Genomic DNA, 55,547 nt, shown 5'->3' on the forward strand with positions numbered 1-55,547 from the left:
CGGATGCCCTCGACCAGGGCGTTCTTGTCGATCCCCTCGATCGGCGTCTCGCCCGCCGCATAGACGTCGGCCACGAACACCGCATCGGCGTCCGAGAAACAGGTCGAGAACTCCTCCATCAGGGATTCAAGACGGGTGAAGCGGTGCGGCTGGACCACAGCGATGACCCGCCCCTCCGCCACCTGACGCGCGGCCTTCAGCACAGCGGCGATCTCGACCGGGTGGTGGCCGTAGTCGTCGACGATCCGCACCCCGCCGACGATGCCGGTGGTCGTAAAGCGCCGCCGCACCCCGCCGAATCCGGCCAGTCCCGCGCGGATCGCCTCGTCCGACACATCCAGCTCGCGCGCCACGGCGATGGCCGCCAGGGCATTGGCGACATTGTGCCAGCCGGCCATGGGCAGATGCAGGCCGGTGATCCGGATCGGCTCGTCCAGCGCCGCCAGCCCCTGACCCTGCACCACCACGTCGAAGCGGCAGCCGTCCGGCTTCATCTCGACATTGTCGGCCCGGACCATGGCCTGCGGATTGACGCCATAGGTCACCAGCCGCCGGTTATCGATCGCCGCCACCAGCCGCTGCACCTCGGGATGATCGAGGCAGACGGCGGCGAAGCCGTAGAAGGGGATGTTCTCGACGAAGTCCACGAACGCCTTCCGCACCCCGTCGAAGTCGCCGTAGTGGTCCAGGTGTTCGGGGTCGATATTGGTGACGATGGCCACCGTCGACTTGAGGCGCAGAAAGCTGCCGTCGCTCTCGTCGGCCTCGACCACGATCCAGTCGCCGTCGCCGACCTTGGCGTTGGTGCCATAGGCATTGATGATGCCGCCGTTGACCACCGTCGGGTCCAGCCCGCCGGCGTCCAGAATGGCCGCGACCATCGAGGTCGTCGTCGTCTTGCCGTGTGTGCCCCCGACCGCGATCGAGAACTGCAGCCGCATCAGCTCGGCCAGCATCTCTGCCCGACGGACCAGCGGAATGCGCCGCTCGCGGGCGACCACCATCTCCGGATTGGTCGTCTTGACCGCCGTCGAATAGACCACCGCCGAGACACCGTCGCCGATATGGGCCGCGTCATGGCCGATGAAGACCCGCGCGCCCAGCTTCTCCAGCCGCTCGGTATTGGCTGACGCCTTCGCGTCCGAACCCTGCACCGAATAGCCGATCTTGAGCATGATCTCGGCGATACCGCTCATGCCGATGCCGCCTATGCCGACGAAATGTACAGGACCGAGGTCGAACGGAACGGGGCGAAGGCGAGCGATCATCGAAGCGGACTAGCAGGGGTTTTGGCGGAATGCATCACCTTCGGCGGCGAAGCGGGAGGTGATTAGTGGTTAGTGTTTAGTGGTTGCGACTTCTCTGGCCGGGGGTAGGTGGGCACCGGCGGCAACGGCATCAGCCACCAATCACTAACCACTAACCACCTGGCCACACTGAGCGTTGGGACCCACCTCCCCTCGCGGGCCAACCCTCAGTCCTCCGCCACGAAATCCTGTGCGAACTCAGGGGCGTCCTCTTCACCCGGCAGCAGGGGCTCGTCGTCGCCGTCCGAGGCGCGCGACGGATCCGGCAGCTCGAAGCCCACAGGGATGGACAGGTCCAGCAGGCCCGCCGCCTTCATCTCCTGCACGCCGGGCAGGTCGTAGAGATTGGACAGGCCGAAATGCTCGAGGAATTTGTCCGCCGTGCCATAGGTCACCGGCCGCCCCGGCGACCGACGCCGCCCACGCAGCCGTACGAACCCCATCTCCAGCAGCAGGTCCAGCGTGCCGCGCGACAGCGACACCCCGCGCACACTCTCTACCTCGGCCCGGGTGCAGGGCTGGTGATAGGCGATGATGGCCAGGGTCTCGAGCGCGGCCTTGGACAGCCGGCGCGGCTCCTCGCGCTCCTCGGTCATCAGGAAGGACAGGTCGGGCGCGGTGCGGAACTGCCAACGGTCGGCGACACATGCCAGCTCGACGCCCCGCCCCTGATAGCGTTCGCGCAGGGCCGAAACGGCCCCGCCGACATCGGCCCCTTCCGGCAGCCGCCGCGCGATCTCGGCCGCCGACAGCGGCCCGGCCGCCGCGAACAGCAGCGCCTCGACGCGGCGCTCGATCTCTCCGTGGTCCGGTGCGAACTGGATCATCCGGCGACCACCACCCTCTCAACCGTCATCCTCGGGCTTGACCCGAGGATCAGACCATCCGGTGCGCAGTGCCAGGGGGAACGGCCAGATTCCGGGGCCGCCTCGAACGCGCAGTCCGCGGCGAACTCTGATCCTCGGGTCAAGCCCGAGGATGACGATGAGGAAAGTGCAGCAAACTGGATCACGGCACCAGCTCCAGCACCTGACCCCGCCCCCGCCGCTTCAGATACAGATCGGCGAAGGCCTCGGCCTGTTTCACGTCCATCGCCCCCTCCTTCACCAGCTCCAGACTGGCCGACAGGGTCGAGGCGGTAAAGCTGGCCTGGGTCGGGCCGTCCTCGCCGCGCCGCGCCGGGGCCACCTGCTCCAGCGGCGTCCACTGCTCCAGCCGGGGCAGCACATCACGCAGCCAGTCGCGCGCCGCCTCCAGCCCGAAAGCCTCGACCCGCTGGCCGGGATTGTAGTGCCGCTGCTCCTCGCGCCGCCGCTGGGTCACATAGGCGGCCATCAACTCATACAGGCTGGCGTCGATGCGGTCGGACGGGATGATCACCGTCGCCTGCGGATCACCGCGGGCGAAGACGTCGCGCTTCAGCTGCGGCCGGGCCGTGATCGCCTCCACCGCCTTGCGCATCGCCTCCAGCTTCTGCAGCCGGAAGGCCAGGGCCGCGGCCATCTCCTCGGCGGGCATCTCGCCGCCCTTGCCCTTCTCGGTGCGCGGCAGCAGCAGGCGCGACTTCAGATAGGCCAGCCAGGACGCCATCACGAGATAGTCCGCCGCCAGCGCGAAATTCCGCCGCCGCGCCTCATGCACAAAGGCCAGATACTGTTCCGCCAGCCGGGTGATCGACAGTTTCAGCAGATCGACCTTCTGCGTCCGCGCCAGCGCCAGCAGCACATGCAGCGGCCCTTCATAGCCGTCCAGATCGACCACGAACGCCTCGCGCGCGTCGACCTGTTCGGCGGCGGTGAAGTCGAGATTGGGCTGAAAGGCTTCGGTCATCTCAGGTCGGCCTGACGCGCTCTGCGCTACTTGAGGCCGAAGCCTGCGCCTCCCCGACATCGGGACCACGCGCCGCATCGAGCTTTCCGGCCATCATCGCATCGAACCGCAGACGGGCCACACCTTCGTCCAGTGGCTCCGGCGTATGGACGATCCGCGCCATGGCCGCCGCCGCGCGTTTCGCCGCCATTCCCTTCAGCTTGCCGACGCCCTCGGCCACCTGACGCATCTCGTCGAGGTCGCCGTTGCAGTGCAGAACCACATCGCAGCCCGCCTTCAGCGAGGCCTCGGCCCGATCGCGCAGTGAACCCGACAGGGCCTTCATCGACAGGTCGTCGGTCATGATCAGGCCGCCGAAACCCAGATGCGCCCGCATCAGCCTGACGGCCTTCCTCGAGGTCGTCGCCGGCCGTTTCGGATCAATGGCGTCGAACACCACATGGGCCGTCATGGCCAGCGGCATGTCGGACAGGGCCTTGAACGGGGCGAAATCCCAGTCGTCCAGTGCCGCGAAATCCGCATGCACCACCGGCAGGTCATGGTGGCTGTCGGCAAAGGCCCGGCCGTGGCCCGGCATGTGTTTGATCACCGGCAGGACGCCCCCGGCCAGCATCCCCTCCGCCGCCGCCCGGCCCAGCTGTGCCACCGTCGCCGGATCGTGCGCATAGGCCCGGTCGCCGATGATGTCGTGGGCACCCGGCACCGGCACGTCCAGCACCGGCAGGCAGTCAACATTGATCCCCACCGCCTTCAGGTCATGAGCCATCAGCCGCGCGCCCAGCCGGACCAGTTCGCGCGCCGCCAGCGGATCAGGGGTCGCCTTCAGATAGGCCTCGCCCGGCGGATATTTCGGCCAGTGCGGCGGTCCCATCCGCTGTACCCGTCCACCCTCCTGATCGATCAGGATCGGCGCATGTTCGTCGCCGATGCTGTCGCGCAGTTCGGCGGTCAGGGCGCGCACCTGATCCGGGCTGTCGATATTGCGGCGGAACAGGATGAAGCCCCACGGTCGCGCCCCGGCGAAGAAGGCGCGTTCCGCCTCCGTCAGCCGGTGGCCGCTACAGCCGTAGATCGCCGCCGTGGTCACGGATTCGTCAGCGTACGAAACAGTCGCCGCCGGCGGCCTTGATGGCGTTGCACAGACCCGTCGCCTGATCGCGGCTCAGGCCGGTGACGGTGGTGCGATAGACGGTCGACCCATTGGAGGCCGTGACCTCCTGCACGCGCTTGTCTGCGCCGGCGGTGAACTGCGGATAGCGGCCGACGACGGCCGCGTACTCACTGTCGGCCAGTCCGGGGGTCGAGAAGGCGCCGATCTGGACCCCGGAGGTCCCGCCGACGGTGGCCGGGGGCCGCGGCTCGGTCCTGGCCGGTGGCGGGGTCACGGGCGCCGGGCGCGGGGCCGCAGGCGTCGTAGCCGGTGCTGCGGGGCGGGGCTGGACGGTTTCCGGCGGCGGCGCGAAGGTCGGGGCGGCGGTCGGGGCCTCGGCGGCGTCATAGACGTCGATGCCGGCTTCCGGATCGACCGGCTGGGCCTCGAGCGGCGCGTCCGACTTCATGACGACAACCGGCGTGCCCACGGCCGGCGGCGCATCGTTCGAGGAACGCGGCCCTGCGCGATAATAGACCACGACGGCGATGATCAGCAGCAGCAGCACTGCGCCCGAGATGATCAGGGTCATCGGCGGGGCCTTGGCACCGCCGCCGCCACCGCCCGCCCTGCGCGCGTCATAGCTGCCGCGGTTGAACGGCAGGTCGTCATCGGTCGGCGGCGTATAGGCGCCCCGGTCGCGGCCCTGGTTCGGACGATAGGGATCTTCGTTGGACATGACCGTGCCTCATGGTCCGGGCGAATCGGCGCGCGGAACGCTCACTCTAGCCCGGTCCGAGTCCTTTTTCAGGCCGTCTCCACCATCCTTCCACCGTCATCCTCGGGCTTGACCCGAGGACCGGAGGCAAAGCCGGGCTGTGCGGCGGGGAGGGCCAAGGGCTTGACCGCGTCACTCACCACCGCGCACCGGACGGTCTGATCCTCGGGGCAAGCCCGAGGATGACGGCCGGGGGGTCGCTACAAATCCAGCGCCAGATCCAGGCTGAACAGCTTCCGGTGCTCCTCGATCGCATACCGGTCGGTCATGCCGGCGATATAGTCGCACACCGCCCGCGCCCGCTTCGCCTCGTCCGCCACATCGGCCCGGACCGACCATTCGGGCGGCAGGGTCGACGGCTCGGCCATGAACAGCTGGAACATCTCGGCCAGCAACCGTCGCGCCTGGCTGCGGGTGCGGTTGACGCGATAGTGGCGGTACATCCGCTCGAACAGGAATTTCCGCAGCACACCCAGATCGGCCAGCATCGCCGGAGAAAAGGCCACCAGCATCCGGTCGGCGGTACGCACCGCCTCGGTCGAGCGGATATCGGCGGCCGCGATCCGGGCCTCGGTCTCGGCCAGCACATCCTCGACCATGGCCCCGATCATGCGCCGCACCGCCTCGATGCGGATCATTCGATCGTCGATATCCGGCCAGTCCCTGCGCACTCCGTGCAGCACCGGTCCGATCAGGGGCACATCGGCCAGGTCGTCCAGCGTGAACAGCCCCGCCTGCACCCCGTCATCGACGTCGTGATTGTTGTAGGCGATGTCGTCGGCGATCGCTGCCGCCTGGGCTTCCAGCGAGGCGAAGGTGCCCAGCCGCAGGTCCCAGCCGGGCGCATAGTCGGCGATCGCCTTCCAGGCCGGCTCATGCAGGCGGTGCGACACCGGGCCGTTGTGCTTGACCACCCCCTCGACGGTCTCCCAGCTCAGGTTCAGCCCCTCGAACTGTGGATAGCGATGCTCCAGCCGGGTCACGACGCGGAAGGTCTGGACGTTGTGGTCAAACCCGCCCCAGGGGGCCATCTGGGCCTGCAGCTCGTCCTCGCCCGCATGGCCGAACGGCGGATGGCCGAGGTCATGGGCCAGCGCCACCGTCTCGGCCAGGTCCGTGTCCAGCCGCAGGGCATGGGCCAGCGACCGCGCAATCTGCGCCACCTCCAGCGAATGGGTCAGGCGGGTGCGATAATGGTCGCCCTCATGCGCCACGAAGACCTGGGTCTTCTCCTTGAGGCGACGGAAGGCGGTGGCGTGGATGATCCGGTCGCGGTCACGGGCATAGGCATTGCGCGTCCGGCTGATCGGCTCGGGCGTCAGCCGGCCGCGGCTGTGCTCCGGATATTCGGCCCAGGGTGCGCGTTCGGGGATCAAGATCAGCCGCTCTTTCAGAATCCGGCCCTTTGCGATCGGCCCGTCACGCCTCATATACCCCCTGTGAGCACCGTCCAGTCTGCATCCCTGTTCCAGATATCGCCCTCGTCCGGCGGCCACGGCCTGTCGCTTTCCGAAAGTGCCGCCAGACGTCTGGCAGAGCTGGGCGCGGTCGAAGGCCACCCGGTCCTGCTCCGCGTCGCCGTCGACGGCGGCGGCTGCTCCGGCTTCCAGTACCGGTTCGAACTGGTCGAGGCCGCCGACCCCGACGACATCCGCATTTCAGCCGACGGTCAGGCGGCTCTCGTGGACCCGGTCTCCCTGCCCTTCCTCAAGGGCTCCGAGATCGCCTTTGTCGATGATCTGGCCGGTGCCCAGTTCGTGGTGCGCAATCCGAACGCGGCTTCCAGCTGCGGCTGCGGGGTCAGTTTCTCGATCTGACCGCCGGTCCGTCCAACCCCATCCGGGAGACCTGCCATGCTCAGCCTCATCCTTGCCGCCAGCCTGCTGACCGATCCCGTCGCCACGCCCGTTACCCTGCCGTCCCAGCCCGCGCCCCTGCACGGTACCCTGCTGACGTCGGGAGGGCGGACCCGGGCCGCGGCCCTGATCATCGCCGGTTCCGGCCCCACCGACCGGGACGGCAACAACCCGCTCGGCGTCTCCGCTTCCAGCTATCGCCTGCTCGCTGAAGGTCTGGCCGAACAGGGAATCGCCACCGTGCGGACCGACAAACGCGGCGTCGCCGAAAGCACCGGTGCCGGACTGGTCGAGGCCGACCTGCGTTTCACCGACTACGCGAACGACGCCCGCGCCTGGGCCGCCGAGACCGCCCGGCTGACCGGCCAGCCTTGTGCCTGGCTGATCGGACATAGTGAGGGGGCGCTGGTCGCCCTGGTCGCCGCGGCCGGCGGGGACGAGGCCGTCTGCGGCCTGGTGCTCCTGGCCGGTGCCGGCCGGCCGGTTGGGGCCGTGCTGCGCGAGCAGCTGGCCAACGTCCCAGAACCCCTGCGGGGTCAGGCGGTAGCCATCCTCGCCGAGCTCGAGGCCGGACGTCCGGTCACCGACGTCCCGCCGCAACTGGCCGCCTTGTTCCGACCCTCGGTCCAGCCCTACATGATGTCCTGGCTGCCGCTGGATCCCGCAGCGATGGTCGCGGCCTATCCGGGGCCGGTGATGATCGGCCAGGGCACGACGGACATCCAGGTCGGGCTGACCGACGCCAACGCCCTCGCCGCCGCCCGTCCCGACGCCCGCCTGACGATCTGGCAGGGCGTCAACCACCTGCTGAAGCTCGCCCCCGCTGACCGCGCGGCCAACATCGCCACCTACAGCGACCCGACCCTGCCCCTGGCACCCGGCGTGGTCGATGACGTGGCCGGGTTCATCCTGCAGCCGCGATAGGCTGTCAGTTCGGTTCAGTCAGGGTGAGGCCAGGGCCGCATTTCGTCCCGGATACCCGTCACTGACCCCAGAACGCTCGCCAAAAATCCTGACGGTGCCAACGTCGGGCCATGACCTCCCTCTTCGACCCGGCACTGATCCTGCACATCACCTGCGGCCTGGCCGCCTGTGTCGTCGGCCTGGCGCCGATCTTTACCCGCAAGGGCTCGCGCTTGCACCGGCTTTGGGGAAAGCTGTTCGTCGGCCTGATGGCGGTGCTCCTCGCGTGCGCCTGGCTGATGACCGTCCTGCAATTCAGCCCCTATTTTCTTGCCTTGTCGGCCACCGCGACCATGACCCTGTTCTCGGGCGTCCGGGTGCTGGGCCGGAAGCGGCCGGACCTGCGACGCGCGGACCGGGCGAAGGCGCTCGACTGGATCGTCACCCTCGGCGTCGTCGGCGTGGGTGCCTGGGTTCTGGTCCTCGTGGTCACCGGCCAGACCGGCGATCTGGCGGCCGTGTCCTCTGCGCTCGCCTATGGCGCGCTGGTCTATGGCGTTTGGGACCTATGGCGCTTCGCCCGGCCTACGGACTGGCCCTTCTCGCCCAACCTGTGGAACTATGAGCATCTGACCAAGATGCTGGGGGCCTACGGCGCGGTGCTCTCGGCTTTCTCCGGCAATTTCCTGACCTTCCTGCCTGCTCCATGGAGCCAGCTCTGGCCGACCTTTCTATTCCAGACCGTGACCCTGATCTGGATCGCCGTGCTGATCGTGCGTCGGCGCCGTTCGCCGGCGTTCGGCTGAGCCGGATCACCACAGCCGAATGGGTCGGGGTCCTGACGGCCTACAGCTATCTGATGACCAGCACCTCCGCGGCCTGGTTCCTGCGCCGCGAGGTCGAGGCCAGGGGTGGGCAGCTCGGCGTCGCCGAGTCCCTGCTCTGGCAAGGCGCAGTTTACGGCCTGTGGCTGCCGGTCTGCTTGCTGGTCTGGCAGATGCTCAATCGTTTCGGCGCTGGAGCCCGGACCATGTCGGTCATGACCCTGGCCGGGCTGGTCATCGTGCCCCTGCAGGCGCTGGCGGCGACGGGACTCGATACGGCCTTCGGAGCCGGGACATCGTCAGAGATATTCGAGCGAACGATCGGCCGGGCACCCGTGGCGATCCTGCTCTACACCGCCATCTGCGCGGTCGGCATGGCGGCGGCCCATCGCAGCCGGGCCGTGGCGGCGAGGACCTACGCCAAAGCACTGGAGGGGGCGCTGGCGCTTGCGCGACAGGCCGCTACCGAAGCGGACGCTCCGGCTGAACGACTGATGGTCATGATCGGCAACCGGCGCGCACCCGTGCTGCTGGAAGACGTCGAATGGTTCGCCGCGGCGGGCAACTATGTCGTCGTTCATTGGGCGGATCGAGAAGGTCTGATCCGCGAACCCTTGAAATCGCTGGAGGCGCGACTGGATGAGCGCGTCTTTGCCCGCAGCCACCGCTCGACCGTCGTCAACCTGGCGCGTGTGAGAGACACCCAGTCCTTGTCGGACGGCTCATGGAGACTGACCATGACCAGCGGCGCGGAACTGATCGCCAGCCGAACCTATCGCGACGCCGTGATGGCGCGCCTCGGCCGGCAGGGTGCCGGCGATTCCTGAAAGCGCCCGGGTTGACCGTGATCGCGCATATCGGTCCTGCGCTGACGATCAGCAATCAGGCGCGCTCGGCCAGCAGCTTGATCGCGGCCTTCAGCACCCGATCTGCGGGCAGGTCATGCATGTGCAGGATCGCCTGGTTCAGGTTCGGATCGATCTTGCGGAACTCATCGACCGAGCGCGGCCCGCGCACGGCGATCCCGCCCCACGGCCCATGCTCGGCCTCATCGGACGGCCCGAAGGCCGCCACGACCGGGGTGCCCGAGGCGACCGCCAGATCGGTCCAGATCGTGTCAGCCCCGACATAGAGCGCCGCCCGGCCCACGGCGGCGACCGTCTCCAGCGGACTCAACCGTCCCTGCAACTCGGTCACGCGATTGCGCGGCAGCGACAGCCGGATGGTGTGCGCCGTATCGCGCGCATGCTCGTCACCCACGACGATCACCCGTCCGCCTTCCAGCGGCCCGCCGTCACCGACCAGGGCGACCGCCACCTTGGCATAGCGTTCGGACGGCCAGACCTTGCCCATCCAGTCCGCGCCCGGACCCATGGCCAGCAAGGGCACATCCTCCGCCGGGATCAGGGCGTCCGCAGCCGCCCGGGTCGTCTCGGACAGGAACAGTTTCGGAGCCGGCACCTGCTCCAGCTGCAGCACCCGCGCCGCCTGCTCGACCGCATGGACTCCGGCCTCCCAGGCCCCGCGCACGGCGCGCTTCTGACGCTTCAGCTTGCTGGAAAGGGTGGTGCCGCGCATGTCGACCACCAGACCCCAGCGCGTCTCCCGCACCTTGTTCCACAGGCCCAGCCAGTCCAGCCGGCTGTCGCGCTCCAGCACGATCAACCGGTCAAGACGCGGCGTATCGGCAAACAGGGGCGCACTCTTCGGCGAACCCACGATGGTGAAACTGGCCTGGGGCATGGCCTCGACCAGACAGGCGAGCACCCCCGACGAAAGGATCGCGTCGCTCGCATCCGCCTCGGCGACATAGAGGATCGGGAACCGTCCACGCATGTTTGCACCGTATACGGATTCTCTGGCTGCAACGCAGGGAATGCTGACATGGCCCACAGCCGCGCCATACCCTATCTAGAGACCATGACTGCCCGCATCGCCCGCCTCGACGACCGCGCCCTGATCCGGGTCTCGGGTCCCGACGCCCGCCCCTTCCTGCAGGGTCTGCTGACCCAGGATGTCGAGACCCTTGCACCCGGCGAGCTCCGCTTCGGTGCCCTGCTGTCACCGCCCGGGCGGCTCCTGTTCGATCTCTTCCTTTGGGGCGAGGCCGATGACGTCGTGCTGGACGTCGCCGCCGACCGTCGGGACGCGCTTTTGCAGCGACTGGCCATGTACCGGCTGAGGGCCCAGGTCACGATCGAACCGGATGATCGTCCGGTCCTGGTGACCTGGGGTGGCGCGCTGCCGGACGGCTTTGTCATCGACCCGCGCCTGCCCGGGCTGGGAGGCCGGGCCTTCGGCGCGGACCTCACCCCCGACGCAACCGGGGACGACTGGCAGGCCCATCGCCTCGCCCTCGGAATCCCCGACCCGCACGGCGACGCCCCTTCCGACAAAACCTATCCGATCGAGGCTAATTTCGACCTGCTCAACGGCATAGACTTCCGCAAGGGCTGTTTCGTCGGCCAGGAGACCACCTCCCGCATGAAGCGCCGCGGCAGTATCCGCACGCGCATGCTGCCGATCCGCTTCGACGGCCCGCCCCCGCCCTTCGGTGCCGAGGTGCTGAACGGCGACCTCCGGGCCGGCGAAGTGCTGACCGGGCAGGACGGGGGCGCCATGGCCTTGCTCAGGCTGGATCGGCTGGACGGCGATCTGACCGTTGACGATCGCGCGATCCGGTTGCTCTGGCCGGCCTGGATGGAACGCCCGGCCTGATCCGGCGGCCGGCCGGCACGATCACGCCGCAACAGCCTCTGATACAGGGCGTGCCATCAGGCAACAGGTCAGGATGATCCCGGCAAATCGTTGCGACATCTTCTCGACAGAAGTCAAACATCGGCGTTAGGTAGAAGCTGCGCAGGGGGCGCATCCCGCTCAAGGATCCGTGACATGTTCAAGTCTATCGCACGCCGTGCCGTACTGGCGGCCGCCATTTCCGCCGTCGCCTTCGGGACGATGGGTTTCCAGTCCAATGACGGCCAGGACCGCCGCGTCCGCATCATCAACGCCACCGGCGTTACCATGACCCATTTCTACGCCTCCAACTCGGGACGGAACGACTGGGAAGAAGACATTCTCGGCGAGGACGTCCTGCCCTCCGGCGCGTCGGTCCGGATCAACATCGATGACGGTTCGGGCGCCTGCATCTATGACTTCAAGGCCCGCTTCGCCGACGGTGACGAGCTGATCCGCTACCGGATCAATGTCTGCGAGATCACAGAATACCGCTACACCGCCGGCTGATCGCCCGGGCGGGTTGAAAATCAGGGCCGTGCCCGTCCGGGCGCGGCCCTTTTTTGCGCCTGATCCTCTAGACTGCCGCCATGGCCGACTCACTTCACCGCTGCGCCTGGTGCGGAACCGATCCCCTCTATGTCGCCTATCACGACGAGGAATGGGGGGTGCCCGAATATGACGCCCGCGCCCTGTGGGAGAAGCTGGTGCTGGACGGCTTCCAGGCCGGCCTGGCCTGGATCACCATCCTGAGAAAACGCGAAGGGATGCGTGACGCCTTCGACGGCTTCGACCCGGAGATCATCGCCCGCTATGGCGAGGCCGATATCCAAAGGCTGCTGGGCGACGCCCGGATCATCCGCTCGCGGGCCAAGATCAAGAGCGCCATCAAGGGCGCGCAGATCTGGCTGGAGATGCGCGACAGCGGCGAGGATTTCTCCGCCTGGCTCTGGTCCTTCGTCGGCGGTGCCCCGATCCAGAACCAGCTGATGGCGGGCGAGCCCTGGCCCACCCAGTCGCCGGACTCCGTAGCCCTGGCCAAGGCGCTGAAGAAGCGGGGCTTCACCTTCTGCGGGCCGGTGATCGTCTACGCCTTCATGCAGGCCGTCGGCATGGTCAACGACCACGTTAGCGATTGCTTCCGTCACGGGCCGGTTCGCGCGATGGGCGGCAGGTGACCACCCCGCCGAACATCCCGGCAAAGGCAAGGCTTTCCCGGAGTTTCCCGACGCTGGCGCTGGAATTTCAGCTGATCGAATCCAGCGGCGGCCCCGTTTGCGGTGTGGACGAGGCGGGTCGAGGGCCGTGGGCCGGGCCGGTGTCGGCGGGCGCGGTGATCCTCAATCCCGACGACCTGCCCGCCGGCATCGACGACTCCAAGGCCCTGACCCACGCCCGACGCGAGGCGCTGGAGATCGAGATCAAGGCCCGTGCCCTCGCCTGGGGCGTCGGCTTCGCCTCGGTGGAGGAAATCGATCAGCTGAACATCCTGCACGCGACCGGACGGGCCATGCGCCGGGCGGTCGAGGCACTGGCCATCCCGCCGGCCGCGGCCCTGGTCGATGGAAACTACCGGTTCGACCTGCCGTGCCCGATCCAGACGGTGGTCAAGGGCGACAGCCTGTCCCTGTCGATCGCCGCCGCCTCCATCCTCGCCAAGACGGCGCGGGACCGGCTGATGGTCGAACTGGACGAGACCTATCCCGGCTACGGCTTCGCGGGCCACAAGGGCTACAACGCCCCGATCCACGCCGCCGCCCTGAAGGCCCTCGGCCCCTGCCCGGCGCATCGGCGCAGCTGGGCCCCGATCCGGGCGCTGCTGGAACCCGTCCGTGGCTAGGCCGCGTCTGCCAGACGGACCGGCCGCTGGCTGACCACGAACAGATATTCCACGTTCCGCAACCGCCCCACCGCCCCGACCTTCTCGCCCTTGAGATTGTGGATGCCGATGCGGGCCCCGACGTAGCGCGGGCGGGCGATCTCGATCACCTGCACCTCGCCCCGGCCGGACAGCATGGCCACCAGCTGATCCCGGCCCAGATAGCCCTCGTCATTGAACGAGACGATCAGGTTCGGGGCCTTCAGGCCCTCGATCACGGCCTGCAGGGCCGGGGCGATGCCGGGCTTGCTGTTGAAGGCGCTCTTTCGCGTCCGGACGTCGATCCGCTTGTTGGCGATGCCATAGGTCTCGGGCTGGTCCCACAGCACCAGACTCTCCCAGCAGTGGTAGTTGCCGAGGTAGGAGTGCTGGTTGTACGGCGGGTCCAGATAGACCAGATCGGCCTCGACCTGCGGCGCCAGTTCGACCGCATCGGCCCGGGTGGCCTTGCACGGCCCGTCCGCCACGCCCGGCAGGATGTCGGGCATCCGCAGTTCGAGGGGTTTGAGCGCCCGCGCCGCCCATGACTTCATATAGGCCATCTGCAGCCCGGCCGTGGAATCCACCCGGTCCGCCGCCTCCATCAGGCTGACCAGGGCGACCGCCTCCAGCTCGGGCTCCAGCGCCATGGCCGCAATCCGGTCGCGCATCGCGTCGATGACCGCGCCGTTCTCCGGCGTGAAATAGCGCGCGTCCTCGCAAAAAGTCTTCGTGAACCAGCCGGCCCGGGGCGTCACGGTCCGCAGTTCGGCCAGCACGGCCTCCGCCCTCTCCAGCCAGCGCTCGCGGTCCGCCTGCACATAGGCGGTGGCCAGGACATGGGCATAGGCATTGTGGTCATTCGACCAGACGCGGAAGCCGGCGCCCTTCAGGGCATGGCCGACCCGGGCGGAGCCGGAGAACAGGTCACAGACCGTCCCGCCGTCCGGCAGCTGTTCGCGGATCGCCGTCGCGATCCGGGTCAGCAGCGCGCGTTTCGATCCGATGTATTTGATCATCCACCCAGTCCCTTCGCCCTCCCGGGGAGGAGCGGCGGAGATGCCGCGCCCGAACGCGCTTCGGCGCAAGGGTCATCCATCCATAAAGAGCGAGTCAATCGGCGAAACGCGCTAGCGTCAGCGAAAGGGTGCGGTTCGGTTCCGGTCAGGGCATGGTCGGACCGGGGCTTCACCCCGACAAGGGCAGGCCAACGGTCATGATCATCCGTTCAGCACGTCCGCAGGAGAGGGGCGGCCATGTCCACAGAACCGTCTGACCCCAAACGCAAGCCCTTGCTCACCCGGCTGGGTCCGGGCCTGATCACCGGGGCGGCGGACGACGATCCCGGCGGCATCGCTACCCACTCCCAGGTCGGGGCCCAGTTCGGCCTCGGCCTGATCTGGATGCCGGTCCTGGCCTATCCCCTGATGACGGCGATCCAGGCGATCTGCGCCCGGATCGGCCGGGTCACGGGCGAGGGATTGGCCGCCAATATGGCGCACGTGCTGCCGCGATGGCTGGTGCATGTCATCGTCGGCCTGCTGCTGGTGGCCAATACGGTCAACATCGGCGCCAATCTGGCCGCCATGGGTGCGGCGGCGAAGCTGCTCCTCGGTTGGGGCGAGATCGGCTTCGCCATCGCCTTCGCGGCGGCTTCGCTGCTGCTGCAGGTCTTCCTGCCCTATCACCGCTATGTGCATGTGCTGAAATGGCTGACGATGAGCCTGTTCGCCTATGTCGCGGTGGTCTTCACCGTGGCCATCGACTGGGCGGAGGTCGCGCGGGCGGTGTTCCTGCCGCAGCTCACCCTGAGCCGCGAGACCCTGATCGCCATCGTCGCCGTCTTCGGCACCACGATCAGCCCCTATATGTTCTTCTGGCAGAGCGCCGAGGAGGTCGAGGACGAAAAACTGTCCGATGACGGCTCCCTGCTCGACCACCCGGACAAGGCCCCTGTGGAGCTCAACCGGATCACCTGGGACACCCTGCTGGGCATGGGCTTCTCCACCCTGATTTCCTTCTTCATCGTCCTGACCACCGCTGTCACGCTCAACGCCCAGGGCATCACCGATATCGCCAGTTCAGCCGATGCCGCCCGGGCCCTTCGTCCGATCGCGGGCGAGTTCGCCTTCCTGCTGTTCAGTCTGGGGATCATCGGCACCGGCCTGCTGGCCCTGCCGGTGCTCGCCGGTTCGGCCGCCTATGCGGTCGGCGAGCTACGGGGCTGGCGCACGGGTCTCGAGCACAGGCCCGAAAACGCCCGGGCCTTCTACGGCGTGATCGCCCTGTCGTTCGGCTTCGGCCTGCTGATGCTGTTTCTGCCCATTGACCCGATCAAGGCCCTGTTCTGGAGCGCGGTCCTCAATGGCCTGATCGCCGTGCCGCTGATGATCGCCACCATGCTGGTGGTTTCCAGCCGCAGGCATCTCGGGGCCTTTGTCGCGCCGATCGGCCTGCGCATCATGGGCTGGCTCGCCACGGCCGTCATGGCGGGGGCGGCCCTGCTGATGTTCATTCTCTAGCGGATCGCCGGTCCGCCCTCAGCGCTTCGTCCTGGCGGGCGCATGGGCCAGTCGCAGAAGGTTCGCCGCCCCCGGCGCGCCGAAGGGCGTCCCGGCCAGGATCAGGATGCGCTGACCCGGCTCGGCCAGGCCATAGGAGACCGCACTGCTGACCGCATCGTCGGTGACATCCTCCAGCGACGCCGGCTCCTTGCCCAGCCGCGTCTCCAGCCCCCAGACCAGGGCCAGGCGTCGCGCTGTCGACGGATTGGGCGTCAGGGTCAGGATGGGCTGCAGCGGTCGTTCCCGCGCCATCCGTCGCGCCGTCCCGCCGAGGGTGGTGAACACCACGATACAGGCCGTCGACTGGGCCTCGGCCGCCTTGCGCGCAGCGGCCACAAGGGCGTCAGCGTCGATGTCGTCCATGCCGGCGTGTTCGGCATCCATCAGGCTCGGCCATTTCGGATCGCGCTCGACCCGTTCGATGATCCGGCTCATCACACCGACCGACTCCAGCGGATAGTCGCCCGAGGCCGTCTCGGCCGACAGCATCAGGGCGTCGGCCCCTTCATAGGCGGCATTGGCCACGTCCGAGGCCTCGGCCCGGGTCGGGGCCGGCGAGGCCGTCATCGATTCCAGCATCTGGGTGGCGACGATCACCGGCACGCCGCGCTGGCGGGCGGCGCGGATGATCTGCTTCTGCGCTACCGGCACCTCTTCCGGCTCAAGCTCCACGCCCAGATCGCCGCGCGCCACCATCACCCCGTCGCAATAGTCGAGGATGCTCTCCAGCTGCGCCAGCGCCTGCGGCTTCTCGATCTTTGCCAGACAGGCGGCGCGGCCCTTCACGATCTGCTTCAGCTCGGCCATGTCCTCGGCCTTCTGGACGAAACTCAGCGCCACCCAGTCGACGCCGATCCGCAGGGCGAAGGCCAGGTCCTCGCGGTCCTTGGGCGTCAGGGCCGAGACCGGCACCACCGCCTCGGGCACGGCCACACCCTTGCGGTCCGACAGTTTCGAGCCGCTCTCGACCGTCACATCGGCCCAGGTGTCATCCCGCTCATTGACCCGCAGCCGCACCCGCCCGTCGTCGAGCAGCAGCAGCATGCCGGTGCGCAGTGCCTTGAAGATCTCGGGATGCGGCATCTGCACCCGCGTCGCATCACCCGGCGTCGGATCGAGGTCGAACCGCATTTTGTGGCCGGGCTTGATGTCGATCTCGACGTCCGCAAACCGGCCCAGCCGCAGCTTGGGCCCCTGCAGGTCGGCCAGCACGCCCAGAGGCCGCTTCAGCGCCAGCTCCGCCCCGCGCACGGCCTTCAGCGCCGCCGCATGATCCTCATGCGAGCCGTGGCTGAAATTCAGGCGAAAGACGTCGACCCCGGCCTGCGCCAGGGCCTTGACCATGCCGGGCGCCCGGCTGGCGGGTCCCAGGGTCGCGACGATGCGGGCGCGCCGGGCTCTTTTCATCGAATGTCCATGTGGTCGGAGGAGTCGGTCCCTTGTGCCCATGAAACAGCTCCGGGTTAAGGGTGTCTCACTGCACGAAACACGAAGTTACGCGCCCCGGTCGCGCGCCACCCCGTTTCGCGCTACCTGACGCCTTGCAACGGAGCGGACCATGGCGGGCCTGAAGGACAAGCGCGGCTTCATCGACAAGGACCGGCTCGACCTGTCCGAGCGTCAGGCCGTCGAACACTGGATGAAGCGCTGGGGCGTGACCCGCGACCAGCTGACCGCCGCCCACCGCAAGGCGGGCCGCAACGTCAAGGACATCGCGGCGGAACTGGGCAAGAAGCGCTGAGCCCCTCCCATCCGCTCATCCCCGCGAAAGCGGGGACCCAGTCCTGTCCAACGTGACGCCGGCGTTTCCGGATAACGGATCGCGGCCCACAGGAACCGCCACATCATCCAAAGCACTGGGTCCCCGCGTTCGCGGGGATGAGCGGTGCTTTTGTGACCATGGTGCGAGCGGCGGGGATCGAACCCGCATGACCGAAGTCGAGGGATTTTAAGTCCCTTGCGTCTACCAGTTTCGCCACGCTCGCGGGCTGTAGCCTGATCTAGCAGCGCCCGCCGTCTTCGACCAAGCGGTCAGCGCGCCGCCGGAGCCGCCGCCGCCCGCAGCGCCCGGAAGTCCACGTCCGAATCCGCGATCAGCCACACCAGCCCGGCCCAGGCCGCCACATTCTGGCTCAGCTGCGCCGGATCGATCTTGTCCAGCGTGTCGTCCGCCGTGTGGTGCAGGTCGAAATAGCGGGTGCCGTCCTGGCTCAGGCCGAACACCGGCACGCCGGCACCGGCCAGGGGGGCGATATCGGCCCCGCCGCTGAGCTCGGGCACCGAGGAGGACAGGACGCCGATCGGATACAGCACCCGTGCCGCCGCCCGGGCGAAGTCCGAACCCTGCGCGCCCGGCGGCAGCTGCAGGGCATAGACCCGGTCGGCTCCGAAATCGCTCTCGCCGGCGATGACATGCTGCTCCACCGCTGCACCGATACCGCGCAGATAGGCCCCGCCGCCGTTGCCGGTGTCGGTCGGCTGATCGACCTCTTCCGCGCCGTACAGGACCACCCGCACCGTCCGCGCCGGACGGCGGCCGCTTTCGGCAATGGCCTTGGCCGCCGCCAGGGTAATGGCCCCGCCCGCCCCGTCGTCGATGGCACCCGTGCCGAGGTCCCAGCTGTCCATGTGGGAGCCCAGGACGATGATCTCGTTCGGCCGCGAGCGGCCGGTAATGTCGCCGATGACGTTCTGGCTGACCGTCTCATAGGTGTGGGCCGTCGAGGACAGCCGCAGGCGCACCGGCTCGCCCATTTCGATCAGGCGCGAGACCGTGTCGGCATCCGGCGCGGCCAGGGCGAAGCCCGGCAGGGGCACGACGCCCTCGACATAGCGGGTGGTTCCGGTGTGCGGCATGCGGTGCTCGTCCGAGCCGACCGAGCGCATGATGAAGGCCACAGCGCCCTTGGCCGCCGCCGCCGCGGGACCCGCCCCCCGGATGCGCGTCAGCGGGCCATAACCCGAGCCGTCCTGCATCCGCACCATCTGGCCGGCGTCGACGTAGGCGATCTTTCCGGTCAGCGAGCCCGCCGGGGCGGCGTTCAGGGCCTCAAGGCTGTCGAACCGCACGACATCGGCCTCGATCACCCCGTTGGTGCCGGGCGAATGGCCGAGGGCGGCCAGCACCAGACGCTGCGGCCGGGCCCCGACGATGGAGCCGCTTTCCTCGCCCCGCTCCCAGCCGACCAGAGGAAACTGTTCGATCCGCACATTCTGGAAGCCATGGGCCCGCATATAGTCGGCCGCCCAGGCCGCGGCGTCCTGCTCGGCCTTCGACCCCGCCGGCCGCGGTCCGAAGCGGGTGGTCAGCTGGGTGATATAGTCGAGGGCGATATTCCGGTTCAGCGCCGCGTCGCGGATGGTCTCGGCCCGCTGGATGGTCGCGGCGTCCTGCGCCACAGCGGGCGCGGCGACAAGGGTCAGGGCCAGGGCGCTGGCGGCGAGAAGGCGGACGGACAGACGCATGACGGCTCCGGGACTCAGAAGGAGCCGAAGCCTGAACCCTGCCGGGGGCGCGGACAAGCGGTCCGCGTCAGAGATTTTTCGGGTTGCCCCGGGCGTCGACCGGCCTACTCGCCCTTGATCCAGGCCTCGACCGGACCCTGCAGCTTGACCGTCAGGGCCTTGCCGCGACGATCGACGCGGTTGCCGACAGCCAGCCGGACCCAGCCTTCGGAGATGCAGTATTCCTCGACATTGGTCTTTTCCTCGCCCTTGAAGCGGACGCCGACACCCTTCGCCAGCAGGTCGGCATCGTGGAAGGGGCTGTCGGGATCGACGCAGAGGCGGTCGGGAAGATCGGTCATGGCGAGTGGGCCCGGAAAACAGGAGGAGGCGCGGGCTTTAGCCGAGGACGGCGTCCGCTCCAAGAGCGCTTGACCTGCCCCCCCGCCCATCGGTTAGGTTCGTTGCGTATAACTACGGACCCAAGATGCGCGATCTCCTCATCCGCGACTTCACCGTTCAGGCCTCCGACGGCTATCCCCTGTCGATGCGGCTGGTCTCGGCCGAGACCCCGACGGTGGCCGTTCTGGTCAGTTCCGGGACAGGCTTTCCCAAGGGCTTCTACGACCGGTTCGCCCGGCATCTGGCGAGCAGGGGTGCGGCGGTCCTGACCTATGATTTCCGCGGTATCGCCGGCTCGCGGCCGGACGATCTGGCGGCCATGCAGATGGACTATCCCGACTGGGGCCGGCTCGACATGCCCGCCGCCCTCGACGCCCTGATCGCGGCCGCGCCGGGCCTGCCGGTCCTCCATGTCGGCCACAGCGTCGGCGGCCATTTCCTGGGCTTCATGCCCAACCACGACCGCATCGCCCGCCACGCCTTCGTCTCGGTCGGCAGCGGCTGGTGGGGCCGGCATCACCGGTCCTACATCCCGCTCGCCCTGTTCTTCTGGCTCGGCTTCGGCCCACTCAGCCTGATGCGGCGCGGCTATATCAAGGGCGGCGGCCTGTGGGGGGGCACCGACCTGCCGGCCGGGGTCTGGAAGACCTGGCGGCGCTGGTGCCTCAAGGAGCCCTATTTCCTCGAAGAGCTGAAGGACCGGCTGCGCCCGCATCATTTCGATGACGTCACGGCCCCGATCCGCTCCTGGGTCTTCACCGACGACCCGATCGCCACCCCGGTGACCTCGCCCATCCTGCTGCAGGTCTATCCCAATGCCCCGCGCGAGGTCGTGGTCCGTGCGCCCGCTGACTACAGCGTCCCCCGCATCGGCCACGAGGGGGCCTTCCGCAAGGGGCTGGAGCCTCTGTGGGACGAGATGTTCGACTGGCTGGTTGAACCTTCAGCCGTGGTCACCAGTTAAACCGCTTCCCCCGCCGGAGCCTCCCATGACCGACCAGCCCGCCATCACCGTCGACGGCCACGCCATTCCCCTGCTCGGCTTCGGCACCTGGAACCTGACGCCCGAGGTCGCCCGGACCATGGTCGCCGAGGCCCTGCGCATCGGCTATCGCCACATCGACACGGCCTGGATCTACCGCAATGAGGCGGCGGTCGGGGACGGTATCCGCGACGCCATCGCCGCCGGCCACGTCGCCCGCGACGACATCTGGCTGACCACCAAGATCTGGGTCGCCCATTTTGACCGCGACGGCCTGCTGGCACAGGCGCGGGAGTCCGCGGCCAGCCTCGGCTTCACCCCGGACCTGCTGCTGCTGCACTGGCCGAAGAAGGAGCCGACCTTCGCCGAGACCCTCGGGGCCCTGAACGAGGCGAAGGATCAGGGCCTGACCCGCACCATCGGCCTGTCCAACTTCCCCTCGGCCGAATTCCGCGAGGCCCAGGCCTTGTCGAAGGCGAAACTGGTCACCAACCAGGTCGAATATCACCCCTGGCTCAAGCTCTCGAAGCTGATCGAAACGGCAAAGGCGCTCGGCTCCTCCATCACCGCCTGGTCGCCGCTGGCCCAGGGCGCAGTCGCCGACGACCCCACCCTGACCGAAATCGGCAAGGCCCATGGCAAGACCCCGGGCCAGGTGACCCTGCGCTGGCTGATCCAGCAGAATGTCATCGCCATTCCGCGCACCAGCAAGGTCCATCGGGCGGAGGAGAATTTCGACATCTTCGACTTCCGCCTCTCGGAGGAGGAAATGGACCGCATCCACGCCCTCGCGCGCCCGGACGGCCGCCTCGGCGACTGGATTGATCCCGCCTTCAAATGGGATGACGAATGGGCCTGACGCGCCGCGACCGGTGCCCTGCGCCTGCCCCGTCGGGTGCCGGTGTCGGATACAGGGGCCGACTCAAAAGGCCGCACCCCGGGACGGCGTGACAGGACGCCCGCATCCGCCTAATCCACACCCTCCACCGGAGCGGTTCCTTGGCCTACAAATCCCTGCGCGACTTCATGACCATGCTGGAGGCCGAGGGCGAACTGGTTCGCGTCTCCCAGCCCGTCTCGACCCATCTCGAGATGACCGAGATCCAGACCCGGCTGCTGCGCAACGGCGGCCCGGCGGTGCTGTTCGAAAAGCCCGTCATGCCCGACGGCTCCATCAGCCCGATCCCCTGCCTCGCCAATCTGTTCGGCACAGTGAAGCGTGTGGCCATGGGCGTGACCATGGAGAAGAAGACCCGCACCACCGCCGCCGAACTGCGTGAGGTCGGCGAACTGCTGGCCTTCCTGCGCAACCCGACCCCGCCGCGCGGCCTGTCGGATGCGATGGAGATGCTGCCGCTGGCCAAGACGGTCATGTCGATGCGGCCCAGGGTGGTGAAGTCGGCCCCGGTGCAGGAGGTGGTGCTCAAGGGCGACCGGATCGACCTGACCGCCCTGCCCGTCCAGGGCTGCTGGCCCGGCGAGCCCGCACCCCTGATCACCTGGGGGCTGGTCGTCACCAAGGGGCCGTCCGAAGACCGCGAGGACGACTTCAACCTCGGTATCTACCGCATGCAGGTGCTCGGCAAGGACAGGGCCATCATGCGCTGGCTGGCCCACCGCGGCGGCGCCCAGCACTATGCCCGCCACAAGAAGGCCGGGAAGAAGGGCCCCCTGCCCTGCGCCATCGTGCTCGGGGCCGACCCGGGCACCATCCTCGCCGCCGTGACGCCGGTTCCGGACACCCTGTCGGAATACCAGTTCGCCGGCCTGCTGCGCGGGGCCAAGGCCGAGCTGGTGCCCTGCAAGACCGTGCCCCTGATGGTCCCGGCCCATGCCGAGATCGTACTGGAAGGCCACGTCCTGTTCGACGAACACGCACCCGAGGGCCCCTACGGTGACCACACGGGCTACTACAATTCGGTCGAGACCTTCCCGGTCTTCCAGGTGACCGCCGTCACCATGCGCAAGGACCCCATCTATCTGACCACCTTCACCGGCCGTCCGCCGGACGAGCCCTCGGTGCTGGGCGAGGCGCTGAACGAGGTCTTCATCCCCTTGCTGCGGGCCCAGTTCCCCGAGATCACCGACTTCTGGCTCCCGCCCGAGGGGTGCAGCTACCGCATCGCCGTCGTGTCGATGAAGAAGGCCTATCCCGGCCACGCCAAGCGGGTGATGCTGGGCGTCTGGAGCTATCTGCGCCAGTTCATGTACACCAAATGGGTCATCGTCGTGGACGACGACATCGACGCCCGCGACTGGAAACAGGTCATGTGGGCCATCTCGACCAAGATGGATCCGGCCCGCGACATCACCCTGATCGAGAACACCCCGATCGACTATCTCGACTTCGCCAGCCCCGAGAGCGGCCTCGGCTCCAAGATCGGCCTCGACGCCACCGACAAATGGCCACCCGAGACCAAACGCGAATGGGGCGAGGAGATCCGCATGGATGAGGCGGTGGTGGAACGGGTGTCGGAGATGTGGGATCGCCTCGGTTTACCGGGCGACGGGACACCGATCTGGAAATCGCGCTGAAGCCGTCTAAGGTCCGCGCCGGATTCATGGCCATCGGGAGTTTTCATGCGTTTGGTCGTCGCCCTTGTCGCCACTGTCCTGTCTGCCGCGAGCCCCGCCATGTCCCAGTCAGCTTCGCCGTCCGTCCCCAACACCGCTCCGTGGGACCAGCCCTTCCTGCCGCCCGCACCGGCCTGGGACGGGGCCAGCCGGGCGTTGCTGCGCGACGCCGCCGACCCCTGGGTCACGGCCTTCGAGGCTGATCCCGAACACGACGAAAGCCCCGACTACGCCGACACCCGCGCCTGGTTCGACCGGCTGGACGCCGCCTCGGACCTGATCCGTATCGAACAGTTCGGCATCTCGCCCGAGGGCCGGCCCATCTATGCCGTCATCGCCTCGAAGGATGGCGCGGCCTTCGACCCGTCCAAGCCCGTGCTACTGGCCCAGGCCGGCATCCACCCCGGCGAGATCGACGGCAAGGACGCGGGCATGATGCTGCTCCGCGACATCGCCTTTTACGGCAAGGCCGACCTGCTGGACCGGGTCAATCTGATCCTCATCCCCATCCTGTCCGTCGACGGCCATGAGCGGGCCTCGGCCTACTCACGCCCCAACCAGCGCGGGCCCCGCATCCAGGGCTGGCGCAACACGGCGACCAACCAGAACCTCAACCGCGACTATCTGAAACTGGACCAGGCCGAGATGCGCGCCGTGCGCGGTCTGGTGCTGAAGTACCGGCCGGACCTGTATCTCGACATCCACGTCACCGACGGCATGGATTACCAGTACGACATCACCTACGGCTTCAACGGCGAGAACGGCGTCTGGTCCCGGTCGCCCGCCATCGCCCTCTGGCTGGACGATACCTTCAAGCCGGCGGTCAATGCCGCGCTCGAGGCCGAAGGCCACATCCCCGGCGAATTGGTCTTCGGTATCGATGACAGCAATCCCCGCGCCGGCCTCACCGACGGCGGGCTGGGCGAGCGCTTCTCCAACGGCTGGGGTTCGGCGGCCCATGTGCCGACCGTCCTGATCGAGAACCACAGCCTCAAACCCTATGAGCAGCGGGTTCTGGGAACCTATGTCCTGCTCGAGGCGGCGATGCGCCGTCTGGCCACCGACGGCACCGCCCTGCGCACGGCGATCGCCGCCGACTCGGCTCTGCGCCCGGCAGGGATCCCGGCCAATTTCACCGCCGATCCGACCCCCGCCTACACCCGGACCTTCAAGGGCATCCGCTATGAGATGTACGACAGCCCCGCCTCGGGCCGTCAGGAAATCCGCTGGCTGGGCGTGGCCGACCCCGAGCCCTGGTCCCTGCCCTTCTATGGCTCACGCCCGACCCTGACCCTTCAGCGGCCGACGGCCTACTGGGTGCCCGGCCACCGCGCCGACATCATCGAGCGCCTGCGCCTGCACGGCATCCGCATGGAAACCCTGCCGTCCCCGCGCACCGTCACCGTCAACATGCTGCGTCTCAACGAGCCCCGACTGGCCGCCCGCGCCAATGAGGGTCGCGTCGGGGTCACCGTCACGGGCGTCACCCCCGAGCGTCACGACTGGACCTTCCCCGTCGGCTCGGTCCGCGTCCCGACCGACCAGCCGCTGGGTGACATCGTGGTACTGTTGCTTGAGCCGCAATCCAGCGAGAGCTTCTTCGCCTGGGGCATGTTCCCCGAGGTGCTCAGCCGCGTCGAATACATCGAGGGCTATGCCATCGCCCCCCTGGCCGAGGCCATGATGGCGGCGGATCCGGCGCTCAAGGCCGAGTTCGAGACAAAACTGGCCGCCGAACCGGCATTCGCCTCGGACGGCGACGCGCGTTTGCAGTGGTTCTACGAGCGAACCCCGTTCTATGATGAACGCTATCGACTCTATCCGGTGGCGCGAGAGAACTGATGAACACCTTGAACGCGATGACTCCGGTTCAGGCCGCCGCCCTCTGGAGCGGCCTGCTGCTCCTGCTCTTGATGGTGCTTTCGATGCGGGTGGTCCTGAACCGCCGCCGGCACAAGGTGCTGCTCGGCGACGGCAAGGAGTCCCAGATCACGCTCAGGGCCCGGGTGTTCGGCAATGCTTCGGAATACATCCCGGTGGGCGTCGGTGCCCTCGCCCTGCTGGCCATGCTGGGCATGCCGGCCATGGCGATCCATCCCGTCGGCGGGGTCCTGCTGGCGGGACGGCTGATCCACGCCGTGGGCCTGAGCGACAGAAAGCCGACCCTGGGTCGCGTCCTCGGCATGGTCCTGACCTACCTGGCCCTGATCACGGCCGGCGCCATGCTGGTCGTCCACGCCTTCGTCTGAATCGGATCAGGGCGGTTGCGGCGGTGCCTCCACCCGGTCATATCGGGGCATGACCTCCCTGCGTGACGCCGCCGCCTGCCGCCTTCGAAGCGCCAGCGGCACTTTCGCCTTCCTGGTCTTCCTGATGGTGGCACCCGCCGTCGCCGCCCAGTCCTTCGAAGAGCGACACGGCCCGGCGGTTGACGCCCTGGTTTCGCGGGCGTTGACCGAAACCGGTGCGCCATCCGCTTCGATCGCCGTCGTCGAAAACGGCCGGATCGTTTTCGCCCGGGCCTACGGCGTGCGGTCGCTCGCTACGGCTGAGCCGGCGACTGATGAACACCGCTACCACATCGGCTCGGCCTCCAAGACGTTTACGGCCGCCCTGGCTGCGATGCTTGCGGACGAGGGCCGCCTGTCTCTGGACGCGCCGGTCGGCCGCCTTTTGCCGGAGACCACGGCGGCGGAGCTCATCACCCTCCGGCAAGCCCTGTCGCACACCGCCGGCTACCAGGGCTATTTCACCATGGACGCCACACCGGCCGAGGGGCGCCGCGCGATAACCCCTGCGGACATCCTGGCGCGCTGGGCCGCCGCGCAACTGGACACGCCGCCCGGGACGGCCTGGGCCTATAGCAACACCGGCTATACGGTTGCCGGGGTGATGATCGAAAGGGCCACCGGTTCAGCCCTGAATGATCTGCTCCAGAGCCGAATCTTCCGCCCTCTCGGCATGACGTCCGCGGCGGATGTCGATCAACGCGGACCAGGGACCGGCGACGCCGTCGGCTACACCCGCTTTCTGCTGGGGCCGCCCCGGCCCGCCCGAGCGATCGGTCCAGGCTGGACATTCGCCGCCGGAGGCCTGGTGATGACGGCCTCCGATCTGGCCCGTTTCGACGTCGCGCTCATGGACGGCCCACTTCTCAGCGCCAGCGCTCGGGCGACAATGACCGCCGACACCCGCCTGAACGACGGCGAGGCCAGCGGCTATGGGCTCGGGCTCTATGTCGGCGAGTTCTCGGGCAGGCGTCGATGGACCCATGACGGCTCGATAGACGGCTTCGGCGCGGAGAACCGTCTCTATCCGGACCGCCGGGCCGCCGTCATCGTGCTGGTCAACGCCGACTTCGGACGCACGCCCTATGTGATTGCCGACGGCGTCGAGGCCCTTCTGCTCGACCCGCCCGCCGAGGTGCCGCCCGCCCCGAGACCCGCCCCAACTGCGCCACCGCCTGAGGCCCTGCCGGGCGGCGAGGCTGAGCGCGATCGCGCCATTGCCCTGCTAAACCAGCTTCGTGCGGGCCGGCTGGACCGCTCGAACCTGACCGACGACGTGCTCGACTACTTTTCGGATCAGGTGCTGGCGGACTATCGCGACAGCCTCGCCGCCCTCGGTCCAACGACAGCCTTCATCCAGCGGCGCCGCGACAAGATCGGCGGACTCGACGCCAGCCTTTACGAAGTGACGGTGGGCGGTCGTTTGCTGATCGCTATTCTTCGCCTGACGCCCGGGGGCGAGGTCGCCTCTTTCGTGGTGTTTCCGGCCTGACGGCGTTGCGGTCCCCCGGGACGTCGGCCATATCGGGGCATGACCTCCCCGCGTGACACTTCCGCCTCTCCCGACATCCTGTCCGATATCGTCGCCGCTGCCCTGAGGGCCGGGGCCGACGCCGCCGAGGCCGTCTCGGCCGAGCGGGCCGCCCTGTCCGTCGGCGTCCGCAACGGTGCCCTTGAGGAGGTCGAGCGCGAGGAGAGCCGCGATCTCGGCCTGCGCGTCTTCATCGGCCGGCGCATGGCGACCGTCTCGGCCTCGGACCTGTCCGAAGCTACCCGGTCCCGTCTGGTCGAGCGCGCCGTGGCCATGGCCCGGCTGGCACCCGAAGACCCCTGGGCCGGTCTGGCCCCGCAGGACCGCCTCGCCCGCGGCCCCTTTGCAGACCTCGACCTGTACGATCCCACCGAGCGCAGCGCCGCCGAGCTCGAGGCCATGGCCGCCGAGACCGAGGCCGCCGCCCTGGCCGTGCCCGGCGTTGCGAAATCCGAGGGCGGCCATGCCTCCGCCTCCTCCAGCCGCTGGCGGCTGGTCACCTCGCACGGCTTCGACGGGGCCTATCACGGCTCGGCCTTTTCGCTGGGCGTCGGCGTCATCGCCGAGCAGGACGGGGCCATGGAACGCGGCGGCGAACACCGCGCCGTGCGCCACCTGTCCGACCTGCCGTCCGCCGCCTCGATCGGCGAGTACGCCGGCCACCGCGCCGTGGCCCGCACCGGCCCGCGCAAGATCGACTCGACCACCGCCCCGGTCATTTTCGAGAACCGCATCGCCACCCAGGTCCTCTCCCCCCTGCTCGGCGCCATCTCCGGCCCCTCGATCGCGCGCGGCACCTCCTTCCTGAAGGACCGCCTCGGCGAGCGGATCCTGCCGGCGGGCGTGGAGCTGGTCGACGATCCCTTCCGCATCCGCGGCCTCGGCTCGACCCCGTTCGACGATGAGGGCGTGGCGGTGTCGCGCCAGTCGATCGTGCAGGACGGCGTCCTGACCACCTGGCTGCTGAACAGCTCGGCCGCCGCCCAGCTGGGCCTGGCCTCGACCGGCCACGCCTCGCGCGGCCTGGCGGGCCCGCCCGGGGTCTCGACCCACAATCTGCATCTGGAACCCGGCGCGCGCGATCTGGCCGGGCTGATGGCCGACGCCGGTGCCGGCCTGCTGGTCACCTCCATGTTCGGCCCGTCGTTGAATGCCAACACCGGCGACTGGTCCGCCGGGGTCTCGGGCTTCTGGTTCGAGAACGGTCAGATCGTCTGGCCGGTCAGTGGCGTCACCGTCGCGGGCAATCTGGCCGAGCTCTGGACCCGGCTCGAGCGCGGCTCGGACCTGGAGTTCCGGAGCAGTTTCAACAGTCCGTCCCTGATGTTCGACGGCGTCGCCATCGCAGGCAAATGAGCGACCTGGCGGCCGATCTCGACCTGATCCGCAACGCCGCAGAGGCCGCGGGCCGGCTGGCGCTGGCGGAACGCGACGCCGGGCTGAAGGTCTGGTCCAAGTCCGGCGGCTCGCCCGTCACCTCGGCCGACATCGCCGTCGACCGGCTGCTCAGGGATACCCTGCTCTCGGCCCGGCCCGATCACGGCTGGCTGTCGGAGGAGACCGCCGACACCACCGCCCGCCTGTCGAACCGCCGCATCTTCGTGGTCGATCCCATCGACGGCACCGTCGCCTTCATGAAGGGCAAGCCCTGGTGGTGCATCCCCATCGCTGTCGTCGAGGACGGCCGTCCGGTCGCCGCCGTGATCCACGCCCCGGCCCTCGGCGAGACCTTCACCGCCACCCTCGGCGGCGGGGCCGCCTTGCAGGGCCGCCCGATCACCGCCTCGGACACCACCGACCTCGATGACGCCTCCGTCCTGGCCGACGCCCGGCTGATCGAGGGGCCGCACTGGATCGAGCCCTGGCCGGCCATGCGGTTCGAGAAGCGCAACGCCATCGCCTATCGCATGGCCCTCGTCGCCGCCGGAGCCTTTGACGCCGCCATCAACCTGTCCCCCAAATGGGACTGGGACGTCTGCGCCGGAGCCCTGATCGTCGAGGAGGCGGGCGGTCGCGTGACCGATCACCACGGCCACGCCTGGCGCTTCAACCAGGCCGATCCGCGTCAGAACAGCCTGGTCTGCAGTGCGCCCGCGCTTCACCCGTTGATCGTGCGGCGTACAGCGCCTATTCCGCTGGCGGCTCGCTAGAATCTCCAGTCCGGACATCCCATGACCGCCGCACCCGACTCGCCCCAGCTCCTTCACCTCGTCATCGGCGGCGAGCTTCGCCACCTCGATGCGCCGGTGTTCCGCGACCTGTCCAAGGTCGAGTTCGTCGGGGCCTTCCCCAACTATGAGGAAGCCCGCCAGGCCTGGAAGGCGCGCGCCCAGGCCACGGTCGACAATGCCCACATGCGGTTCTTCATCCTGCACGCCCACCGGATGATCGATCCGCGCGGCGATGCGCACGATCACTGACCACACAACCGGGCTTCGATCCGCTCCTCTTCCGGGCGGTCGTGCCGACCTCTTGCAGGAGCCTCGCCCTTGACCCTCTTCGGCCGGACCCTGGACGGACAGGAGATCGCCGCCCTGGTCTCGCTGTTGCTGATGCTGGTCCTGTGGATCATCGTCTGGCGCGACAACCGTCGGGAGACAAACTGGTTCAAGGCCTGGAACGCAGAGCGCAAGGCGCGGCGCGACGCCGAGATCGCCGCTGAAGGCGGAACATCGGACACGCCATCCGACAAGAGCGAACCACGCGGCCCCTGGGGCTGACGCCTACTCCCGGCGCAGCAGTTTCTCGGTCAGGATCGTGCCCCACCAGCCGGCCTTGAACTCGGCCCGGATGGCTTTCGGGTCATAGGCGTCGCTGTCGATCCAGTCGATGAAACTGACCCCGGTCGGCTCGACCTCGTGCAGGTATTTCTCCAGCGTAAAGTCCAGCACCCCGGTCAGCCCCTCGCGGTGGTGCAGATAGCGCTTCGACAGCTGTTCGATCGCCACCGAGATCGGCTCGCCCAGATGAAAATGGCGATAGAAGACCGCCATCATCCCGGCCCGGTCCGCGCCGGACTTGCAGTGGATCAGCACCGGATACTCGATCGTCCGGAACAGTTCGCGCGCCCGATGTACACGGTCCCTCTGCGGCGGATCCCGCGAATCCAGCGGCGCGTCGATCAGTGTCAGCCCCAGCCGCGCGCAGGCGTCCTTCTCCAGCGCATAATAGGCCTCGTCCCGGGCCCCGCGCAGGTTGATGATCGTCTTGATGCCCTTGGACTTCCAATAGGCCAGCTGCCGCGGCGACGGCTGGTTGGTCCGCACCAGATCCGGCCCCAGCCAGTGGGCGTTCATGAACCACCGCCGCAGGAAGGCGTGATCCTTCCAGACATAGTCCCATTTCGCCTTGAACCGGCCGGCGGGAGTGGTGAGGTCGTAGCGAGGCATGGGGGAGGAGATAGGGGATCGGGAGCGGCGCGTCATCCGGGGTGAAATGATGGTGCGAATGAGCTAACCGGTTGCAACGCCGAGCCTATGCGCTTCCACCAGCCGCTCTATAAGCGTCGCTCATGGACTCGCCGAACCACACCCGGGCCGAAGACGGCCCCGCGATCGTTACGACTCTGCGGGCAGCAGGTGCTCTGCTCGACGACTTCATCGACTACCACCTGGCCGTGGGCTTCAGCCGAATCTATCTGATTTTCGATGATCCCGCCGATCCGGACCGTGCACGCTTAGAGGGTCGGCCAGCCGTCGAGGCGATCGCTGCCGACGACGTTTGGCGCGCGAGGTGGCGCCGGTCGCCACTGTTCGGAGAGCTGGGCGCATCAATCGATCAGGAGGTAATGGCCCGCCAGATCCTTAACGCCAGCGTGGTAGCCGATGTGGCTCGAGAGGCGGGGCACGACTGGCTGCTGCAAATCGACATCGACGAATTATTCTTACCAGCAGCGGGTGACGCCAGGGCCCTTTTCCGGGCCCTGCGGGATCAGCCAGTCGACGTGATGGGCTTCGCCAACATGGAGGCCGTTCCGGAACATGAGGCCGTCGATCGACCTTTCGCAGAGGTCAGCCTGTTCAAGGTTCCCGTCGAAGAAATGCGCAGGAGAGTGGCACCTGATGCAGCCTTGGCGGACACCCTGCGCCGTTCGAGCCGGTTCGGGTCCGGCTTTTTCAACCTCTACTCCAATGGCAAGTCGGCCGTTCGGCTCGCAGCGCCGGGATTTCAGCCGTTCGGCGTGCATGATTTTGATCGGCCACAAGGAGGCGCTCGTCGTCAGCAGGCACGGGATGCCGTGATCCTGCACCACGCCTGCTGCGGTCTGGAGGCTTTCAAGTCCAAGTATCGTCTGCTTGGCCGGTTCGCAGATCGCTGGTGGAACCGTTATGACATCGCTGCAGCTATAGGTCCCTTCCATCTGCAGGCTCGCGATGTCGTCATGGGTGGCGATGAACGGGCCATCGGTGACTTTTATCGCCGGCGCGTTGCCATGACCGACCCCGCTGAGGTCAACTTCTGGGAAGGCTACGGCCTGTTGCGGCGGCTACACGGCCCATCACGTTTGCTGTCCCGAACGAAGAGCTAAGTCAGCGGCAACCGGTCAGTCGCAGAGGTCCGCTCCGGGTCGTAGGCCGACATTCCCGAACCCTGCGGCCGCCGATCCCGCCACGTCCCACCTCCCCGCTTGACTTCCCCCCCGTCCCGTCCGACCTCGGACCTATGACGACGCCCGCCCCCGCCGCTGATGAGAACGAGCCCCGAAAGGAACGCCTGCGACCCCTGCTGGGCCGCATCTGGCGCGACTATCTCTCGCACCACCGGACGCCGCTGTTCCTCTCGATCGCCTGCGCCGCCGTGGTCGGGGTCATGGCGGCCACGGTGCTGCAGCTGCTGGAGCCGGCCATCGACGGCCTCTTCCTCGGCAAGGCAGTCACCGTCTGGGGCGTCATCACCGTCCCGCCGGGCAGCGCCCTGGTCTGGATCCCCCTGATCATCATCGGCGCGGGCCTGATCTGGACCGCCGCCGCCCTCGGTCAGGCCGCCCTCGTCAACCGGCTGGGTCACGGCATCGTCGGCGACATCCAGGTCCGGCTGTTCGGCGCCATGATCCGCGCCGACCTCGCCCGGCTGCGCAGCCAGCACTCCGGCGGCTTCGTCTCCTCGGTCCTGTTCGACGCCAATCTGGTGCGCGAGGCCTTCACGAATGGCGTCGTCAACTACACCCAGCACGCCCTGACCCTGGCCGCCGTGATCGCCTACATGGCCTGGACCGACTGGCGGCTGACCGCGATCGTCCTGCTGGGCGCGCCCCTGATCGCCCTGGTCCTGCGCCGCTTCGGCAAGCGGGTGCGCAAGGCCACCACCGGGGCCATGGTCGAGACCTCCAACCTCTCGACCGCCCTGATGGAGAACCTCGACGGCGTCCGCCTGATCAAGATCGAGAACCGCGAGGCGGCCGAACAGGACCGCGTCGGCGAGGTCGTGGCCCGCCGCCAGCGTCACGTCATCAAGAGCGCCGACAGCCGCGCCTTCGCCGGACCCTTCTCCAATCTGGTGGCCATGATCGTGGTCGCCGCCGTCATGGCCTATGCCGGTTGGCGGGCGCAGGACGGCGCGATGAGCGTCGGGGCCTTCGCCGCCTTCATCGGCCTGCTGATGGCCGCCGGCCAGTCGCTGCGGCAGGTGACCAACCTCCAGACCGTCATGGCCGAGGGCCTGACCGCCGCCCGCCGCCTGTTCGCCGCCCTCGATATCCAGCCCGAGATCCGTGAGACGCCCGACGCCGCGCCGCTCGACCCCGGCCCGACCACCGTCGGTTTCCAAGGCGTCTCCTTCGCCTATGGCCCGGCCGCCGACGGTGCGGCCCCGACCCTGTCGGATGTCTCCCTGACCGTCGCCCCCGGCGAGACCGTCGCCCTCGTCGGCCCCTCGGGCGGCGGCAAGAGCACCCTGCTCAGCCTGCTGCCGCGCTTCTATGACGTCACCGCCGGCGCGGTAACCGTCAACGGCCGCGATATCCGCGAACTGAAGCTGCATGACCTGCGCTCAAGGATCGCCCTGGTGACCCAGGAGCCCTTCCTGTTCGACGACACCGTGGCCGCCAACATCGCCTACGGCCGCCCCGGTGCATCACAGGCTGAGATCGAGGCCGCCGCCGCCGCCGCCGCCGCCCACGAATTCATCACCGCCCTGCCCGACGGCTATGCGACCCGCGCCGGCGAAGCCGGCCTGCGCCTGTCCGGCGGCCAGCGTCAGCGTATCGCCATCGCCCGCGCCTTCCTCAAGGACGCCCCCATACTGCTGCTCGACGAGGCCACCAGCGCCCTCGACACCGAGAGCGAGGCCCTGGTGCAGGCCGCGCTGGAGCGGCTGATGCAGGGCCGCGCCACCCTGATGATCGCCCACCGCCTGTCCACCGTGCGCAACGCCGACCGCATCCATGTGATCGAGGCGGGCCGCGTCGTGGAAACCGGCACCCACGCCCAGCTGGTCAAGCGGGGCGGCCTCTATACACGCCTGGCGAAACAGCAGTCGCTGGACGGCGATCCTGTCACGGCGGTGATATGAGACCCCTCCGCAACCCCGTCATCCAGAGCGTCCTCGCCTGGACCCTGGCGCAATGGATGCGGTTCTGTTTCGCCACCATTCGCTGGACCTGGGTCAATCAGGCCGTGGCGGAGAAGGTCTGGGCCGATGGCGGCGGGGTGCTGGCAGTCTTCTGGCATTCGCGCATCGGCCTCAGCCCTGCCTGCTGGCCGCTGGACCGCGCCACCCCGGCCAAGGCCCTGATCTCGCTCAGCGCGGACGGCGAGTTCATCGCCAAGGCCGTCGCCCGTCAGGGCTTCCCCGCCGTCCGCGGCTCCTCCTCCAACAAGGACAAGGCCGACCGCGCCAAGGGCGGGTCCCAGGCCCTGCGCGACGGCCTGCGTCAGCTGCGGGACGGCGGCCTGGCCATCACCCCCGACGGGCCGCGCGGGCCGATGCGCGAAATGGCCGAAGGCCTGCCGCTGCTGGCCAAGCTCTCGAAAGCGCCGGCGCTGTTCATCGGCATGTCCTGCAACCCCGCGATCCGCCTGAACAGCTGGGACAGGGCCGTCCTGCCCCTGCCCTTCGGCAAGGGGGCCATCGTCTGGGACGTCGCCCACTATCCCGAGGGTGCCGAACTGGCCGAGGTCGCCCGAGACTGGACCGAACGCCTGACCGCCGTCGAGGCCGCAGCAGACGCCGTCACCGGCCTCGAGCGGATTTGACGTGAGCCCCGCCCTGATCGTCTACCGGCTTCTGACCCGGCTGCTGGAGCCGCTGGCCCCGCGCCTGCTCGACGCCCGCGCCAAACAGGGCAAGGAAGACCCCGTCCGCGTCGACGAACGGCTGGGCCTGACCACCGTCGCCCGGCCCGCCGGTGATCTGGTCTGGCTGCACGGTGTCAGTGTCGGCGAGACCCTGTCGCTCCTGCCCGTGGTCGAACGGATTCGCCGCCAGCGGCCGGACCTGGCCATCCTCGTCACCTCCGGCACCCTGACCTCGGCGCAGCTGCTGGCCCAGCGCCTGCCGGCGGGCGTGATCCACCAGTTCGCGCCGGTCGATGCGCCGGGCGCGGTGGCCGCCTTCCTCGAACACTGGCAGCCATCCCTGGCCGTCTTCGTCGAGAGCGAACTCTGGCCCAATCTGATCCTCGAGGCCCGGCGTCGCGGCGTGAAACTGGTCCTCGCCAGTGCCCGTATCACCGAAAGGACCGTCGAGGGCTGGCGGCGCTTCCCGAGCGCGGTCCGCCAGATCCTGTCCGCCTTCGACCGCATCCTGCCGCAGGACGAGACCTCGGCCGCCCGGCTGCACAGCCTCGGCGCCCGGATCGACGGCCATGTGAATCTCAAACTCTCCGGCGAGGCACCGCCGCATGACGCCGCCGCCTTCACCCGCCTCAGCGCCGCCATCGGCGACCGGCCCGTGGTCGTGGCCGCCAGCACCCATGACGGCGAGGAGATCGCCATCGTCCGCGCTCTGGACAAACTGGCCGAACGCCTGTGCCTGATCCTGGTCCCGCGCCATCCCGCCCGCAGCGCCGACATCGCCACTGCCCTGACCCGCGACGGCTACCGCTTTGCCCGGCGTTCGCAGGGCCACGAACCGGATCGCGACACCGACCTGTATCTGGCCGACACCCTCGGCGAGATGGGCCTGTTCCTGCGCCTGGCCGATGTCGTGGTCATGGGCGGCTCCTTTTCCGTCGCGCTGGAGAAGCCCCCGGTGGGCGGCCACAATCCGCTGGAGCCCGCCCGCCTCGGCAAGCCCGCCGTCACCGGCCCCGACATGAGCAACTGGGCCGCCGTCAGTGACGCTCTCGTCGAGGCGGGAGGGCTGACCGTCGTCCACGCCCCCTGGGACCTGCCCGCCGTCCTCGCCCCCCTGCTGGCCGACACCGACGCCGCCCGGGCCGTGGGCGAGCGCGGCCGCCGCGCGGCCGCCGAAGCCGGCTCCGGTCTGGACCGTCTGTGGGAGACGCTCGCGCCCCTGCTGCCCCAGCCACCCCGGGGAGGCCGCCGATGAAGCTCAACACACCCCGCTGGTGGTACACCCGCGACGCCCGCCACGGCGCGGTCGCCCGTACCCTGTTGAAGCCCCTGTCGTGGATCTGGGCCGCCGCCACCGCCCGCCGCATCGCCCGCGCAGAGCCCGTCGATCCGGGCATTCCGATCATCTCGGTCGGCAATCTGACGGTCGGCGGCTCGGGCAAGACCCCGGTCACCCGCGAGGCCATCCGCCTGCTGCATGAGGCCGGGATCAATGCCCACGGCCTGTCGCGCGGCTATGGCGGATCGCTGCGTGAGCCGACGCAGGTCGACGCCGCCCTCCACACCGCCGCGGACGTCGGCGACGAGCCCCTGATGCTGGCCCTCGGCGGCCCGACCTGGATCGCCCACGACCGTGTGGCGGGAGCCCGCGCGGCCGCAACAGCCGGGGCACAGGTTCTGGTCCTCGACGACGCCCACCAGAATCCGACCCTGAAGAAGACGCTCAGCCTGATCGTCGTCGACGGCGAGACGCGCGGCGACGAATGGCCCTTCGGCGACGGCTCGGTGTTTCCGTCCGGGCCGATGCGCGAGAAACTGCACCACGGTCTGGCCCGCGCCGACGCGGTCGTCATCCTGCTGCCCGCCGATGCGCCCGGCGCTGATCCCGAACTGCTCCAGGCCTTCGGCGCCCTGCCCGTCCATATCGCCCGGCTGAAGCCCGCCGCGCCGCCGCCCAACGGCCCGATCGTCGCCTTCGCCGGCATCGCCAAGCCGTGGAAGGTCGAGCGCGCCCTCGACGCCGCCGGGGCCGAACTGGTCGATTTCGCGCCCTTCCCCGACCACGCCGCCTTCCGCGAGGACGACCTGCGCTTCCTCGCCGACCGCGCCGAACGGGCTCACGCCCGTCTGGTCACCACCGAAAAGGACTGGTTCCGCCTGCCACCGGAATGGCGGGCGCGCGTCCTCTCATGGCCGGTCAAGGCGACGTTCGAGGACGAGGCGGCGTTTCAGCGGTTGCTTTTGTCCTCCCTCTCCCATTGGGAGAGGGCTTGAGCGCACGGCGGCGCAGCCGTCGTTCTTGCGCGAAAGGGTGTGGGTCGAACGCCCGGGGGGCGGCTTCGCCGCTCCAACCAGCCGACCCACATCCGCCCCTCCGGGGCACCTTCTCCCAACGGGAGAAGGGATCATTCGAGCGGTCCGCCGTCCTCGGTCCAGAATGACCATAAACCCGCGGAAATCTCTCTCGCTGCGAACCGCACGGGAAGCGGCGTCAGGATCTCGTAGAGTTCGAATTGGGATGCCGCGGGCGTGTTCGGCGGCAGCAGCACTGCCCCTCCCGTCGGCCGCCATTCATGATCCCAAACCCTCAGCCACCCGATAGTCGCATCGTCCTTTTCATGACCGATATGTACGCGGTGCCAAGCCATCGAGACCCTACTCCGCCCGGTAGACCACCCCGCCCCGCATCACGAACCGCACCCGCTCCAGCTCGGTGACGTCCGTCAGCGGATCGCCCGTGACCGCGATCAGATCGGCAGGCATGCCCGCCGCGATCCGGCCCGCGTCCTGCGAGATCCGCAGGTGCGCCGCCGCGTTCACCGTCGCGGACTGGATGGCCTCCAGCGGCGTCAGACCGGCCCGCACCAGCAGGGCGAACTCCTGGGCGTTGTCGCCATGGGCCGAGACGCCGGAGTCGGTGCCGAAGGCGATCCGGACCCCGCCCTCATGCGCGCGCCGGGCCATGTCCAGCATCTGCGGCCCGGCCTGCAGGGCCTTGGCCGTCTGGGCCGGGGTGAAGAAATTGTTCGGGCCCCGGGCGATACCGGTGACGAAATCCCCGGCCAGCAGGGTCGGCACCAGATAGGTCCCCTCGCGCCGGAACAGCCGGATCGATTCGTCGTCCAGATAGGTGCCGTGCTCGATCGAATCGCCGCCCGCGCGCAGGAAGGCATTGATCCCGTCGACCCCGTGGGCGTGCGCCGTCACCTGGCGTCCCATCCGGTGCGCGGCGCCGACGATGGCCGCCAATTCCTCGTCCGAGAACTGCTGACCCAGCCCCGCCGCCGTGTTCGACAGCACCCCGCCGGTCGCCGTGATCTTGATGATGTCGGCTCCCGAACGGACCTGCAGGCGCACCGCCCGCATACAGTCCTCGACGCCCGAGCAGATGCTCTCGCCGGAGAACAGATGCATGATGTCTTCGCGATAGCCGTTGACGTCGCCGTGACCACCGTGGACCGACACCGCCTCGCCCGAGGCGATGATCCGCGGTCCCGCCACGTCGCCGCGCCGCACGGCGTCGCGCAGACCGAAGATGGTCTCATTGGTCGCTCCGAGGTCGGCCACGGTCGTGAAACCCGCCATCAGGGTCCGCCGCGCGAACCGCGCACCGGCAAAGGCCTGGTCGACATCCGACTCGGTCACATTCTCCAGCCGGCTGTTCGGGTTCTGCTCGCCGGTCAGGTGCACATGGCTGTCGATCAGGCCCGGCAACACGAAAGACGACCTCAGATCGACGATCCGGCCCTCGCCGACAAAGCCGTCGCGCACCGCGACGATCCGGTTCCCCTCGATCACGAGAGTTTTATCGCGCTGCACAATCCCGGTCGCCGGATCGGCCAGAAGCCGTCCCACCTGGACGAACGTCGTTCCCTCCGCCGGAGAAACCGGTGCGGGTGCGGGGGTTTGTGCAGCGACCCCCGTAGCGCTCAACAGGGACACGGCGGCCAGCAATGATGTGATCGTCTTCACGAAATCCTCCCGGAACAGAGCCTGCACCATAGACCTCCCGGCGTCGGAGCCAAGGCTCGGCTTGAATCGGTCGTCACAAACTGAAACAACCCGTGCCCTGTTCATTAACCGGCTGAGAGGTGTCGTATGCGCCTGGCGAGACGAGGCTTCATTCTGGGCGGCGTGGCCATGCTTTCGGGCTGCGCCTCCGCGGCCGCGCAGACGGCGAGCCTTCAGCCGCTCGTGACCGTCACTCCCGCTCCCGCTCCCCAGCTTCCGGTCCGCCCGGCCGAGGTCATCACCTCCCAGCTCAACACCACCCGCCCGCTCGACCCCCGTGGTCAGATCCGCCAGGAGCTGATGGACCGGGCCATGGCGGCGCTCGACATCCACGACCACCGCATCACCCGCCGCGACCGCATGTATCTGGTCGATTTCAAGAAATTCTCGGGCGACGAACGGCTGTACGAAGTCGACCTCGAAGGCGGTGCCGTCACCCTGATGCGCACCAGCCACGGCCGTGGCTCGGACCCGGCGCACACCGGCTACGCCACCAGCTTCAGCAACACCCCGGACAGCCACATGTCATCGGTCGGCTCCTATGTCACCGCAGGGGCCAGCCACGGCGCCGAACAGGGGCCCAATGTCCTGCTCGACGGGCTGGAGTACACCAACAACCTGGCCCGCGAGCGCGCCATCATCATCCACGGCGCCGACTACGCCGACCCGGCCTTCCTCGCCCGCGAAGGCAAGCTGGGCCGCAGCTACGGCTGTTTCTCGGTCGCCCACGCCGACCTGCCCGCCCTGCGCGAGCGCATGGGCGAGGGCCGGCTGCTGTTCGCCTGGGCCTGACGTCCGCCTATTTCAGCACGGCCAGCAGCACGGCCACCCAGTGCACCGCCGCCGCCACGACGACATGGCCGTGCCAGATGGCACGCCGGTAGCGCATGGCCTTGTTGGCGTAGAAGATCACGCCCACCGAATACAACAGCCCCCCGACCGCCATCAGGATCAGCGGTGCCAGGCCGAGGCTCTGCATGATCGGCTGGACGGCAATCACCATCAGCCAGCCCAGCGCCAGATAGACGACGATCCAGAAGCCCTTGCCCAGCCCCGGCAGCAAAAGCTTCGCCATGACGCCGAACAGGGCGATGCCCCAGACCGCCGCCGTCATCCCCCAGGCCCAGGCGCCGGTCAGATGCTGGGTCGTGAACGGCGTGTAGCAGCCCGCGATCATCAGGAAGATGCCCGCATGATCGAACCGTCGCAGCAGCGGCTGGAACCGCGGCGCGGCGAAATTATAGGCCGTCGACAATGCCAGCATGGTCAGCAGGCCGACCGCATAGATCGCCGCCGCCGTCAGCCGGCCGACATGGCCGAAACCGATCGCCAGCCCCAGCAGCATCCCGCCCCCGACCAGCGCCAGCGCCAGCCCGGTCAGATGCACGATCAGATCAGCCAACCGCTCCTTCCCGTCGCGGTAATGACTCGGCGGTTCGGGCGGGAGGGTGTCGTTCACGGGGGGCAGTCTCCAGAGCGGGTGTCCGCACGGCCTGGCGGCGGAACCTTCACGATACATGGCATGCGTCGGGGCATTGGAACACTGGCGCGATGGATGAGATCGGCGGCCGGCGAAAGCAGGGGTGATTCAGGGATCGATCGGCCGCCTTGCTGCGTGGCGGACTGCCACGACATAAACCCGATCCTCAGCGACCCGATATCGTATGATGTAGGGTCTCACCGAGGTGAGTTCGCGCGTGCCTCCACTTGACGGTCGTCCTCGCTCCGCAAACAGGGCGAGCCTGTCGCCGGCCGCCTTCAACCGAATGAAAAAACGCGCCGCCGCTCCGGGGCTGAAATCCGCGAGATAGAGACTGATCGTCTCGAGGTCGGCCAGGGCCTGATCTGTCCAGATTACTCGCCGCACTTCGGGCGCGGAAGCGGATTGGGGCTCGACCAGGACTTGACCCAGCGCAGGACGGCCTCATGGCTTACAACGCGACCCGCCTCGATGTCCGCCAGACCTCTGAGGGTCGCCGCGTCCAGTTCCGCGTCGTCCGCGGAGATTTCCTCAAAATCGAAGACGCCGGGCTCTTCGTTCAGGTCTTTGGCTGGGTCGTCCATGGGTCGATCCTATCACGATCGAAGATCGACGCATCCGATTTCAACCCAAGCGTGATCATGAACCGACCCACCACCACGCCGAAGAGACCCTAAGCCCGCTCCAGCGCCCGCCAGCCGATGTCCGTTCGGAAAAAACCGCCCGGCCAGTCGATCTTCTTGACCACCGCATAGGCCCGCTCGCGGGCCTCGGCGATGTCCTTGCCCCGGGCGCAGACATTCAGCACCCGGCCGCCCGCCGCCGCCAGCTGGCCGTCATCCCGGCGCCGGGTTCCGGCGTGGAAGACCTGCACATGGGGCCCGAAATCCTGCTCGGCACCGCGGATGATCGAGCCCTCCAGCGGACTGTCCGGATAGCCCGAGGCCGCCAGCACCACACAGATCACCGTATCCGGGCTGAAGGCCGGCATCGGCGCCCGGGTCAGATCGCCCCGCGCGCAGGCCAGCAGCAGGGGCACCACGTCTCCGTCCAGCCGCATCATCAGCACCTGACATTCCGGATCACCGAACCGGGCATTGAACTCGACCACCTTGGGCCCGTCCGCCGTGGCCATCAGCCCGGCATACAGCACCCCCCGATAGGGCATGCCCTCGGCCGCCATGGCCGCCACCACCGGCTGCACGACCCGCCGGTCCGCCGCCTCGACCAGTTCCGGCGTGAACACCGGGGCCGGCGAATAGCTGCCCATCCCGCCGGTGTTCGGCCCCAGATCGCCGTCATAGGCCCGCTTGTGATCCTGGGCCCCGCCCAGCAGCACGGCGCGCTCGCCGTCGCAGACGGCGAACAGCGAGCCCTCCTCGCCGTCCATGAACTCCTCGATCACCACCCGCGCCCCGGCCGTGCCGAACCGGCCGCCCAGCATCCGCTCGAGCTCGTCTTCGGCCTCGCGGCTGGTCGGACTGATGGCCACGCCCTTGCCCGCCGCCAGCCCGTCGGCCTTGATCACATAGGGCGGCTTGAACACGCCCAGCGCCTGCCGCGCCTCATGCAGCCGCTCATAGACGCCGAAGCCCGCCGTGGGGATGTCGTGCCGCTGCATGAAGGCTTTGGAAAAGGCCTTGGAGGTCTCCAGCTGCGCCGCCTTGGCCGTCGGGCCGAAACAGGGGATGCCCGCCGCCGCCAGCCGGTCGGCCAGCCCGGCCTCCAGCGCCGTCTCGGGCCCCACGACGACCAGATCGGCCTTGATCTCGCTTGCCAGGGCCGCCAGCCCGTCGGCGTCCGTGACCTTCATCGGCCGCAGCTCGCCCAGCGCCTCCATGCCCGGATTGCCCGGCGCGATGACCAGCCGCCGCACCAGCGGCGACTGTGCGATCTTCCACGCCAGGGCGTGCTCACGCCCACCTGATCCGACCAGCAGGATATTCATGCCCGCGCAATGACCGCACCGGCGCAGGCGGTCAAGTCGCGGATGCGCGCGCGAGGCTCAAGCGCCCGCGGCCGGGGTGATGCCCTCTTGTCATCCCGGACGGCGCAAGGCGGCGACGTTTGCAGCGAAAGGCTTTTCCGCGGCGCTGGCGCTGACATCGACGGGCCTGACGGCTCCCTGTCGCGCTGTTAGTAAAGGCAAAGTAATTCGATTGGACGCGCTGGAAAAAGCTACTTAGCTCGTCCTCGAATTGTACCATGCATTACAATCGAAAAACGTAGCGAGTGCTTTCTCCGCCGCTCCAGGAGCAGCTCGCCCGTAATCCGGCTCCCCGGAGGGTAACTTTGCAAAATATTCAGTGTATTCTGCAGCTGATTTATCCTCCAGAGCCATAATCTCTGTATCAGACAAACCCACGTTCTTTCGATCTTGATCAAATAAAGATCTTGATTTTTCTACCTCTGAGATGGCCAGATCTTCTGAAATGGCCATATCTTTAACCGCCTCATCACCGTTTGAGATAAAAAATGCATAAGCATTATTACAACGCAGACCCCTCTCAAATCTCTCAACCGGAGAAAGTTCAGGCGCAGATGCTGTTGAAACATCCGCCGAGCCATCACCTGAGCCACTCGGACCACAGCTCGACAATCCGCAAGCTATGCTGATGGATAAGGCCACCCATAGGTATTTGAAATTATACTCGGATACAGCCATCGAAATCCCCCGGCATTCCCTTCGGACACAAAAAATCTGAAACCCGATCAAGGATACCCGGGCTGTTCAAGACTTCCCAGACTTTTTTCGTGAACCGCCTCGCCCCCGGGTTGCCGTGCGGCTGCCGGGTCGGAGGAACGCATGGATGATGTGTGGTTGGTGCATTTGGCGACCTGATTGAAGCGCTGCTTGGCCGGGCCCGCCGCCGAACGCCCAAGGGGCCCGTTCCAGGCGAATGTCCGCTGCCCAAACATGGGCTAGATCCATCAGCTCCCCATTCCCGCCGCTCCCTCGCCCCGCTAGTCTCCCCCCATGACCGACGACTCCTACGTCTTCGAGGGCCCGGCTGACGAGCCGCCGGCAACCGCGCGCGACAACAATCCACCCCGGACGGTCTCCGAACTGTCCTTCGCCCTCAAGCGCACGCTCGAGGAACAGTTCGGCCATGTCCGGCTGCGGGGCGAGATATCCAAGGTCAATCACCACGCCTCGGGCCATGTCTATCTGACGCTCAAGGACGACAAGGCGGCCATCGACGGCGTCATCTGGAAGGGGTCGGTGCGCGGCCTCGGCGTCCGGCCCGAGTCGGGGCTGGAGGTCATCGTCACCGGCAAGATCACCTCCTATCCGGCGCGGTCATCGTACCAGATCGTCATCGAGACCATGGAGGCCGCCGGGGCCGGGGCCCTGCTGGCCCAGCTGGAGCGGCTGAAGGCGAAACTGGCGGGCGAGGGCCTGTTCGAGCCGGGCCGCAAGACCCCCATCCCCGCCTTCCCCGCCGTGGTCGGCGTCATCACCAGCCCCACCGGCGCGGTGATCCGCGACATCCTGCACCGCATCAGCGAGCGCTGGCCCTGCCGGGTCATCGTCTGGCCCTGTGTCGTCCAGGGTGACGCCGCCGCCGGTCAGGTCGCCGCCGCCATTCGCGGCTTCGACAGCCTGACGCCCGGCGGTCCCATCCCGCGCCCCGATGTGGTCATCGTCGCCCGCGGCGGGGGCTCGGTCGAGGATCTCTGGGCCTTCAATGACGAGGCCCTGGCCCGCGCGGTCGCCGCCGCCGCCATCCCGATCATCTCGGCCGTCGGGCATGAGACCGACACCACATTGATCGACTTCGTCTCCGACCGCCGCGCCCCCACCCCCACCGGCGCGGCCGAGATCGCCACCCCGGTGCTGGCCGACCTGCAGGCCGCCGTCGCCGATTTCGAGCGCCGTCTCGCCCGCGCCGGGGGCCGCATCCTCGAGGACCGTCGCACCCGGCTGCGCGCCGCCGCCCGCGGCCTGCCCGCCCGGCCCGAGGATGTGCTGGCCCTGCCCCAACAGCGCCTCGACCATGCGGGCAGTCGGCTGGGTTCAGCCCTTCAGCGCAATGTCGGCGGGCACGAGCGCCGGTACGCCACTGTCTCGGCGAGGCTCTCTGAAGGCCTGCTCAAACGCGTCATCGAACGGCGCCACGACCGGCTCACGGCCTTCGCCGACCGCTTCGCCCCCACCATGACCCGCCGACTGGAGCGCGACGAGGCCCGGCTGGCCGCCCTGTCCCGCGCCCTGGCCGGCCTGAACCCCAAGACCCCCAAGCCCGGCTTTGCCCGCGTCGAGAGCGAGGACGGCACCATGATCGCGACCGCCGCCGCCCTGCAACCGGGTCAGGCGGTCCGCCTGGCCTTCGCGGACGGATCACGCAGCGCGCGGATCGACGGAGACGAGACCGGCCCGCCACCCCGGAAGGCGCCGGCCTCCACTGCGCGCCCCGGCAGCCCGCCACCCGGCCAGGGCAATCTGTTCTGAGCGCGAAGGCTTGGCATCGCGCCGGCGTCCAAGCTAGCCTGTGCCCATGCCCGCACCCCAGACCGCCCAGGCGACCCTCCACTATGGTGACGGCGAATACGCCGTGCTCAAGCCCGGCCGTTTCGTGATCTGCGCGGTCAGCGGCAAATCCATCCCGCTGGAGTCCCTGCGTTACTGGTCGGTCAGCCTGCAGGAAGCCTATGCAGGACCGAATGAGGCCTTCCAGCGACTGGGCCAGGTTGCGTGATCCTGAACCGCCGGAGTCTCGTCATCGGCACCGGTGCCCTGATCGCGACCGGCCCGCACCGGTGCGGGCGGAGGAAATGGCGCGGCCACAATCTCGATCCTTCGCTGATGGCGCCAACCTGAGCGCAGCGGGGCCGTTGACCTTCCGGGCGAACACAGATCGGTCATGGACGGCTCCTGATTCACCTCCTAAATTGATCGCTTGTTTCGTCGCTTGCTGTCCGGCCCCGCCCCATGTCCTCCCTCAAGGCAATCCAGGTTTTGCTGATTGACGACAACCAGCACATGCGGTCGATCGCGGCTGCGGTGCTTCAGTCGGCCGGGGTGCGCACGGTGCTTGAGGCGGCGGACGGCGCAGCGGGCCTTGAGATCCTGCGCGACCCCAGTCTCACTGTCGACCTCGCCATCGTCGACTTCAACATGTTCCCGCTGGACGGGGTGGAGTTCACCCGCCTGGTCCGCACAAGCCCTGACACCAACAACCCCTACCTGCCGATCATCATGATGACCGGCCATTCCGAGAAAAGCCGGGTCTATGAGGCGCGCGATGCCGGGGTGACGGAGTTCGTGGTCAAGCCGATCACCGCCAAGGCCGTCCTTGACCGGATCCACGCCGTGATCATGCGCCCGCGCGATTTCGTGAAACACGACAGCTATTTCGGGCCGGACCGCCGCCGAACCAATACCGTCAACTACACCGGGCCGCTGCGCCGGGCGGACGACGTGCAGCCCGAAGATCAGACCGACGAAGGTGCCGACGAAGGCACCCCGGACGCGTCAGACGCGGCATAGACCCGGTCGGGCCACCGTTTGTGGACCCAGAACCAGTCGGCCGGACTCTCCCGGATCCGGTCCTCGATGAAGCGGGTGATGGCCTGTACCCCGCGCGCGATATCGGCCTGCCGGTCTTCCGTCCGTTCCAGGGCGATCGGCGCATGGAAGGTCAGCCGGAACCGCACGCCGGGCAGCCGTACCACCGACATCGGCTGCAGCACCGTATCGAACCGCAGGGCCAGCCGGCTCGGTCCCGGCGCGGCGTTCACCGGCTGGCCAAAAAAGGTCACCTCGGGGCCCTCGGAGAATTTCTGGTCATTCATCAGGGCTACGGACTCGCCGCGCGCCATCCCCGCCAGCAACTCCCGCGCACCGTCCCCGCCCTTGGGCGCGAACAATTTCACCCCGTAGCGTGCCCGGGCCGCCTTTATCTGGGCATCGACATAGGGATTGTTAGCCGCGCGATAGGTGATCTGGCACGGCAGGCCCGAGCCGCAGATGGTCGCCGCCAGGGTCTCGACATTGGCGAAATGCCCGCTGACGAACACCACCGGCCGGCCACTGTCGCGAATGGCGTGCAGCCGCTCCAGCCCAACCACCTCGATCCGGCCCTGTTTGACCAGAAGGTCCATCACCGCCGTCTCGGCAAAGGCCCGGCCGGTCTGTTCCCACTGGTCCAGCGCCAGCTGCCCGCGCTCGGCGGCGGCCATGTCGGGGAAGGCGATGCGCAGGTTGCGCATCACGGTCCGCTGGGTCCCCGTCTTCGGCCCCAGGGTTCGCAGCAGCCAGCCGCCCAGCGCCGAGGCCCGCTCAACCCCGAGCAGACGCATGAAGCCGATAAAGCCGGCGAAGGCCATGCCTTCCAGCCGCCAGATCAGGTCCTGTCGAAAGCTGACGGCCTTACCACGCAATGGTGATGCCGCCGTCCACCACCAGGGTCTGGCCGGTCATATAGGCCGAGGCCGGTGCCGCCAGATAGACGGCCGCCCCCGCGATCTCGTCCGGTTGGCCGATCCGCTTCAGCGGGGCCGGGTCCGCCACCTGTTTCAGCAGGTCGGGGTTCTCCCACAGGTATTTGGCGAAGTCGGTCTGCACGAGGCCCGGCGCGATACAGTTGACCCGCACATTGGACGGCCCCCATTCGACCGCCAGATTGCGCGCCAGCTGCATATCCGCCGCCTTGGAGATATTGTAGGCGCCGATCAGGGCGTTGCCGCGCAGGCCGCCGATCGACGAGACGATGATCACCGAGCCGTCTTTCCGGTCCAGCATCTGCGGCGCGACCATCTGGATCAGCCAGTGGTTGGACACCACATTGTTCTGCAGGATCTTGCCGAACTGCTCGTCATTGATCCCCGCCATCGGCCCGGCATAGGGATTGGTCGCCGCATTGCAGACCAGGATGTCGATCTTGCCGAAGGCGGCATTGGTCTCATCGACCAGCCGCTGCAGGTCTTCCTTCGAGGCGATGTTGGCTGGAATGGCGATCGCCCGGCCTTCGCCGTGTTTCGCATTGATCGCCGAGGCCACCTCATCACACGGCCCGGCCTTGCGCGAACTGATCACCACCCGCGCGCCATGCTCGGCCATCCGCTCGGCGATCGCCTTGCCGATCCCCCGCGAGGAGCCCGTGATGACCGCAACCTTGCCGCTCAGATCGAACAATTCCATCGTTAACCTCAAAGACGTGGGGAGAATTGATACAGGACAGCCCCATGCGTGTTCCGTGTCCGGCGGCACAGCATCAAACACGGAACAATGCACAGATATATCGTCCGGATCGATTTTTGGATTCGCGCACTCCGGTCACGAAGCAAAATCGGTCTAGGCGATCGGCTCTGATACCCTGATAATCAAGCGATTCCATCCGGGAACACGGACCATCCGTTTCCAATGCGCGCACTGACCCAGGCCTTTCTGTTCTTCGGCTACCTTTTTCTGGCCCTCACGGTCGGCGCCTTCGTGTGGCGCGCAGGCCTTGGCGCCGGCGCGGGTGCGGCCGGGGCCATCGGCACCTTTGGCCTGATGGTTGCGATGCACGTCGGTATCAGCAGTCGCGCCGCCACGGCCGCCCTGCGCAAGGAGATCGAACAGGTCCGCGAGGCCCACCGCCTGCTCGCCGACGCCATGGAGTCGACGCAAGGGGCCATGGCCGACCTGGCCCAGGTCATCGAGTCCGGGGCCGTGACCTCGAACGAGACGCTGTCAGGCGAGGTCCGCATGCTGGAGACCCTGATCCAGCAGATGAGCGACACCCTCGAGCAGCGGGCCGCCCAGCCGGCGCCGACCAATCCCTACGAGGCCCGCCACCGCGAACAGGCCAACGTCCTGCTGGCCACCATCCACGAGGCCCTGGCCGAGAACCGGGTCGACCTCTACCTTCAGCCGGTCGTCTCCCTGCCCCAGCGCCGGACCATCTTCTACGAAAGCTTCACCCGCCTGCGTGCCGCCGACGACCGGGTGATGATGCCGGCCGAATATCTGTCGGCCGCCGAGGGCGAGGGCCTGGTGCCGGCCATCGACAACCTGCTGCTGTTCCGCTGCGCCCAGATCGTGCGCCGCCTTGCCCGGCAGGACCGCAAGGTCGGCGTCTTCTGCAACGTCGCCCTGTCGTCGCTCGGCGACGAGACCTTCTTCCCCCAGTTCCTCAACTTCCTCAGCGAGAACCGCGACCTCAACCAGGCCCTGATCTTCGAACTGGGCCAGGCCACCTTCGACGCCCGCGGCGCGGTCGAGGCCCGCAACATGGCCAAGCTGGCCGACCTCGGCTTCCGCTTCTCGATCGATAAGGTCCAGACCCTCGACCTCGACTTCGCCGACCTTCAGCGGTCCGATGTGAAATTCATGAAGGTCGCGGCCGACCTGCTGATCGAACAGCTGCTCGACCTCGACGGGGCCTCGGCCCTGCCCTCCCTGCGCGACATCTCCGCCGCCGATTTCGCCGGCCTGACCCGTCGCTACGGCATCGAGCTGATCGCCGAGAAATGCGAGAGCGAGCGCCAGATCGTCGACATCCTCGAGCTCGATGTCGCCATGGGCCAGGGCCATCTGTTCGGCGAGCCCCGCGCCATCAAGGAAGCCGTACTGGCGGAAACCGATCCCCCCGCCGACTTCATCCGCTCGACCCTGCGCAGCGCCGACAACCGGCGACGCTTCAACTAGCCCCCCGCCCGGTGCGTGGGTCAGGGCGACGCATGGCTCGCAACAGGCTTGCAGTTCCCGCAGCGCGGCTTAAAGGCGGGCCTGTGAAACCGTCTCCCGTCGAGCACTGGTCCCTGATGCGTTCGCTGGCCTTCCTGGCCGCGACCTTCGCCATTGTGTTCGCCACCCTGCTGCCGACCGCGGTCGCGGCCTCGGCGGCCACGGGTGAGCCGGTCGTTCTGTGCTCGGGCGACCGGATCATGGTCGTCTTCAACACCGACGGTTCGTCCGAGCCGGCCTCGATGGACAGCCTGGACTGCGCCGACTGCGTGCTGTCCGCCCTGACGACCCTGCCCCCTCCGCCCATGGTCCGGCCCATGGCCCCGCCACGGATCGTCGCCGTCCAGCCTGACCTGCCGCGCGCCGGCCCCTGGCGCGGTGGCCTCCGCCTCGCTGGCCTGCCGCCCCCCTCCACAGCCCCCCCGACCGCCTGAACCGGACGAACCACCCGCGCGCCGACGCATCTCCGGCGCGCGCCTGCCCCTGTTCAGGATTTCCAGAAAATGTCTCTCAAGACCACCGTCGCGCCCTGCGCGCTGCTGCTCGCTGCCGCCTTCACCATCCCCGCCCATGCCCAGACCTCGCCTTCGCAGGATGTGGCGACACTGGACACCGTGATCGTCACCGGTGTCCGCAATCCCGAGGACCCGCCCGTCGTCGCCGACGCCCGTGCCCTGCTCAGCCGAACACCGGGCTCGGTCGCCGTCGTCTCGGCCGAGAGCTATGCGACCCGATTCGCCCAGGGCTTCTCCGACAGCCTTCGGAACGTCCCCGGCGTCCTCGCCCAGAAGCGCTATGGCGAGGAAAGCCGTCTTTCCATCCGCGGCTCGGGCATTGCACAGGGCTTCCACCAGCGGGGCGTCCTGTTCGCCCAGGACGGCGTGCCCTTCGCCGACGCCGACGGCTTCTCCGACTTCCAGGGCATCGACCAGCTCAGTGCCCGCTACATCGAGGTCTACAAGGGCGCCAACACCCTGCGGTTCGGCGGTGCCCAGCTGGGCGGGGCGATCAATATGATCACCCCGACAGGCCGCAATGCCGCTGACGATCTGGTGCTGCAGCTCGAAGCCGGCTCCTTCGGCTTCCGCCGCCTGCACGGCGCGTTCGCCGGCGAGCGTGGCGACTGGGACGCCTTCGTCGGTGTTACAGCGCTGGAGGCCGACGGCTTTCGCCGGCAAAGCGACCAGAGCCAGGGCCGCCTGACCGCCAGTATCGGCCGCCGCTTCGGCGAGGACCGCGAGGTCCGTCTGATCGCCCAGGCGGCTGATATCCAGCAGTCCGTGCCGGGCGCATTGAACCTGACCCAGGCGCTTTCCACGCCGCGAATCGCACCAGCCAACAACATCATCAACGACAACGCCCGGGACCAGACCCTCAAGCGTGTGACTCTGCAAACACGTTGGCGGTTCGATGACAGCACCCTGTTCGAGGGTGCCATCTGGGGCTGGGAGAAGTCGCTCTACCACCCGATCTTCCAGGTCGTTGATCAGGAGAGCGAGACCCGCGGCGCCTTCGCCCGGATCGACTGGACCGGAACGGTCGGAGGCCTGCGCGCTGACGCCTTCTATGGCCTGAGCTATCGCGACGGCCAGATCGACGCCCTGCGCTACGTCAATGTCGGCGGCTTCCGCGGTGCCCTGACCGCCAACGGCTTCCAGGAAGCGGACGGGCTGGACGTGTTCGCCGAAGGCCGTCTGTTTGTCAGTGATCGGCTGGCTTTGGTCGCCGGCGGCTCCTTCGGTCGCGCCACCCGGGACTATGTCGATCGCCGGAACGCCCTGAACAACGACGGCATCGACTATGAGTGGTTCTCGCCCCGGCTCGGCCTGTTGTGGGAGTCAGAAGGCGGTGCCCAGGTCTTCGCCAATGTGACCCGTTCGGTCGAACCCCCGGCCTATGGGGCCCTCGTCCAGGCACCGCTCGTCGGCTTCACGCCGATCGACATCCAGGACGCCTGGACCGCTGAGGTCGGCACCCGCGGCCGTCGCGGTGCCCTGGCCTGGGATTTCACCGTCTATCGCAGCCGGATCGACGGCGAGATCCTGAACTTCATCGTCGGCCCGAACATTCCGGCCGCCACCTTCAACGCCGACCGGACGATACATCAGGGAATCGAGGCCGGACTGGACTGGCGACTGCCTGCGGAAATCGCGGACGGCTCGCTGCTGCTGCGCCAGACCTGGGCCTTCAGCGACTTCCATTTCGTCGATGACCCGCGGTGGGGCGACAACACCCTGCCGGTCGTGCCCGAGCACCAGTACCGGGCCGAGCTGACCTGGCGACATCCGTCCGGTCTGTTCGTCACCCCTTCGGTCGAGTGGCGCATCTCGGACGTCTGGGTCGACTATGCCAATACGCTGAAGGCGCCGTCCTACGCCCTGCTGGGTGTGAATGCCGGCTTCAAGCTCGGCTCGGGCGCGACCGTCTATATCGACGCACGCAACCTGACCGACGAGCGCTATGTCGGCGAATTCTCCGCCGTCACCGACGCACGGACCGCCTCGACCTCGGTGTTCTTCCCGGGTGAGGGCCGTTCCGCCTTCATCGGCCTTCGCCTGACCTATTGATCCGACAACCGGGGCGGGCCGACAGGCCCGTCCCGACGGAGTTTTTCATGACCCGCGACCCTGCTCCCGCACCCCTCTCCGGCGCCTTCCGCGCCGTCTGGCGCTGGCATTTCTACGCCGGCCTGCTGGTCCTGCCCTTCCTCATGCTCATGGCGCTGACCGGTGCCCTCTATCTGTTCACCGACGAGATCGACGGGGCGGTCTATCGCGACCTGTCCCGCGTCGAACCCCGCGCCGCATCCGCCGCGCCGGACCTCTGGGTTGTGGCGGCCGAGACCGGCCTGGGGGGCAAGGTCTCCAACGTCCTGCTCCCCGCGCGGCCGGATGAGGCGGTCCGCCTGACCGTCAACCTGCCGGACGGCGGTCAGCGCACCGCCTTCGTCGATCCGTATGACGCCCGGCTGATCGGCGACACCGACTTCGGTGGAGTGATGGAGACGGTCAAACAGCTCCACAGCCTCATCCTGCTCGGTTCATGGGCCAACTATGTGGTCGAGATTGTCGCCGGCTGGGCCATCATCCTCGTGGCCACCGGCCTGTTCCTGTGGTGGCCGCGCGGGCGGGGCGTGGGCGTGGCCTCGATCCGGGCCACCGATCCGAAGCGGCGACCCTTCTGGCGCGATGTGCATGCCGTGACCGGCCTATATGCCGGTGCCGTCATCGCCTTTCTGGTCATCACCGGCATGCCCTGGTCAGCCTTCTGGGGCGATCAGTATATGGCCGCCGTGAAAGAGCATGGCCTGGGTCGACCGAAGCCGCCGGCCGCCGCCAGCCCCTTTGCCCACGCTGACCATCCGGGGGACGCCCCCGTCGGCGTCGGCTGGATCATGGAGGGGATGGTCATGCCCACGCCCCACCGCGGTCTGGCCAGCCTTTCGCGCGTGATCGACACCGCTGAGGTGCAGGGTCTGGCCCGGCCATACAGGGTCTCCATCCCGTCGAACCCCGCCCTGGCCTGGACGGCCGCGCGCCAGGTCAAACAGGTCGAGGACACCCGCACCCTCTATATCGACGCCGCCACCGGCACCGTCCGCGCCGACATCCGCTACGACCAGTTCGGCGTCGGGGCCAGGGCCTTCGAATGGGGCATCGCTGTCCATCAGGGCACGCAGTACGGCTGGATCAATCGCTATCTGATGCTGGGCGGCTGCATCGCCATCTGGCTGCTGGGGATCAGCGGCATCATCATGTGGTGGAAGCGCCGCCCGCCGAGCCTGTCGAAAGGCCGCCTCGGCGCGCCTGAAGCCCCGCCCGGCCCGCGCGTCCGCGCCGCCGTCCTCGGCATCGTCCTGCCGCTGGCCATCCTCTACCCCCTCACCGGTCTCAGCCTGATCGCCGCCCTGGCGATCGAGCGAGCTGCCACCCTCGTGCGCCGCCGTCTCGACGCCCGCGCCGCAAGGAGCCCCTCATGAAACGCCTGCTGATCCCCACCGCCTTGATGACATCGACGGCCTGCAACCAGACTCCGGTGCCGGAGGCCCCCGCCGTCTTCACGGTGACAAAAGCCCGGTGCCGGCCCAACCCCGAAAGCCGTCCCATGACCGGCTGCTACCTGACCCTGACCGCAAACCCGGTCGCCGGCGAGGGGCAGATCCACGAGATGAAGGCCGCCCTTCGATATCCGGGTTCTCGCATGAGTGGTGTGGTGGCGTCGCCCGGGTGACTCGGGTACCGGGTTCTCGCATCAGGAAGACCCGGGCAAGCCGGACGGGCTGATGGGTTCGAGTCGAACCTCCCTGGCCGTGCGCCCTGACGTGAGAATGCCGCAGGACCTGAAGGCCGACTTCAGAAGCGCGCCCGGAAATGGCTACAGCCCGGCGCTTCGATCCAGCCGTTCCGGTTGCGCAGACTGACTATCCGACGCGGTTCCCAACGAGAGATCGTTAGGCAAGACTTAACCATGATGCTCAAATAACAAGGATCGACAGGATGGTCGTTTTGATTTTGCTGCAGCGCTTCATTTCGGATCGACGTGGGAATATGGCGGTTATGTTCGCCCTGTTCATCCTGTCCATTACAATGGTAGCCGGGGGTGCGCTTGATGTTGTTACCGCCAACACGGCCAAAGATCGGCTAAGTGACGCTCTCGATGCGGCATTGCTGGCGGGAGCGGGATCGCTTTCAATCAGTGATGATCTCGCGAAAACCACGGCCGGCACCTATCTCTCCCGAAATGCGGCTGGCGCGAACAACCTTCGCTACTCTTTCAATGTCAACGACGACGTGCTCTCCGGGGAGGCGAGTGCTACATCCACGACCGTCTTTCTGGGCCTGTTTGGCATTCAGGAGATTCCCATAAAGGCTGAGGCCGCCGCAACGGTTGGGGCAGGTAGCGGCGGTATGGAGTTGGCCATCGTCGTCGACGTCAGCGGATCGATGACTGGCTCCATTCCATCCCTTCGAGCTTCGATCACCGACCTGCTCGGGACGATTTACGAAAACGAGGACAGTCTGGAGAACACGTGGATCTCCATCATTCCTTTCAGCGGGCGCGTGAACGTCACCAACTACGGAGAGTCATGGTTCGCGAGCGGTCAGATTCCTGCCACTGCGGCTTTCTCTCAGGTGAATGAGTGGGGAATAACGTCCAGTGCGGCCAGCAGGTGCAAGATCAACGCCTACACGGCGAGCGCTCCGCGACTGTGCGCTTCCCGGCGAACTGGAGACAACCAGTGGACAAATGCGCTGCCGTCGGACGAGCGCTTCCGGATGTTCGGAGGAGCAGCGGAAGTGTGTCCGGTACCCCGCGCGCAGGGTTTGACCCAAAGCCGCTCTACCTTGCAACAGATTACCAACAATCTCTGCGCGGGGCATGGCACCAGCACCCAGGAGGGTATGGCTTGGGGCTGGCGTGCGGTTTCTCCCCGCTGGAAGGGGCTTTGGGGCGATCCCGATCTGCCGCTCGATTACGAGGATTCTCCGGGCAAGTTCGTGATTATCATGACGGACGGTGCGAACCACCCCGGCCAGTCTGGTGATACCATCAGCGTTTCACAGGCAGATGCGGAGCTTCTGAAGACTTGCGATGCCATGAAGCGCGAAGGGATCGTTATCTATGCGATCACCTACAACATGGGCGGATCTCTCAGTAGTCTTTACCAGCGCTGCACCTCTCGTCCCGAATACGAGATTTCTGCGGAATCATTCTCCGAGTTGACCGATGCATTTTTGGAGATCGGAAGCAGGATAAAGCGCGAGGGGAGCTTGAGATTGATCAAGTGACCTGCGCCCTGAACGCATCCGGGAATCGCGTGCGGCTCTTCCGGCAGAGGATTCGCCGAATTACGGGATGGGAGACTGGGTCGCATCAATGGCCATACCAAGGCCCGCTCGGTACCATCACCGCCGGCTCAACGGACAACCCGGAATGGCCCTGAAAACGCTCTCCCTCCCCATAAAGGAGAGGGAGAGGACGACATCAATATGCTACCCATCCGCCGATTGTCAGCATATCCCGCGCCTCTAACCTCCTGACTCTGCGCATCTTTCAAAAAACACAGCGTCCCCAGCCATCATGGCCGGGACCGCCCCCATAATTGTCCCCGTCCCGTCGCAAGGGCGGCTCGCTCGGCCGGCGATCCGAAGCGGCGGCGGGAGCGGATGGAGCGGGGATCCGCCGGTGCAAGCCGGGGGAGCCGGACCGCGATCGGGGGCCTCCTAAGGGCTCGCCGGCCGGGGTGGAGGACCGGGGGGGATACCCAGGTCGTTCCAGGGATCGGGACGTCGCCCGACCTGCCCGTCGGAGGCGCTGCGGTAAGGCCCGAACACGGCCACCCGACGCAAGCTTCCGGAAAACTGTCTGCGCGGAGCGTTCTGTCTTCGTCGAAACGGTATTTCTGTCTGCTCATCCGGGCGAAGGCCCGGGCGCTCCGCCATGCCTCCCGCACCCGACTGGAAACAGGCGGCGAAGAGTCATGGGTGGCTGGTGGCTGGTGACTGGTGACTGGTGACTGCGGCCCTTCCGGCACCGACGCACAACTGTCGGCCAGCCAGCAGCCACCCGTCACGCCTTCACCCTCGCGCTCCAAAAGGCTATCAGCCCCCCCATGACCCTGCCCCTCGCCCTCTCCGGCCTGTCCGACATCGCCGCCGACTACGACGTCCTGCTCTGCGACGTCTGGGGCGTGATCCATAACGGCCGTGAAAGCTGGCCAGAGGCCTGCGCGGCCCTGACCCGGTTCAACCGCGACCACGGAAAGGTGGTCCTGATCTCCAACTCGCCGCGTCCCGCGCCGGGCATGATCCAGCAGATGGACCAGCTCGGCGTGCCGCGGGACGCCTGGGGTGCCGTCGTAACCTCGGGCGACGCCACCCGCGTGGAACTGGGCAAACGCGCGCCCGGCCCGGCCTGGATCATCGGCCCGGACCGCGACTGGCCCCTCTATGACGGTCTCGGCCTCGAGGTCGCCGGGACGGCCGCCGACGCCGCCTTCATCGCCGTCACGGGCATGATTGATGACGAGACCGAGACGCCGACGGACTATCGCGAACGCCTCTCCGCCGGCGTCGCGCGCGACCTCGAAATGATCTGCGCCAACCCCGACCGGGTGGTCCAGCGCGGCGACAGGCTGATCTGGTGCGGCGGCGCGCTCGCTGACCTCTACGAAAGCCTC

Annotated in this window: 56 protein-coding genes and 1 tRNA gene (2 of these 57 running past the window's edge); 36 read left to right on the forward strand and 21 right to left on the reverse strand. The window is 67.9% G+C overall.

Annotated elements, in window-relative coordinates; translation table 11 throughout:
• From murC to Q0053_RS01295, 6 genes are all read right to left on the reverse strand, one after another.
• On the reverse strand, nucleotides 1-1,268 hold the 5' portion of the coding sequence (murC, locus tag Q0053_RS01270; RefSeq protein ID WP_298094906.1) for a UDP-N-acetylmuramate--L-alanine ligase. The gene continues 163 nt to the left of window position 1, outside the view; the window shows 1,268 of its 1,431 coding nt (coding positions 1-1,268); the start codon lies at nucleotides 1,266-1,268; its stop codon lies off the left edge, out of view.
• A gap of 206 nt (nucleotides 1,269-1,474) precedes the next feature.
• Nucleotides 1,475-2,134, reverse strand: a complete 660-nt coding sequence (gene scpB, locus Q0053_RS01275) for an SMC-Scp complex subunit ScpB (RefSeq protein ID WP_298094909.1) — start codon at nucleotides 2,132-2,134, stop codon at nucleotides 1,475-1,477.
• A gap of 181 nt (nucleotides 2,135-2,315) precedes the next feature.
• Entirely contained in the window at nucleotides 2,316-3,137 is an 822-nt protein-coding gene (locus Q0053_RS01280; RefSeq protein ID WP_298094912.1) for a ScpA family protein, read from the reverse strand.
• Nucleotide 3,138: 1 nt separating this feature from the next.
• Entirely contained in the window at nucleotides 3,139-4,224 is a 1,086-nt protein-coding gene (gene nagZ / locus Q0053_RS01285; protein ID WP_298094915.1) for a beta-N-acetylhexosaminidase, read from the reverse strand.
• A 7-nt stretch (nucleotides 4,225-4,231) separates the two neighbouring features.
• Nucleotides 4,232-4,966: an SPOR domain-containing protein gene (locus Q0053_RS01290; RefSeq protein WP_298094918.1), complete on the reverse strand. Its 735-nt coding sequence runs from the start codon at nucleotides 4,964-4,966 to the stop codon at nucleotides 4,232-4,234.
• A 239-nt stretch (nucleotides 4,967-5,205) separates the two neighbouring features.
• A complete protein-coding gene (locus Q0053_RS01295; RefSeq protein ID WP_298094921.1) occupies nucleotides 5,206-6,435 on the reverse strand; it encodes a deoxyguanosinetriphosphate triphosphohydrolase in 1,230 nt (409 codons plus the stop codon).
• A gap of 9 nt (nucleotides 6,436-6,444) precedes the next feature.
• Here Q0053_RS01295 and erpA point away from each other — a divergent pair, with 9 nt between their 5' ends.
• The 4 genes from erpA (at nucleotide 6,445) to Q0053_RS01315 (ending at nucleotide 9,415) form a co-directional block, all read left to right on the forward strand.
• On the forward strand, nucleotides 6,445-6,822 hold the full coding sequence (gene erpA / locus Q0053_RS01300) for an iron-sulfur cluster insertion protein ErpA (protein ID WP_298094923.1): 378 nt from the start codon (nucleotides 6,445-6,447) through the stop codon (nucleotides 6,820-6,822).
• 36 nt (nucleotides 6,823-6,858) lie between these two features.
• Nucleotides 6,859-7,785: an alpha/beta fold hydrolase gene (locus tag Q0053_RS01305; RefSeq protein ID WP_298094926.1), complete on the forward strand. Its 927-nt coding sequence runs from the start codon at nucleotides 6,859-6,861 to the stop codon at nucleotides 7,783-7,785.
• A gap of 110 nt (nucleotides 7,786-7,895) precedes the next feature.
• Nucleotides 7,896-8,570: a hypothetical protein gene (locus Q0053_RS01310; RefSeq protein ID WP_298094929.1), complete on the forward strand. Its 675-nt coding sequence runs from the start codon at nucleotides 7,896-7,898 to the stop codon at nucleotides 8,568-8,570.
• A gap of 53 nt (nucleotides 8,571-8,623) precedes the next feature.
• Nucleotides 8,624-9,415: a LytTR family DNA-binding domain-containing protein gene (locus Q0053_RS01315; RefSeq protein WP_298094931.1), complete on the forward strand. Its 792-nt coding sequence runs from the start codon at nucleotides 8,624-8,626 to the stop codon at nucleotides 9,413-9,415.
• Nucleotides 9,416-9,470: 55 nt separating this feature from the next.
• Here the strand turns inward: Q0053_RS01315 and Q0053_RS01320 are convergent, their stop codons facing one another.
• The gene (locus Q0053_RS01320; RefSeq protein ID WP_298094934.1) at nucleotides 9,471-10,424 is read right to left on the reverse strand and encodes a glycosyltransferase family 9 protein; all 954 of its coding nucleotides are present in this window, start codon (nucleotides 10,422-10,424) and stop codon (nucleotides 9,471-9,473) included.
• A gap of 48 nt (nucleotides 10,425-10,472) precedes the next feature.
• Between Q0053_RS01320 and Q0053_RS01325 the strand changes: the two genes are divergently transcribed.
• The 4 genes from Q0053_RS01325 (at nucleotide 10,473) to Q0053_RS01340 (ending at nucleotide 13,164) form a co-directional block, all read left to right on the forward strand.
• Nucleotides 10,473-11,306 (forward strand): folate-binding protein YgfZ, encoded by an 834-nt coding sequence (locus Q0053_RS01325; RefSeq protein WP_298094936.1) that lies wholly within the window; start codon nucleotides 10,473-10,475, stop codon nucleotides 11,304-11,306.
• 174 nt (nucleotides 11,307-11,480) lie between these two features.
• Nucleotides 11,481-11,834, forward strand: a complete 354-nt coding sequence (locus Q0053_RS01330) for a hypothetical protein (RefSeq protein ID WP_298094939.1) — start codon at nucleotides 11,481-11,483, stop codon at nucleotides 11,832-11,834.
• Nucleotides 11,835-11,914: 80 nt separating this feature from the next.
• Complete coding sequence (locus Q0053_RS01335) at nucleotides 11,915-12,502, forward strand: DNA-3-methyladenine glycosylase I (RefSeq protein WP_298094942.1); 588 nt, start codon at nucleotides 11,915-11,917, stop codon at nucleotides 12,500-12,502.
• 53 nt (nucleotides 12,503-12,555) lie between these two features.
• Nucleotides 12,556-13,164, forward strand: coding sequence for a ribonuclease HII (locus Q0053_RS01340; protein WP_298095078.1), 609 nt, complete (start codon nucleotides 12,556-12,558; stop codon nucleotides 13,162-13,164).
• Here Q0053_RS01340 and Q0053_RS01345 read toward each other — a convergent pair.
• Entirely contained in the window at nucleotides 13,161-14,201 is a 1,041-nt protein-coding gene (locus Q0053_RS01345; protein WP_298094945.1) for a DNA adenine methylase, read from the reverse strand. The genes Q0053_RS01340 and Q0053_RS01345 overlap by 4 nt on opposite strands.
• Before the next feature lie 237 nt (nucleotides 14,202-14,438).
• Here Q0053_RS01345 and Q0053_RS01350 point away from each other — a divergent pair, with 237 nt between their 5' ends.
• Complete coding sequence (locus tag Q0053_RS01350) at nucleotides 14,439-15,704, forward strand: NRAMP family divalent metal transporter (RefSeq protein ID WP_298094947.1); 1,266 nt, start codon at nucleotides 14,439-14,441, stop codon at nucleotides 15,702-15,704.
• Nucleotides 15,705-15,722: 18 nt separating this feature from the next.
• Here the strand turns inward: Q0053_RS01350 and pyk are convergent, their stop codons facing one another.
• Nucleotides 15,723-17,153, reverse strand: a complete 1,431-nt coding sequence (gene pyk, locus Q0053_RS01355; RefSeq protein ID WP_298094950.1) for a pyruvate kinase — start codon at nucleotides 17,151-17,153, stop codon at nucleotides 15,723-15,725.
• 151 nt (nucleotides 17,154-17,304) lie between these two features.
• Here pyk and Q0053_RS01360 point away from each other — a divergent pair, with 151 nt between their 5' ends.
• Nucleotides 17,305-17,487, forward strand: coding sequence for a DUF3606 domain-containing protein (locus tag Q0053_RS01360; protein WP_286692470.1), 183 nt, complete (start codon nucleotides 17,305-17,307; stop codon nucleotides 17,485-17,487).
• A gap of 159 nt (nucleotides 17,488-17,646) precedes the next feature.
• On the opposite strand, the gene Q0053_RS01365 is transcribed toward Q0053_RS01360, so the two are convergent.
• The 3 genes from Q0053_RS01365 to Q0053_RS01375 form a co-directional block, all read right to left on the reverse strand.
• Nucleotides 17,647-17,731: transfer RNA gene (locus Q0053_RS01365), tRNA-Leu, on the reverse strand.
• Nucleotides 17,732-17,777: 46 nt separating this feature from the next.
• Entirely contained in the window at nucleotides 17,778-19,211 is a 1,434-nt protein-coding gene (locus tag Q0053_RS01370; protein ID WP_298094952.1) for a M20/M25/M40 family metallo-hydrolase, read from the reverse strand.
• Nucleotides 19,212-19,315: 104 nt separating this feature from the next.
• Nucleotides 19,316-19,552 carry a DUF3297 family protein gene (locus tag Q0053_RS01375; RefSeq protein ID WP_298094955.1) on the reverse strand — a complete coding sequence of 79 codons (237 nt, stop codon included), beginning with the start codon at nucleotides 19,550-19,552 and terminating at the stop codon, nucleotides 19,316-19,318.
• A 125-nt stretch (nucleotides 19,553-19,677) separates the two neighbouring features.
• On the opposite strand from Q0053_RS01375, the gene Q0053_RS01380 reads away from it, so the two are divergent.
• The 10 genes from Q0053_RS01380 (at nucleotide 19,678) to Q0053_RS01425 (ending at nucleotide 29,687) form a co-directional block, all read left to right on the forward strand.
• Nucleotides 19,678-20,556: an alpha/beta hydrolase gene (locus Q0053_RS01380; RefSeq protein WP_298094958.1), complete on the forward strand. Its 879-nt coding sequence runs from the start codon at nucleotides 19,678-19,680 to the stop codon at nucleotides 20,554-20,556.
• A gap of 25 nt (nucleotides 20,557-20,581) precedes the next feature.
• On the forward strand, nucleotides 20,582-21,433 hold the full coding sequence (locus Q0053_RS01385) for an aldo/keto reductase (RefSeq protein ID WP_298094961.1): 852 nt from the start codon (nucleotides 20,582-20,584) through the stop codon (nucleotides 21,431-21,433).
• A 140-nt stretch (nucleotides 21,434-21,573) separates the two neighbouring features.
• On the forward strand, nucleotides 21,574-23,109 hold the full coding sequence (locus Q0053_RS01390; RefSeq protein ID WP_298094964.1) for a UbiD family decarboxylase: 1,536 nt from the start codon (nucleotides 21,574-21,576) through the stop codon (nucleotides 23,107-23,109).
• A gap of 45 nt (nucleotides 23,110-23,154) precedes the next feature.
• Nucleotides 23,155-24,990 (forward strand): M14 family metallopeptidase, encoded by a 1,836-nt coding sequence (locus Q0053_RS01395; RefSeq protein ID WP_298094967.1) that lies wholly within the window; start codon nucleotides 23,155-23,157, stop codon nucleotides 24,988-24,990.
• The gene (locus Q0053_RS01400; RefSeq protein WP_298094970.1) at nucleotides 24,990-25,397 is read left to right on the forward strand and encodes an MAPEG family protein; all 408 of its coding nucleotides are present in this window, start codon (nucleotides 24,990-24,992) and stop codon (nucleotides 25,395-25,397) included. The genes Q0053_RS01395 and Q0053_RS01400 overlap by 1 nt, the downstream gene beginning before the upstream one ends.
• A gap of 49 nt (nucleotides 25,398-25,446) precedes the next feature.
• Nucleotides 25,447-26,928 (forward strand): serine hydrolase, encoded by a 1,482-nt coding sequence (locus Q0053_RS01405; protein WP_298094973.1) that lies wholly within the window; start codon nucleotides 25,447-25,449, stop codon nucleotides 26,926-26,928.
• A gap of 39 nt (nucleotides 26,929-26,967) precedes the next feature.
• Complete coding sequence (locus Q0053_RS01410; protein WP_298094976.1) at nucleotides 26,968-28,323, forward strand: metallopeptidase TldD-related protein; 1,356 nt, start codon at nucleotides 26,968-26,970, stop codon at nucleotides 28,321-28,323.
• On the forward strand, nucleotides 28,320-29,117 hold the full coding sequence (locus tag Q0053_RS01415) for a 3'(2'),5'-bisphosphate nucleotidase CysQ (RefSeq protein ID WP_298094979.1): 798 nt from the start codon (nucleotides 28,320-28,322) through the stop codon (nucleotides 29,115-29,117). The genes Q0053_RS01410 and Q0053_RS01415 overlap by 4 nt, the downstream gene beginning before the upstream one ends.
• Before the next feature lie 21 nt (nucleotides 29,118-29,138).
• Nucleotides 29,139-29,387: a DUF4170 domain-containing protein gene (locus tag Q0053_RS01420; RefSeq protein WP_298094982.1), complete on the forward strand. Its 249-nt coding sequence runs from the start codon at nucleotides 29,139-29,141 to the stop codon at nucleotides 29,385-29,387.
• Nucleotides 29,388-29,456: 69 nt separating this feature from the next.
• Nucleotides 29,457-29,687 (forward strand): hypothetical protein, encoded by a 231-nt coding sequence (locus tag Q0053_RS01425; protein ID WP_298094985.1) that lies wholly within the window; start codon nucleotides 29,457-29,459, stop codon nucleotides 29,685-29,687.
• Nucleotides 29,688-29,690: 3 nt separating this feature from the next.
• Here the strand turns inward: Q0053_RS01425 and Q0053_RS01430 are convergent, their stop codons facing one another.
• A complete protein-coding gene (locus Q0053_RS01430) occupies nucleotides 29,691-30,356 on the reverse strand; it encodes a sulfur transferase domain-containing protein (protein ID WP_298094988.1) in 666 nt (221 codons plus the stop codon).
• Between the two features lie 122 nt (nucleotides 30,357-30,478).
• On the opposite strand from Q0053_RS01430, the gene Q0053_RS01435 reads away from it, so the two are divergent.
• The 5 genes from Q0053_RS01435 (at nucleotide 30,479) to lpxK (ending at nucleotide 36,476) form a co-directional block, all read left to right on the forward strand.
• Nucleotides 30,479-31,495: a glycosyltransferase family 2 protein gene (locus tag Q0053_RS01435; RefSeq protein WP_298094990.1), complete on the forward strand. Its 1,017-nt coding sequence runs from the start codon at nucleotides 30,479-30,481 to the stop codon at nucleotides 31,493-31,495.
• Nucleotides 31,496-31,629: 134 nt separating this feature from the next.
• Nucleotides 31,630-33,477 carry an ABC transporter ATP-binding protein gene (locus Q0053_RS01440; RefSeq protein WP_298094993.1) on the forward strand — a complete coding sequence of 616 codons (1,848 nt, stop codon included), beginning with the start codon at nucleotides 31,630-31,632 and terminating at the stop codon, nucleotides 33,475-33,477.
• On the forward strand, nucleotides 33,474-34,160 hold the full coding sequence (locus Q0053_RS01445) for a lysophospholipid acyltransferase family protein (protein WP_298094996.1): 687 nt from the start codon (nucleotides 33,474-33,476) through the stop codon (nucleotides 34,158-34,160). Before Q0053_RS01440 ends, Q0053_RS01445 begins: the two co-directional genes overlap by 4 nt.
• A 1-nt stretch (nucleotide 34,161) precedes the next feature.
• Nucleotides 34,162-35,457: a 3-deoxy-D-manno-octulosonic acid transferase gene (locus Q0053_RS01450; RefSeq protein ID WP_298094999.1), complete on the forward strand. Its 1,296-nt coding sequence runs from the start codon at nucleotides 34,162-34,164 to the stop codon at nucleotides 35,455-35,457.
• A complete protein-coding gene (gene lpxK / locus Q0053_RS01455) occupies nucleotides 35,454-36,476 on the forward strand; it encodes a tetraacyldisaccharide 4'-kinase (protein WP_298095002.1) in 1,023 nt (340 codons plus the stop codon). Before Q0053_RS01450 ends, lpxK begins: the two co-directional genes overlap by 4 nt.
• Nucleotides 36,477-36,857: 381 nt before the next feature.
• Here lpxK and Q0053_RS01460 read toward each other — a convergent pair whose 3' ends face one another.
• The gene (locus Q0053_RS01460) at nucleotides 36,858-38,174 is read right to left on the reverse strand and encodes an amidohydrolase family protein (RefSeq protein WP_298095005.1); all 1,317 of its coding nucleotides are present in this window, start codon (nucleotides 38,172-38,174) and stop codon (nucleotides 36,858-36,860) included.
• A 126-nt stretch (nucleotides 38,175-38,300) separates the two neighbouring features.
• On the opposite strand from Q0053_RS01460, the gene Q0053_RS01465 reads away from it, so the two are divergent.
• Entirely contained in the window at nucleotides 38,301-39,005 is a 705-nt protein-coding gene (locus tag Q0053_RS01465; protein WP_298095008.1) for a murein L,D-transpeptidase catalytic domain-containing protein, read from the forward strand.
• Between the two features lie 7 nt (nucleotides 39,006-39,012).
• On the opposite strand, the gene Q0053_RS01470 is transcribed toward Q0053_RS01465, so the two are convergent.
• The 5 genes from Q0053_RS01470 to Q0053_RS01490 form a co-directional block, all read right to left on the reverse strand.
• A complete protein-coding gene (locus Q0053_RS01470) occupies nucleotides 39,013-39,672 on the reverse strand; it encodes a hemolysin III family protein (protein ID WP_298095011.1) in 660 nt (219 codons plus the stop codon).
• Between the two features lie 129 nt (nucleotides 39,673-39,801).
• Nucleotides 39,802-40,080 carry a type II toxin-antitoxin system RelE/ParE family toxin gene (locus Q0053_RS01475; protein ID WP_298095014.1) on the reverse strand — a complete coding sequence of 93 codons (279 nt, stop codon included), beginning with the start codon at nucleotides 40,078-40,080 and terminating at the stop codon, nucleotides 39,802-39,804.
• The gene (locus Q0053_RS01480) at nucleotides 40,068-40,277 is read right to left on the reverse strand and encodes a CopG family transcriptional regulator (RefSeq protein WP_298095017.1); all 210 of its coding nucleotides are present in this window, start codon (nucleotides 40,275-40,277) and stop codon (nucleotides 40,068-40,070) included. The genes Q0053_RS01475 and Q0053_RS01480 overlap by 13 nt, the downstream gene beginning before the upstream one ends.
• 89 nt (nucleotides 40,278-40,366) lie before the next feature.
• A complete protein-coding gene (gene purD / locus Q0053_RS01485; RefSeq protein ID WP_298095019.1) occupies nucleotides 40,367-41,641 on the reverse strand; it encodes a phosphoribosylamine--glycine ligase in 1,275 nt (424 codons plus the stop codon).
• Between the two features lie 234 nt (nucleotides 41,642-41,875).
• Nucleotides 41,876-42,358: a hypothetical protein gene (locus Q0053_RS01490; RefSeq protein WP_298095022.1), complete on the reverse strand. Its 483-nt coding sequence runs from the start codon at nucleotides 42,356-42,358 to the stop codon at nucleotides 41,876-41,878.
• A 312-nt stretch (nucleotides 42,359-42,670) separates the two neighbouring features.
• On the opposite strand from Q0053_RS01490, the gene xseA reads away from it, so the two are divergent.
• From xseA to Q0053_RS01505, 3 genes are all read left to right on the forward strand, one after another.
• Nucleotides 42,671-44,146: an exodeoxyribonuclease VII large subunit gene (xseA, locus tag Q0053_RS01495; protein ID WP_298095025.1), complete on the forward strand. Its 1,476-nt coding sequence runs from the start codon at nucleotides 42,671-42,673 to the stop codon at nucleotides 44,144-44,146.
• Nucleotides 44,147-44,192: 46 nt separating this feature from the next.
• Complete coding sequence (locus tag Q0053_RS01500) at nucleotides 44,193-44,393, forward strand: DUF2093 domain-containing protein (RefSeq protein WP_298095027.1); 201 nt, start codon at nucleotides 44,193-44,195, stop codon at nucleotides 44,391-44,393.
• A gap of 233 nt (nucleotides 44,394-44,626) precedes the next feature.
• A complete protein-coding gene (locus tag Q0053_RS01505; protein ID WP_298095029.1) occupies nucleotides 44,627-45,184 on the forward strand; it encodes a response regulator in 558 nt (185 codons plus the stop codon).
• On the opposite strand, the gene Q0053_RS01510 is transcribed toward Q0053_RS01505, so the two are convergent.
• Both Q0053_RS01510 and Q0053_RS01515 read right to left on the reverse strand, forming a co-directional pair.
• Nucleotides 45,130-46,023 carry a lipid A biosynthesis acyltransferase gene (locus Q0053_RS01510; RefSeq protein WP_298095081.1) on the reverse strand — a complete coding sequence of 298 codons (894 nt, stop codon included), beginning with the start codon at nucleotides 46,021-46,023 and terminating at the stop codon, nucleotides 45,130-45,132. The genes Q0053_RS01505 and Q0053_RS01510 overlap by 55 nt on opposite strands.
• 43 nt (nucleotides 46,024-46,066) lie before the next feature.
• Entirely contained in the window at nucleotides 46,067-46,837 is a 771-nt protein-coding gene (locus tag Q0053_RS01515; protein WP_298095032.1) for an SDR family NAD(P)-dependent oxidoreductase, read from the reverse strand.
• A gap of 222 nt (nucleotides 46,838-47,059) precedes the next feature.
• On the opposite strand from Q0053_RS01515, the gene Q0053_RS01520 reads away from it, so the two are divergent.
• The 7 genes from Q0053_RS01520 to Q0053_RS01550 all read left to right on the forward strand — a co-directional run.
• Complete coding sequence (locus Q0053_RS01520) at nucleotides 47,060-48,328, forward strand: EAL domain-containing protein (protein WP_298095034.1); 1,269 nt, start codon at nucleotides 47,060-47,062, stop codon at nucleotides 48,326-48,328.
• Nucleotides 48,329-48,411: 83 nt separating this feature from the next.
• Entirely contained in the window at nucleotides 48,412-48,801 is a 390-nt protein-coding gene (locus Q0053_RS01525) for a hypothetical protein (protein ID WP_298095038.1), read from the forward strand.
• 69 nt (nucleotides 48,802-48,870) lie between these two features.
• Nucleotides 48,871-50,934, forward strand: coding sequence for a TonB-dependent receptor (locus tag Q0053_RS01530; protein ID WP_298095041.1), 2,064 nt, complete (start codon nucleotides 48,871-48,873; stop codon nucleotides 50,932-50,934).
• 47 nt (nucleotides 50,935-50,981) lie between these two features.
• Nucleotides 50,982-52,346 carry a PepSY domain-containing protein gene (locus Q0053_RS01535; RefSeq protein ID WP_298095044.1) on the forward strand — a complete coding sequence of 455 codons (1,365 nt, stop codon included), beginning with the start codon at nucleotides 50,982-50,984 and terminating at the stop codon, nucleotides 52,344-52,346.
• Entirely contained in the window at nucleotides 52,343-52,597 is a 255-nt protein-coding gene (locus Q0053_RS01540; protein ID WP_298095046.1) for a hypothetical protein, read from the forward strand. Before Q0053_RS01535 ends, Q0053_RS01540 begins: the two co-directional genes overlap by 4 nt.
• A 266-nt stretch (nucleotides 52,598-52,863) precedes the next feature.
• Nucleotides 52,864-54,156 (forward strand): pilus assembly protein TadG-related protein, encoded by a 1,293-nt coding sequence (locus Q0053_RS01545; RefSeq protein ID WP_298095048.1) that lies wholly within the window; start codon nucleotides 52,864-52,866, stop codon nucleotides 54,154-54,156.
• A gap of 824 nt (nucleotides 54,157-54,980) precedes the next feature.
• Nucleotides 54,981-55,547: the 5' portion of a TIGR01459 family HAD-type hydrolase gene (locus Q0053_RS01550; protein ID WP_298095051.1), read on the forward strand. Its footprint extends 303 nt past the window's final position; only the first 567 of its 870 coding nucleotides appear in the window; it begins with the start codon at nucleotides 54,981-54,983; its stop codon lies beyond the right edge, outside the window.

This window comes from Brevundimonas sp. (assembly GCF_027487935.1).
Taxonomy (GTDB): domain Bacteria; phylum Pseudomonadota; class Alphaproteobacteria; order Caulobacterales; family Caulobacteraceae; genus Brevundimonas.

Bases quoted from the DNA above. Each gene is read 5' to 3' on its own strand.
- scpB (WP_298094909.1), bottom strand. From the start codon at position 2,134: ATGATCCAGTTCGCACCGGACCACGGAGAGATCGAGCGCCGCGTCGAG.
- Q0053_RS01280 (WP_298094912.1), bottom strand. From the start codon at position 3,137: ATGACCGAAGCCTTTCAGCCCAATCTCGACTTCACCGCCGCCGAACAG.
- Q0053_RS01290 (WP_298094918.1), bottom strand. From the start codon at position 4,966: ATGTCCAACGAAGATCCCTATCGTCCGAACCAGGGCCGCGACCGGGGC.
- Q0053_RS01295 (WP_298094921.1), bottom strand. From the start codon at position 6,435: ATGAGGCGTGACGGGCCGATCGCAAAGGGCCGGATTCTGAAAGAGCGG.
- Q0053_RS01305 (WP_298094926.1), top strand. From the start codon at position 6,859: ATGCTCAGCCTCATCCTTGCCGCCAGCCTGCTGACCGATCCCGTCGCC.
- Q0053_RS01310 (WP_298094929.1), top strand. From the start codon at position 7,896: ATGACCTCCCTCTTCGACCCGGCACTGATCCTGCACATCACCTGCGGC.
- Q0053_RS01315 (WP_298094931.1), top strand. From the start codon at position 8,624: ATGACCAGCACCTCCGCGGCCTGGTTCCTGCGCCGCGAGGTCGAGGCC.
- Q0053_RS01320 (WP_298094934.1), bottom strand. From the start codon at position 10,424: ATGCGTGGACGGTTCCCGATCCTCTATGTCGCCGAGGCGGATGCGAGC.
- Q0053_RS01325 (WP_298094936.1), top strand. From the start codon at position 10,473: ATGGCCCACAGCCGCGCCATACCCTATCTAGAGACCATGACTGCCCGC.
- Q0053_RS01330 (WP_298094939.1), top strand. From the start codon at position 11,481: ATGTTCAAGTCTATCGCACGCCGTGCCGTACTGGCGGCCGCCATTTCC.
- Q0053_RS01335 (WP_298094942.1), top strand. From the start codon at position 11,915: ATGGCCGACTCACTTCACCGCTGCGCCTGGTGCGGAACCGATCCCCTC.
- Q0053_RS01345 (WP_298094945.1), bottom strand. From the start codon at position 14,201: ATGATCAAATACATCGGATCGAAACGCGCGCTGCTGACCCGGATCGCG.
- Q0053_RS01350 (WP_298094947.1), top strand. From the start codon at position 14,439: ATGTCCACAGAACCGTCTGACCCCAAACGCAAGCCCTTGCTCACCCGG.
- pyk (WP_298094950.1), bottom strand. From the start codon at position 17,153: ATGAAAAGAGCCCGGCGCGCCCGCATCGTCGCGACCCTGGGACCCGCC.
- Q0053_RS01360 (WP_286692470.1), top strand. From the start codon at position 17,305: ATGGCGGGCCTGAAGGACAAGCGCGGCTTCATCGACAAGGACCGGCTC.
- Q0053_RS01370 (WP_298094952.1), bottom strand. From the start codon at position 19,211: ATGCGTCTGTCCGTCCGCCTTCTCGCCGCCAGCGCCCTGGCCCTGACC.
- Q0053_RS01375 (WP_298094955.1), bottom strand. From the start codon at position 19,552: ATGACCGATCTTCCCGACCGCCTCTGCGTCGATCCCGACAGCCCCTTC.
- Q0053_RS01380 (WP_298094958.1), top strand. From the start codon at position 19,678: ATGCGCGATCTCCTCATCCGCGACTTCACCGTTCAGGCCTCCGACGGC.
- Q0053_RS01385 (WP_298094961.1), top strand. From the start codon at position 20,582: ATGACCGACCAGCCCGCCATCACCGTCGACGGCCACGCCATTCCCCTG.
- Q0053_RS01395 (WP_298094967.1), top strand. From the start codon at position 23,155: ATGCGTTTGGTCGTCGCCCTTGTCGCCACTGTCCTGTCTGCCGCGAGC.
- Q0053_RS01400 (WP_298094970.1), top strand. From the start codon at position 24,990: ATGAACACCTTGAACGCGATGACTCCGGTTCAGGCCGCCGCCCTCTGG.
- Q0053_RS01405 (WP_298094973.1), top strand. From the start codon at position 25,447: ATGACCTCCCTGCGTGACGCCGCCGCCTGCCGCCTTCGAAGCGCCAGC.
- Q0053_RS01410 (WP_298094976.1), top strand. From the start codon at position 26,968: ATGACCTCCCCGCGTGACACTTCCGCCTCTCCCGACATCCTGTCCGAT.
- Q0053_RS01415 (WP_298094979.1), top strand. From the start codon at position 28,320: ATGAGCGACCTGGCGGCCGATCTCGACCTGATCCGCAACGCCGCAGAG.
- Q0053_RS01420 (WP_298094982.1), top strand. From the start codon at position 29,139: ATGACCGCCGCACCCGACTCGCCCCAGCTCCTTCACCTCGTCATCGGC.
- Q0053_RS01430 (WP_298094988.1), bottom strand. From the start codon at position 30,356: ATGCCTCGCTACGACCTCACCACTCCCGCCGGCCGGTTCAAGGCGAAA.
- Q0053_RS01435 (WP_298094990.1), top strand. From the start codon at position 30,479: ATGGACTCGCCGAACCACACCCGGGCCGAAGACGGCCCCGCGATCGTT.
- Q0053_RS01440 (WP_298094993.1), top strand. From the start codon at position 31,630: ATGACGACGCCCGCCCCCGCCGCTGATGAGAACGAGCCCCGAAAGGAA.
- Q0053_RS01445 (WP_298094996.1), top strand. From the start codon at position 33,474: ATGAGACCCCTCCGCAACCCCGTCATCCAGAGCGTCCTCGCCTGGACC.
- lpxK (WP_298095002.1), top strand. From the start codon at position 35,454: ATGAAGCTCAACACACCCCGCTGGTGGTACACCCGCGACGCCCGCCAC.
- Q0053_RS01465 (WP_298095008.1), top strand. From the start codon at position 38,301: ATGCGCCTGGCGAGACGAGGCTTCATTCTGGGCGGCGTGGCCATGCTT.
- Q0053_RS01480 (WP_298095017.1), bottom strand. From the start codon at position 40,277: ATGGACGACCCAGCCAAAGACCTGAACGAAGAGCCCGGCGTCTTCGAT.
- purD (WP_298095019.1), bottom strand. From the start codon at position 41,641: ATGAATATCCTGCTGGTCGGATCAGGTGGGCGTGAGCACGCCCTGGCG.
- Q0053_RS01490 (WP_298095022.1), bottom strand. From the start codon at position 42,358: ATGGCTGTATCCGAGTATAATTTCAAATACCTATGGGTGGCCTTATCC.
- xseA (WP_298095025.1), top strand. From the start codon at position 42,671: ATGACCGACGACTCCTACGTCTTCGAGGGCCCGGCTGACGAGCCGCCG.
- Q0053_RS01500 (WP_298095027.1), top strand. From the start codon at position 44,193: ATGCCCGCACCCCAGACCGCCCAGGCGACCCTCCACTATGGTGACGGC.
- Q0053_RS01505 (WP_298095029.1), top strand. From the start codon at position 44,627: ATGTCCTCCCTCAAGGCAATCCAGGTTTTGCTGATTGACGACAACCAG.
- Q0053_RS01510 (WP_298095081.1), bottom strand. From the start codon at position 46,023: ATGGCCTTCGCCGGCTTTATCGGCTTCATGCGTCTGCTCGGGGTTGAG.
- Q0053_RS01515 (WP_298095032.1), bottom strand. From the start codon at position 46,837: ATGGAATTGTTCGATCTGAGCGGCAAGGTTGCGGTCATCACGGGCTCC.
- Q0053_RS01520 (WP_298095034.1), top strand. From the start codon at position 47,060: ATGCGCGCACTGACCCAGGCCTTTCTGTTCTTCGGCTACCTTTTTCTG.
- Q0053_RS01530 (WP_298095041.1), top strand. From the start codon at position 48,871: ATGTCTCTCAAGACCACCGTCGCGCCCTGCGCGCTGCTGCTCGCTGCC.
- Q0053_RS01535 (WP_298095044.1), top strand. From the start codon at position 50,982: ATGACCCGCGACCCTGCTCCCGCACCCCTCTCCGGCGCCTTCCGCGCC.
- Q0053_RS01540 (WP_298095046.1), top strand. From the start codon at position 52,343: ATGAAACGCCTGCTGATCCCCACCGCCTTGATGACATCGACGGCCTGC.
- Q0053_RS01545 (WP_298095048.1), top strand. From the start codon at position 52,864: ATGGTCGTTTTGATTTTGCTGCAGCGCTTCATTTCGGATCGACGTGGG.